The sequence below is a fragment of the Polaromonas sp. P1_F8 genome, from assembly GCF_056405635.1.
This window is the reverse complement of the sequence record NZ_JBFUBS010000006.1, coordinates 278,014-319,855: the sequence shown is the minus strand read 5'-3', so window position 1 is coordinate 319,855 and position 41,842 is coordinate 278,014. Positions and strand designations below refer to the sequence as shown.

General features: G+C 61.3%; 52 protein-coding genes and 1 riboswitch (1 of these 53 cut by a window edge). Of the genes, 33 read left to right on the top strand and 19 right to left on the bottom strand.

Annotated elements, in window-relative coordinates; all coding sequences use genetic code 11:
* The 13 genes from AC1D1J_RS19805 to AC1D1J_RS19745 all read left to right on the top strand — a co-directional run.
* Window positions 1-146: EF-Tu C-terminal domain-related protein (locus AC1D1J_RS19805; protein WP_477680957.1), on the top strand; the 146-nt coding region annotated here is incomplete at its 5' end.
* A 25-nt stretch (window positions 147-171) separates the two neighbouring features.
* Window positions 172-486 carry a 30S ribosomal protein S10 gene (gene rpsJ / locus AC1D1J_RS19800; protein ID WP_007838118.1) on the top strand — a complete coding sequence of 105 codons (315 nt, stop codon included), beginning with the start codon at window positions 172-174 and terminating at the stop codon, window positions 484-486.
* Window positions 487-702: 216 nt separating this feature from the next.
* Window positions 703-1,386 carry a 50S ribosomal protein L3 gene (gene rplC, locus AC1D1J_RS19795; protein ID WP_011481229.1) on the top strand — a complete coding sequence of 228 codons (684 nt, stop codon included), beginning with the start codon at window positions 703-705 and terminating at the stop codon, window positions 1,384-1,386.
* Complete coding sequence (rplD, locus tag AC1D1J_RS19790; RefSeq protein ID WP_011481230.1) at window positions 1,386-2,006, top strand: 50S ribosomal protein L4; 621 nt, start codon at window positions 1,386-1,388, stop codon at window positions 2,004-2,006. Before rplC ends, rplD begins: the two co-directional genes overlap by 1 nt.
* Window positions 2,003-2,338, top strand: coding sequence for a 50S ribosomal protein L23 (gene rplW, locus AC1D1J_RS19785; protein ID WP_457281637.1), 336 nt, complete (start codon window positions 2,003-2,005; stop codon window positions 2,336-2,338). Before rplD ends, rplW begins: the two co-directional genes overlap by 4 nt.
* Window positions 2,338-3,162, top strand: a complete 825-nt coding sequence (rplB, locus tag AC1D1J_RS19780) for a 50S ribosomal protein L2 (RefSeq protein ID WP_011481232.1) — start codon at window positions 2,338-2,340, stop codon at window positions 3,160-3,162. Before rplW ends, rplB begins: the two co-directional genes overlap by 1 nt.
* 9 nt (window positions 3,163-3,171) lie before the next feature.
* On the top strand, window positions 3,172-3,450 hold the full coding sequence (gene rpsS, locus AC1D1J_RS19775; RefSeq protein ID WP_007866503.1) for a 30S ribosomal protein S19: 279 nt from the start codon (window positions 3,172-3,174) through the stop codon (window positions 3,448-3,450).
* 10 nt (window positions 3,451-3,460) lie between these two features.
* Window positions 3,461-3,790: a 50S ribosomal protein L22 gene (rplV, locus tag AC1D1J_RS19770; RefSeq protein WP_007866508.1), complete on the top strand. Its 330-nt coding sequence runs from the start codon at window positions 3,461-3,463 to the stop codon at window positions 3,788-3,790.
* A 12-nt stretch (window positions 3,791-3,802) separates the two neighbouring features.
* A complete protein-coding gene (gene rpsC, locus AC1D1J_RS19765) occupies window positions 3,803-4,711 on the top strand; it encodes a 30S ribosomal protein S3 (RefSeq protein WP_477686925.1) in 909 nt (302 codons plus the stop codon).
* A 24-nt stretch (window positions 4,712-4,735) separates the two neighbouring features.
* Entirely contained in the window at window positions 4,736-5,152 is a 417-nt protein-coding gene (rplP, locus tag AC1D1J_RS19760) for a 50S ribosomal protein L16 (protein ID WP_122954483.1), read from the top strand.
* A 12-nt stretch (window positions 5,153-5,164) separates the two neighbouring features.
* Entirely contained in the window at window positions 5,165-5,374 is a 210-nt protein-coding gene (rpmC, locus tag AC1D1J_RS19755; RefSeq protein ID WP_431098894.1) for a 50S ribosomal protein L29, read from the top strand.
* Window positions 5,371-5,640 carry a 30S ribosomal protein S17 gene (rpsQ, locus tag AC1D1J_RS19750; RefSeq protein ID WP_457281635.1) on the top strand — a complete coding sequence of 90 codons (270 nt, stop codon included), beginning with the start codon at window positions 5,371-5,373 and terminating at the stop codon, window positions 5,638-5,640. Before rpmC ends, rpsQ begins: the two co-directional genes overlap by 4 nt.
* Window positions 5,641-5,885: 245 nt before the next feature.
* Entirely contained in the window at window positions 5,886-6,392 is a 507-nt protein-coding gene (locus AC1D1J_RS19745; RefSeq protein WP_477695631.1) for a redoxin family protein, read from the top strand.
* 163 nt (window positions 6,393-6,555) lie between these two features.
* Here the strand turns inward: AC1D1J_RS19745 and AC1D1J_RS19740 are convergent, their stop codons facing one another.
* Together AC1D1J_RS19740 and AC1D1J_RS19735 are read right to left on the bottom strand one after the other, a co-directional pair.
* Window positions 6,556-7,044 carry a GNAT family N-acetyltransferase gene (locus tag AC1D1J_RS19740; protein WP_477686927.1) on the bottom strand — a complete coding sequence of 163 codons (489 nt, stop codon included), beginning with the start codon at window positions 7,042-7,044 and terminating at the stop codon, window positions 6,556-6,558.
* A gap of 81 nt (window positions 7,045-7,125) precedes the next feature.
* Window positions 7,126-7,812, bottom strand: a complete 687-nt coding sequence (locus tag AC1D1J_RS19735) for a cytochrome b/b6 domain-containing protein (RefSeq protein WP_477695630.1) — start codon at window positions 7,810-7,812, stop codon at window positions 7,126-7,128.
* A 189-nt stretch (window positions 7,813-8,001) separates the two neighbouring features.
* Between AC1D1J_RS19735 and AC1D1J_RS19730 the strand changes: the two genes are divergently transcribed.
* The gene (locus AC1D1J_RS19730; RefSeq protein WP_477686928.1) at window positions 8,002-8,457 is read left to right on the top strand and encodes a c-type cytochrome; all 456 of its coding nucleotides are present in this window, start codon (window positions 8,002-8,004) and stop codon (window positions 8,455-8,457) included.
* 209 nt (window positions 8,458-8,666) lie between these two features.
* Here AC1D1J_RS19730 and AC1D1J_RS19725 read toward each other — a convergent pair whose 3' ends face one another.
* Window positions 8,667-9,182, bottom strand: coding sequence for a TlpA disulfide reductase family protein (locus tag AC1D1J_RS19725; protein ID WP_457281630.1), 516 nt, complete (start codon window positions 9,180-9,182; stop codon window positions 8,667-8,669).
* A 15-nt stretch (window positions 9,183-9,197) separates the two neighbouring features.
* Here AC1D1J_RS19725 and AC1D1J_RS19720 point away from each other — a divergent pair, with 15 nt between their 5' ends.
* The 5 genes from AC1D1J_RS19720 to AC1D1J_RS19700 all read left to right on the top strand — a co-directional run bounded on the left by AC1D1J_RS19720 (window position 9,198) and on the right by AC1D1J_RS19700 (window position 16,986).
* Window positions 9,198-9,911 carry a DUF4197 domain-containing protein gene (locus AC1D1J_RS19720; protein ID WP_477686929.1) on the top strand — a complete coding sequence of 238 codons (714 nt, stop codon included), beginning with the start codon at window positions 9,198-9,200 and terminating at the stop codon, window positions 9,909-9,911.
* Window positions 9,912-10,452: 541 nt separating this feature from the next.
* Window positions 10,453-11,487, top strand: coding sequence for a cytochrome-c peroxidase (locus AC1D1J_RS19715; RefSeq protein WP_477695629.1), 1,035 nt, complete (start codon window positions 10,453-10,455; stop codon window positions 11,485-11,487).
* The gene (locus AC1D1J_RS19710) at window positions 11,484-13,292 is read left to right on the top strand and encodes a DAHL domain-containing protein (RefSeq protein WP_477686931.1); all 1,809 of its coding nucleotides are present in this window, start codon (window positions 11,484-11,486) and stop codon (window positions 13,290-13,292) included. The genes AC1D1J_RS19715 and AC1D1J_RS19710 overlap by 4 nt, the downstream gene beginning before the upstream one ends.
* Window positions 13,289-14,584: a sensor histidine kinase gene (locus AC1D1J_RS19705; protein ID WP_477686932.1), complete on the top strand. Its 1,296-nt coding sequence runs from the start codon at window positions 13,289-13,291 to the stop codon at window positions 14,582-14,584. The genes AC1D1J_RS19710 and AC1D1J_RS19705 overlap by 4 nt, the downstream gene beginning before the upstream one ends.
* A complete protein-coding gene (locus AC1D1J_RS19700) occupies window positions 14,581-16,986 on the top strand; it encodes a response regulator (RefSeq protein WP_477695628.1) in 2,406 nt (801 codons plus the stop codon). The genes AC1D1J_RS19705 and AC1D1J_RS19700 overlap by 4 nt, the downstream gene beginning before the upstream one ends.
* A gap of 230 nt (window positions 16,987-17,216) precedes the next feature.
* On the opposite strand, the gene phnD is transcribed toward AC1D1J_RS19700, so the two are convergent.
* The 8 genes from phnD to AC1D1J_RS19660 all read right to left on the bottom strand — a co-directional run bounded on the left by phnD (window position 17,217) and on the right by AC1D1J_RS19660 (window position 24,234).
* Window positions 17,217-18,182, bottom strand: coding sequence for a phosphate/phosphite/phosphonate ABC transporter substrate-binding protein (gene phnD, locus AC1D1J_RS19695; RefSeq protein WP_477689451.1), 966 nt, complete (start codon window positions 18,180-18,182; stop codon window positions 17,217-17,219).
* Between the two features lie 283 nt (window positions 18,183-18,465).
* On the bottom strand, window positions 18,466-18,981 hold the full coding sequence (locus AC1D1J_RS19690) for a DinB family protein (protein WP_477695627.1): 516 nt from the start codon (window positions 18,979-18,981) through the stop codon (window positions 18,466-18,468).
* On the bottom strand, window positions 18,981-19,187 hold the full coding sequence (locus AC1D1J_RS19685; protein ID WP_477668885.1) for a DUF1737 domain-containing protein: 207 nt from the start codon (window positions 19,185-19,187) through the stop codon (window positions 18,981-18,983). The genes AC1D1J_RS19690 and AC1D1J_RS19685 overlap by 1 nt, the downstream gene beginning before the upstream one ends.
* 93 nt (window positions 19,188-19,280) lie before the next feature.
* Entirely contained in the window at window positions 19,281-20,594 is a 1,314-nt protein-coding gene (locus AC1D1J_RS19680; RefSeq protein WP_477695626.1) for a D-amino acid dehydrogenase, read from the bottom strand.
* A gap of 232 nt (window positions 20,595-20,826) precedes the next feature.
* A riboswitch (glycine riboswitch) is annotated at window positions 20,827-20,916 on the bottom strand.
* A 102-nt stretch (window positions 20,917-21,018) separates the two neighbouring features.
* The gene (locus AC1D1J_RS19675; protein WP_477695625.1) at window positions 21,019-21,561 is read right to left on the bottom strand and encodes a GrpB family protein; all 543 of its coding nucleotides are present in this window, start codon (window positions 21,559-21,561) and stop codon (window positions 21,019-21,021) included.
* 196 nt (window positions 21,562-21,757) lie between these two features.
* A complete protein-coding gene (locus AC1D1J_RS19670; RefSeq protein WP_477695624.1) occupies window positions 21,758-22,240 on the bottom strand; it encodes a thioredoxin domain-containing protein in 483 nt (160 codons plus the stop codon).
* A complete protein-coding gene (locus AC1D1J_RS19665) occupies window positions 22,237-22,971 on the bottom strand; it encodes an alpha/beta fold hydrolase (protein WP_477689457.1) in 735 nt (244 codons plus the stop codon). The genes AC1D1J_RS19670 and AC1D1J_RS19665 overlap by 4 nt, the downstream gene beginning before the upstream one ends.
* A 30-nt stretch (window positions 22,972-23,001) precedes the next feature.
* Window positions 23,002-24,234, bottom strand: coding sequence for a CaiB/BaiF CoA transferase family protein (locus AC1D1J_RS19660; RefSeq protein WP_477695623.1), 1,233 nt, complete (start codon window positions 24,232-24,234; stop codon window positions 23,002-23,004).
* Between the two features lie 214 nt (window positions 24,235-24,448).
* Here AC1D1J_RS19660 and AC1D1J_RS19655 point away from each other — a divergent pair, with 214 nt between their 5' ends.
* The 4 genes from AC1D1J_RS19655 to AC1D1J_RS19640 are packed head-to-tail and all read left to right on the top strand — an operon-like array spanning window position 24,449 to window position 26,202.
* On the top strand, window positions 24,449-24,898 hold the full coding sequence (locus AC1D1J_RS19655; protein ID WP_477695622.1) for an NIF family HAD-type phosphatase: 450 nt from the start codon (window positions 24,449-24,451) through the stop codon (window positions 24,896-24,898).
* An 8-nt stretch (window positions 24,899-24,906) separates the two neighbouring features.
* On the top strand, window positions 24,907-25,428 hold the full coding sequence (locus tag AC1D1J_RS19650) for a hypothetical protein (RefSeq protein WP_477695621.1): 522 nt from the start codon (window positions 24,907-24,909) through the stop codon (window positions 25,426-25,428).
* Window positions 25,429-25,480: 52 nt separating this feature from the next.
* Complete coding sequence (locus AC1D1J_RS19645; RefSeq protein WP_477695620.1) at window positions 25,481-25,864, top strand: DUF1801 domain-containing protein; 384 nt, start codon at window positions 25,481-25,483, stop codon at window positions 25,862-25,864.
* 14 nt (window positions 25,865-25,878) lie between these two features.
* Window positions 25,879-26,202, top strand: a complete 324-nt coding sequence (locus AC1D1J_RS19640; protein WP_477648253.1) for a hypothetical protein — start codon at window positions 25,879-25,881, stop codon at window positions 26,200-26,202.
* A gap of 34 nt (window positions 26,203-26,236) precedes the next feature.
* Here the strand turns inward: AC1D1J_RS19640 and cynS are convergent, their stop codons facing one another.
* The 8 genes from cynS to AC1D1J_RS19600 form a co-directional block, all read right to left on the bottom strand.
* Window positions 26,237-26,680, bottom strand: coding sequence for a cyanase (cynS, locus tag AC1D1J_RS19635; RefSeq protein WP_477695619.1), 444 nt, complete (start codon window positions 26,678-26,680; stop codon window positions 26,237-26,239).
* 46 nt (window positions 26,681-26,726) lie between these two features.
* Window positions 26,727-27,524: an ABC transporter ATP-binding protein gene (locus tag AC1D1J_RS19630; protein WP_477695618.1), complete on the bottom strand. Its 798-nt coding sequence runs from the start codon at window positions 27,522-27,524 to the stop codon at window positions 26,727-26,729.
* Window positions 27,525-27,570: 46 nt separating this feature from the next.
* On the bottom strand, window positions 27,571-28,434 hold the full coding sequence (gene ntrB / locus AC1D1J_RS19625; protein WP_477695617.1) for a nitrate ABC transporter permease: 864 nt from the start codon (window positions 28,432-28,434) through the stop codon (window positions 27,571-27,573).
* Between the two features lie 154 nt (window positions 28,435-28,588).
* Entirely contained in the window at window positions 28,589-29,953 is a 1,365-nt protein-coding gene (locus AC1D1J_RS19620; protein ID WP_477695616.1) for a CmpA/NrtA family ABC transporter substrate-binding protein, read from the bottom strand.
* Between the two features lie 299 nt (window positions 29,954-30,252).
* Window positions 30,253-30,672, bottom strand: a complete 420-nt coding sequence (locus AC1D1J_RS19615) for a CBS domain-containing protein (RefSeq protein WP_477686946.1) — start codon at window positions 30,670-30,672, stop codon at window positions 30,253-30,255.
* A gap of 120 nt (window positions 30,673-30,792) precedes the next feature.
* Complete coding sequence (locus AC1D1J_RS19610) at window positions 30,793-31,452, bottom strand: response regulator transcription factor (RefSeq protein ID WP_477695615.1); 660 nt, start codon at window positions 31,450-31,452, stop codon at window positions 30,793-30,795.
* Window positions 31,449-32,624: a sensor histidine kinase gene (locus tag AC1D1J_RS19605; protein WP_477695614.1), complete on the bottom strand. Its 1,176-nt coding sequence runs from the start codon at window positions 32,622-32,624 to the stop codon at window positions 31,449-31,451. The genes AC1D1J_RS19610 and AC1D1J_RS19605 overlap by 4 nt, the downstream gene beginning before the upstream one ends.
* A gap of 12 nt (window positions 32,625-32,636) precedes the next feature.
* Window positions 32,637-33,266, bottom strand: coding sequence for a hypothetical protein (locus AC1D1J_RS19600; RefSeq protein WP_477695613.1), 630 nt, complete (start codon window positions 33,264-33,266; stop codon window positions 32,637-32,639).
* 187 nt (window positions 33,267-33,453) lie between these two features.
* On the opposite strand from AC1D1J_RS19600, the gene AC1D1J_RS19595 reads away from it, so the two are divergent.
* The 10 genes from AC1D1J_RS19595 to AC1D1J_RS19550 form a co-directional block, all read left to right on the top strand.
* Window positions 33,454-34,011, top strand: coding sequence for a hypothetical protein (locus tag AC1D1J_RS19595; RefSeq protein ID WP_477695612.1), 558 nt, complete (start codon window positions 33,454-33,456; stop codon window positions 34,009-34,011).
* Between the two features lie 15 nt (window positions 34,012-34,026).
* The gene (locus tag AC1D1J_RS19590; protein ID WP_477695611.1) at window positions 34,027-35,412 is read left to right on the top strand and encodes an MFS transporter; all 1,386 of its coding nucleotides are present in this window, start codon (window positions 34,027-34,029) and stop codon (window positions 35,410-35,412) included.
* On the top strand, window positions 35,409-35,852 hold the full coding sequence (locus AC1D1J_RS19585) for a PTS sugar transporter subunit IIA (protein ID WP_457281604.1): 444 nt from the start codon (window positions 35,409-35,411) through the stop codon (window positions 35,850-35,852). Before AC1D1J_RS19590 ends, AC1D1J_RS19585 begins: the two co-directional genes overlap by 4 nt.
* Complete coding sequence (locus AC1D1J_RS19580; RefSeq protein ID WP_411881272.1) at window positions 35,821-36,090, top strand: HPr family phosphocarrier protein; 270 nt, start codon at window positions 35,821-35,823, stop codon at window positions 36,088-36,090. The genes AC1D1J_RS19585 and AC1D1J_RS19580 overlap by 32 nt, the downstream gene beginning before the upstream one ends.
* 209 nt (window positions 36,091-36,299) lie before the next feature.
* On the top strand, window positions 36,300-38,063 hold the full coding sequence (ptsP, locus tag AC1D1J_RS19575) for a phosphoenolpyruvate--protein phosphotransferase (RefSeq protein ID WP_457281601.1): 1,764 nt from the start codon (window positions 36,300-36,302) through the stop codon (window positions 38,061-38,063).
* Between the two features lie 207 nt (window positions 38,064-38,270).
* On the top strand, window positions 38,271-38,729 hold the full coding sequence (locus AC1D1J_RS19570) for a Spy/CpxP family protein refolding chaperone (protein WP_477686952.1): 459 nt from the start codon (window positions 38,271-38,273) through the stop codon (window positions 38,727-38,729).
* The gene (locus AC1D1J_RS19565) at window positions 38,722-39,180 is read left to right on the top strand and encodes a DUF4260 domain-containing protein (RefSeq protein WP_477686953.1); all 459 of its coding nucleotides are present in this window, start codon (window positions 38,722-38,724) and stop codon (window positions 39,178-39,180) included. The genes AC1D1J_RS19570 and AC1D1J_RS19565 overlap by 8 nt, the downstream gene beginning before the upstream one ends.
* Before the next feature lie 31 nt (window positions 39,181-39,211).
* Window positions 39,212-40,231: an alpha/beta hydrolase family protein gene (locus AC1D1J_RS19560; protein WP_477686954.1), complete on the top strand. Its 1,020-nt coding sequence runs from the start codon at window positions 39,212-39,214 to the stop codon at window positions 40,229-40,231.
* Window positions 40,232-40,239: 8 nt separating this feature from the next.
* Entirely contained in the window at window positions 40,240-40,926 is a 687-nt protein-coding gene (locus AC1D1J_RS19555; protein WP_477686955.1) for a response regulator transcription factor, read from the top strand.
* On the top strand, window positions 40,923-41,842 hold the 5' portion of the coding sequence (locus AC1D1J_RS19550) for a HAMP domain-containing sensor histidine kinase (RefSeq protein WP_477695610.1). The gene runs 448 nt beyond the window's last position; only the first 920 of its 1,368 coding nucleotides appear in the window; it begins with the start codon at window positions 40,923-40,925; its stop codon lies beyond the right edge, outside the window. Before AC1D1J_RS19555 ends, AC1D1J_RS19550 begins: the two co-directional genes overlap by 4 nt.

Genomic DNA, 41,842 nt, shown 5'->3' with positions numbered 1-41,842 from the left:
GCAAGGAAATGGTCATGCCAGGCGATAACGTGTCGATCACCGTCAAGCTGATCAACCCGATTGCCATGGAAGAAGGCCTGCGCTTTGCCATCCGCGAAGGCGGCAAGACCGTCGGCGCCGGCGTCGTTGCCAAAATCATTGCGTAATTTCCGCAAACCATAAGGAATTACCATGGCCACCAAGCAAAAAATCCGCATTCGCCTGAAGGCGTTTGATTACAAGCTGATCGACCAGTCGGCAGCTGAAATCGTTGACACTGCCAAGCGCACCGGTGCGATTGTCAAGGGCCCTGTGCCCCTGCCAACGCGCATGAAGCGTTTTGACATCCTGCGTTCGCCCCACGTTAACAAGACGAGCCGCGACCAGCTGGAAATCCGCACGCACCAGCGTCTGATGGACATCGTGGACCCTACGGACAAAACCGTGGACGCCCTGATGAAGCTCGACCTGCCTGCCGGCGTGGACGTCGAAATCAAGCTGCAGTAAGCAAAAAATCGGGGTTTCGGCCACAAGCCGGCCCCCAAATCGACAGGTTTTAGCCCGGGTTTGCCATTTTTGGCCGCCTGGGCTATACTCTTGGGCTGTCCTTTACATATTGGCTTCTTGCTTCTATGGATTGGGTGGTTTTATTAACTGTCTTTCACATCAAAACGTCTGTGGCCAATTGAAGTCGCAGCGGTGAAAGTTACGAAAGAACACATCATGAGTCTGAGCAACTCCCTCGGGTTGCTGGGCCGCAAAGTTGGCATGATGCGTCTGTTTACGGATGATGGGGACACAGTTCCTGTTACCGTGGTGGATGTATCGAACAACCGCGTGACCCAGGTTAAAACCGAAGCAAATGACGGCTACGATGCCCTTCAAGTGGCATTTGGCGCGCGCAAAGCATCGCGCGTGACCAAGCCGGCCGCCGGCCACCTTGCGAAAGCAGGCGTTGAAGCTGGTGAAATCCTGAAAGAATTCCGCGTGACGGCTGACGTCGCAGGCAAATACGCTGCCGGTACTGTTGTGCCCGCAGCCGACGTGTTTGCCGTGGGCCAGCTGGTGGACGTGCAGGGCACCTCCATTGGTAAAGGCTACGCCGGCACCATCAAGCGCCACAACATGAGCTCGCAGCGCGCGTCGCACGGTAACAGCCGTTCGCACAACGTTCCCGGCTCTATCGGTATGGCGCAGGATCCCGGTCGCGTGTTTCCTGGTAAACGCATGACGGGCCACCTGGGTGACGTCACCGTGACCACGCAAAACCTGAACATCGTGCGCATCGACGAAGCCCGTCAGCTGCTGATGATTCGCGGCGCTGTGCCTGGTTCCAAAGGCGGTTTTGTCACGGTTCGCGCCGCGATCAAGGCCAAGCCCACCACCGCTGCTAAAGGAGCGAACTGATGCAGGTCGAACTCCTGAATGACCAAGGTCTGGCTTCGTCCAAAGTGGACGTGCCTGATACCGTGTTTGGTCGCGAATACAACGAAAGCCTGATTCACCAGGTGGTCGTGGCCTTCCAGGCCAACGCCCGCCAGGGTACCCGGGCCCAGAAGGACCGTGAGCAGGTTCGTCACTCGACCAAGAAGCCTTTTAAACAAAAGGGTACTGGTCGTGCTCGTGCTGGTATGACGTCTTCGCCGCTGTGGCGCGGCGGCGGTCGTATCTTCCCGAACATGCCTGATGAAAACTTCACGCAGAAGATCAACAAGAAGATGTATCGCGCCGGCATGGCGTCCATCTTCTCGCAACTGGCGCGCGAAGGCCGCCTGGCTGTGGTTGATTCGCTGGCTGTGGATTCACCCAAGACGAAAGTCCTGGCTGACAAGTTCAAGGCCATGAACCTCAACTCGGTGCTGGTCATCGCTGATGTGGTTGATGAAAACCTGTACCTGGCTTCCCGCAACCTGGTGAACATCCTCGTGGTTGAGCCCCGTTACGCCGATCCGGTGTCGCTGGTTCATTACAAGAAGGTTCTGGTCACCAAGGCTGCCATGGACCAACTCAAGGAGATGTTCGCATGAGCGCCCGTAACCCATCTTCTCCAAAACTGAAATTCGACGAAGGCCGCCTGATGCAGGTTCTGGTCGCTCCCATCGTGTCTGAAAAGGCGACGATGATTGCGGACAAGACCAATGCCGTGACCTTCAAGGTGCTGCAGGACGCAACCAAATTTGAAATCAAGGCTGCTGTGCAGCTGATGTTCAAGGTGGACGTCCAGTCGGTTGCCGTCCTGAACATCAAAGGCAAGACCAAGCGCTTTGGCAAATCTGTGGGCCGCCGCGACAACATTCGCAAGGCCTACGTGACGCTCAAGCCAGGTCAAGAACTCAACCTCGGTGGGGAGTCTGCGTAATGGCTGTCATTAAAATGAAACCCACCTCTCCCGGCATGCGCGGGATGGTGAAGATCTCCCGGGATCACCTGCACAAGGGTGAGCCTTACGCGCCGCTGCTGGAGCCACAATTCCAGAAGTCCGGCCGTAACAACAACGGGCACATCACGGTTCGCCACAAAGGCGGTGGTCACAAGCATCACTACCGTGTGGTCGACTTCAAGCGCAACAAGGATGCCATTCCGGCCAAGGTCGAACGTATCGAGTACGACCCCAACCGCACGGCCCACATTGCGCTGCTCTGCTACGCCGACGGCGAACGCACCTATATCATCGCCCCCCGCGGCCTTGAAGTCGGCGCCACGCTGATCAGCGGCTCGGAAGCGCCGATTCGCGTCGGTAACACCCTGCCGATCCGCAATATTCCTGTCGGTTCGACGATCCATTGCATCGAGATGCAAATCGGCAAGGGCGCGCAAATCGCCCGTTCCGCCGGCACCTCTGCAACCTTGTTGGCCCGCGAAGGTACCTACGCCCAGGTGCGTATGCGCTCCGGTGAAGTTCGCAAGATCCACATCGAATGCCGCGCCACCATTGGTGAAGTCGCCAACGAAGAACACAGCCTGCGCCGTCTCGGCAAGGCCGGTGTGAAGCGCTGGATGGGTATTCGCCCGACCGTTCGCGGTGTGGTGATGAACCCGGTTGACCACCCGCACGGCGGTGGCGAAGGCAAGACCGGCGAAGGCCGTCATCCTGTCGATCCATGGGGTAACCTGACCAAGGGCTACCGCACCCGCAACAACAAGCGCACGCAAGTGATGATTGTTTCGCGTCGCAAGAAGTAAGGCTAACCCATGACACGTTCACTCAAAAAAGGTCCGTTTGTCGACCATCATTTGGTAGCAAAAGCCGACAAGGCCGTTACCAACAAGGACAAAAAGCCGATCAAGACCTGGTCGCGTCGCTCCATGATCCTGCCCGAGTTCATCGGCCTGACCATCGCCGTTCACAACGGCAAGCAGCACGTACCTGTCTACATCACCGATCAAATGGTTGGCCACAAGCTGGGCGAGTTCGCACTCACCCGGACTTTCAAAGGTCATCCGGCTGATAAAAAAGTTGTGAGAAAGTAAGGAAAAGACCATGGAAACACGTGCAACCCTCCGGGGCGTTCGTCTGTCGGTCGACAAGGGTCGTCTGGTCGCTGACCTGATCCGCGGCAAGAAAGTGGATCAAGCCCTCAACATCCTGAATTTCACGCAGAAAAAAGCTGCTGGAATCATCAAGAAGGTTGTGGAGTCCGCCATCGCCAACGCTGAACACAACGATGGCGCCGACATCGACGAGCTGAAGGTGAAAACCATCTACGTCGAACAAGGTGCCACGCTCAAGCGTTTCTCCGCGCGCGCAAAAGGCCGCGGCAACAGCATCAGCAAGCCCACGTGCCATGTGTACGTGGTCGTTGGCAACTAAAGGCAGCAGGATATGGGACAAAAAATCAACCCAACCGGGTTTCGCCTTGCAGTTAGCCGCAACTGGTCTAGCCGCTGGTACGCAAGCAACCGTGATTTCGCCGGCATGCTGGCTGAAGACATCAAGGTTCGCGAGTACCTGAAGGCCAAGCTCAAGAACGCTGCGGTTTCGCGCGTTCTGATCGAGCGCCCCGCCAAGAATGCCCGCATCACGATTTTCTCGGCACGTCCGGGCGTCGTGATCGGCAAAAAAGGCGAGGATATCGAGAACCTCAAGAAAGAACTGAGCCGCCAGCTGGGCGTGCCGGTCGCCGTGAACATCGAAGAAGTTCGCAAGCCTGAAATTGATGCCAAGCTCATCGCTGACAGCATCACCCAGCAGCTTGAAAAACGCATCATGTTCCGCCGTGCGATGAAGCGCGCCATGCAAAACGCCATGCGTCTGGGTGCCCTGGGCATCAAGATCATGTCGTCCGGCCGCCTCAACGGCATTGAAATCGCTCGTTGCGAGTGGTACCGCGAAGGTCGCGTGCCTCTTCACACCCTGCGCGCCGACATCGACTACGGCACCTCTGAAGCCAAGACCACCTATGGTGTGATCGGCGTCAAGGTCTGGGTCTACAAGGGCGATACGCTGGGCCGCAACGATGCGCCAGGCGCCAAGATGGCGGAAACACCGGCCGACGAAGAACGCAAGCCGCGCGGCCCACGCCGTGATGCCCGTCCTGGCGATCGCCCTGGTTCCGACCGTCCTGCTCCACGCGGTGCCCGTGCACCACGCGGTGCGACCAACACCGCTCCGGTAGATGGAAGCGACAAGCCGGCTGAAGCTACTCCTGGTAGCGAAGCCCCGAAAACCACCGTTAAGCGCGTCCGTAAAGCCGCGCCAGCTGCAGCAGCTGACGGTGCCAAGACCGAGTAATCGGTCTATTAACGGAGAATCAAAATGCTGCAACCCGCTCGCAGAAAATACCGCAAAGAGCAAAAAGGCCGTAACACCGGCATCGCAACCCGGGGTTCCTCGGTTGCGTTCGGTGACTTCGGTCTCAAATGCACTGACCGTGGCCGTCTGACGGCCCGTCAAATTGAAGCCGCACGCCGTGCGATTTCCCGTCACGTCAAACGTGGCGGCCGTATCTGGATCCGTGTCTTCCCGGACAAGCCGATTTCCCAAAAGCCTGCTGAAGTGCGTATGGGTAACGGTAAAGGTAACCCAGAGTACTACGTGGCTGAAATCCAGCCCGGCAAGATCGTCTTTGAAATCGTTGGTGTGCCTGAAGAGCTGGCCCGCGAAGCGTTCCGCCTGGCATCCGCCAAGCTGCCGCTGCGCACCACCTTCGTCAGCCGCATGATTGGCCAGTAAGGGGAAATGACAATGACCAAATCTACTGAACTGCGCCAAAAAGACGTTGCCGGCCTGAAAACCGAAGTCAAAGAGCTGCAAAAAGCCCACTTTGGCCTGCGCATGCAAAAAGCCACGCAGCAACTGACCAACCTTTCCACGCTGCGTTCCACGCGTCGCAGCATCGCTCGCGCCAAGACTATCCTGGCCGAAACCATCGTCAAGCAAGGAGCCAAAAAATGACGGAAGCTAAAAAATCCCTCAAGCGCACCTTGATCGGCAAGGTGGTCAGCGACAAGCGCGCCAAGACCGTCACGGTTCTGGTTGAGCGTCGTGTGAAGCATGAGCTGTACGGCAAGATCGTATCGCTGTCCAGCAAGTACCACGCCCATGACGAAAAAGGCGAGTACCACACGGGTGACGTGATCGAGATCACCGAAAGCCGCCCGATCTCCAAGACCAAGAACTGGGTTGTGACCCGTCTGGTTGAAAAGGCTGCGGTCGTTTAAGTCTTGAGTTCAACTTAAGGCTGACTCCGGTCACGCTCAAAAAACGGCTCACTTCGGTGGGCCGTTTTTGTTTGTGCTTTCTGCGATGCCGCTGGTGTGCCGCCGTCCCTCCGGGCTTTCGAAGTATGACCTTCACGTGCGCGCCGCCTTTTGCACAGTGAGCACACGCTTGCCGCCGCCGCACTACACTTCGGGTTTGATTTCCCCACTTCATTCACAACCCATCCATTCTTGAGGAGCACACCATGATCAAAGTAGGCGACACCCTTCCGGCCACCACGCTGATGGAATTTTCTGAAGTTGAAGGCAATGGCTGCAGCATTGGTCCCAACCCGGTCGACGTGGCCAAGGCCACTGCCGGCAAGACCATTGCGCTGTTCGCACTTCCTGGCGCGTTCACGCCGACCTGCTCGGCCAAGCACGTGCCCGGCTACGTAGAGAAGTTCGGGGAACTGAAGGCCGCAGGTATTGACGAGGTCTGGTGCCTGAGCGTGAACGATGCGTTTGTCATGGGCGCCTGGGCACGCGACCAGAAGACCGGCGACAAGGTGCGTATGCTCGCCGATGGCAGTGCAGAGTTCGCCAAGGCCACCGGCCTGACGCTGGACCTCACGGCGCGCGGCATGGGCCTGCGCAGCAACCGCTACTCCATGCTGGTCAAGGATGGCAAGGTCGCCAGCCTGAATGTTGAAGGCCCTGGCAAGTTTGAAGTCAGCGATGCCGCCACGCTGCTGGCGCAAGCCAAAGGCTGATCACGCTGCCCCCCGGCCCTTACGGGTCTGTCAAAGCCGCTGCCTCTTTGTCAGCGGCTTTTTTTGTGCTCTGCTGGTGATGGTGGATTGACGTCGGTCAGTTAACTGCTATCAATAACATAGCTGCTTGCGCCCGGCGTTATTAGTCTTCAGCCTGTTCTATCTACAAATCGACTTTGAGGTAGTGCGCGCCCGGGATCGGGTTGTGATAGTAGGGCGGTATCTCGGAGAATCCCAGCTCGGCATACAGGGCGCGCGCCGATTCCATGTCGTCCAGCGTGTCCAGCAGCACCGAGGAATAGCCCGCCACGCGCGCCGCATCCAAAATCGCCTCCGCCAGCTGCCTGCCCAGACCGAGGCGGCGAAACGGCAGGCGTACATACAGCCGCTTCATTTCCCCGGCATTCGGGTAATCGACCGAATCCAGCGCCCGCAGCGCGCAGCAGCCGGCGACTTCGCCGTCGACCAAAGCCAGCAGCAGCGCACCCTCAGGGTCATCGTACTCACCGGGCAGTTCGGCCAGTTCGGCCTCAAAGTTCTGGAAGCACAGGTCAATGCCCAGCTGCTCCGCATACTCGCGAAAAATCAGCCGCGTGGCAGCCAGCTGCGCCGGCGTGTCGGGCGTGATGAACTGGATGGAGGGGCGTTGCACGGATCGGCGGGGAGAAGTCGACAACCAGTTTACCGTGATTTGCAACTGGGGAGCAGGCCCGGGACGCCCCGGCCGGAAGCATCAAAATGCAGGCGCGGCCAGTGTAGACACCCAGTAAGCCACGCCGCCGCAGACCGCCAGGATCAGCGCCGCAGCCAGGCGCGAGACCGTGTCGTCCCGCGATGGCGGGGCCGGCACCACCAGCTCCTTGTCACCGTGCAGCATGGCGCCGACCAGGTTGTGCTTGCGGGTCAGGTAATAAACGATGGCCGCGATGTGCAATACCACCAGGGCCAGAAGCACCCACTTGCCAATGTTCTTGTGGTAGTCGGTTGCCAGGCCGACGGTGGCGTTGGAGACAAAACGTGTGAGCGGGCCGGCAAAGGCAATTTCGTCGTCGCTCAGCAGGCCCGTGCCGACCTGAGCCACCAGAAATCCCAGCATGGCGAACACCGAACCAGCGCCTATCGGGCTGTGGCCGACACCGTGCTCGGGTTTCCCTTGGCCTTTGAGGTAGCTGATGACGCTTTGGGGCGCATAGATGAACGCACCAAAACGAGACCAGCGCCCACCCACCAGGCCCCAGACAATGCGAAACAGCAGCAGGGCCAGCACGGTGTAGCCAAACCGGAAATGCCAGACCATGGCATTGCCGCCGATGGTGCCGGTAATGGCCAGCCCAAGCACACAAGCCACCAGCGCCCAGTGAAAAAACCGCGTGGGGAAATCCCAGACGCGCACCTTGTGAAGGTTTTTATTGGTGTACATGCTCACTCCTCGTTTTTTTGGTTGTTCTATGCAACGGTGCCCTTTATACGGCCTCGCTGCCACTTGGTGCTTTCCCGTAGCGCATAAGTTCCTGCGGAACTTATCAGGTCTGGCTAAACTCAGCCCTATGGCAACAGGCAAAGTGTGTTGCCATTGCCCCATCTTAAGAAAAAACCTACGAGGAAACCCATGAAAGCTTTTGCCTGTATCGCCGCGGCCGCCACATTGATGGCCATGGCTGCTCCGGCCTCCGCGCAGTTTGCCAAACCCGAAGATGCCATCAAATACCGCCAGAGCGCGTTGTTTGTCATGGGCCAGCACTTCGGGCGTGTCGGCGCCATGGCCAACGGCCGTGTGCCCTTCGACGCCAAGGTTGCAGCGGACAACGCAGAAATTGTGGCCGAGATGGCCAAGCTCCCGTGGGTCGCCTTTGGCCCCGGCACCGACAAGGGCGGCAACACCAAAGCCAAGCCTGAAATCTGGGCCGAACAGGCCAAGTTCAAGGAAGGCCATGAAAAGCTGGTCGCAGAGACCGCCAAGCTGGCCGCCGCGGCCAAGACCGGCAACCTTGACAACCTGAAGACCGCTTTCACGGCGACGGCTGGCAGTTGCAAGGCTTGCCACGACGCATTCCGTAGCCAGTAGCCCCCTGTTGAAGCTCACTTCGTGTAGCTTCCTCTCCCCCTCAGGGGAAATAGGTTCACCCCTATCCAAGCTCACTTTGTGTAGCTTGTTTCCCCCTCCAGGGGGCGAGGCCTGCGGTCTGGCAAAGCCAGTCCCGCGGCCTCTGCTTGAAGGGGCAAACGAAAAAGCCGGTTCAACGAACCGGCTTTTTCTTTTCTTGGGCGCCCGCCTCAGGTCTCTTTGAGAAGCTTTTCGATCAGCTGGTGCAGCGCCGCAAAGTCGGGCTCGCCCACGTACTGTTTGACGATCTCGCCGCGCTTGTTAACCAGGTAGGTGGTGGGTGTGAGCTGCACATCGCCCCATGCTTTGGCCACTGCGCCGGTGTTGTCGATGGCCACCTTGAAAGGCAGCTGGCGCGTCTGGGTGTAATTGACGACATAGCTGGGTGGGTCGTAGCTCATGGCCACGGCCAGCGTATCGTAGCCTTGGGATTGGTATTTGTTGTAGGTCGAGATGACCTTCGGCATTTCTGCCACGCAGGTCACACAGCTCGTGGCCCAGAAATTGACCAGGGTGACCTTGCCTTTGAGGTCGGCGGTGGTTTTTTTGCTGCCGTCCAGCAACACAAAGGTCGACTCCGGCGCGGCCTCGGCGCCGCCACATCCCGGCAGGCAGGCAAGGGCCGCCACAGCCAAGATACCGGCCAGTGCCGTGCGGCATACTGTCAGGCGGGATGTCAATTTCATTGGAAGGACCTCATCATGCTACGTCGCAATTTTAACCAGGCCGGCGTCAGCGCGTTGGGCGCACTGATATTGGCCACTTACCACCAGGCCCACGCACTCTCGCTCGGGGACTTGTCCGGCATCAGCAATGCCGACGCCAGTGCCGGCCTGAAAACAGCCCTTGAGAAAGGCGCTGTCGCCGCAGTCGCCCTGCTGGGCAAGACAGATGGATTCCTCGGCAACCCAAAAGTTCGCATTCCCCTGCCCGGATATCTCGAAGATGCGTCGAAATTGCTAAAAAACTTCGGCCAGGGCAAGCGGATCGATGAACTGGTGACGTCCATCAACCGGGCCGCCGAAGCTGCCGTGCCCATGGGAAAGGACCTGCTGGTCAATGCGGTACGCACCATGAACGTGAATGACGCGAAAAACATCCTGACGGGCGGCGAAACCTCGGTGACCAGTTTCTTTGCCGAGAAAACCCGCACCCCGCTGGGCGTGAAGTTTCTGCCCGTGGTGACCAAGGCGACCGAAAAAGTCGGCCTGGCCAACAAGTACAACGAATTCGCCGGCAGGGCCGCCGGCTTTGGCCTGGTCAAGAAAGAAGACGCCAACATCCAGCAGTACGTGACCGGCAAATCGCTGGACGGCCTGTACCTGATCATCGGCGAGGAGGAAAAGAAGATCCGGCAAGACCCGGTAGGCACGGGCAGCGCCATCCTCAAGAAGGTCTTCGGATCCATGAAATAACGGGTTTTCTGAAATATTGCATCGGAAATTGGCTTCCAGCCCATATAGGGCGGGCGCAAGCAGCTATCAAAAAGTGAGCAACATAGAGGGCAGGGCAGCGGGATCTGGTTCAGGAACAGAGACGGCGTTTTCATGGGGCGGCGGCTCCGAAAAAACGCATTTGCTTACATGCGGTTGGTAAATATGACCACGCGGGAAATGCCTTAACAGCCTCGCCGATAAACGTGCTCTGATGAGGTTGCAGCGAACGGTCTGGAGCGGCTGCAGATACTGCGGATCACCGACGGTATGTGAAGAATGCCGCTCAAGCCACCAAGCTGGGTTATGCAGGCTTCGTCCCGTGGCTGGGGGGCAACGGATGGACGCCGGCATGAAGCGCCGCAACATCAGCAAATCCGGACAATTGCCGAAACATGGATTTATCATCAAGACGGACAGCCACCGCTTCTCAGTGGGTGGCAACCTTGCGGTTCACGCTTCGGGGTTGCGTCCGGTACGGATTCGCGCTTCGCACTCCCGCACGAAACCCACGAGGTGAGCCATGAACGAGCACCCCGATCCATGCCCCAGGGGCGCCAGCCCAGCCCCTTTTGCCGCCACGGTATCGGCGGTCACGGGATCTGGTGTGCGGCGGAAGTTCTTGCTGGTTGTGCTGACGTTCGTCTCCCATGCCGCCTTCGCGGCCTCCTTGCTCAATGAGCCCATCCAGCCAATCCCCCTCACACTGAAGCAGGACCCGGCCCGTGCCGAAATCGGGCGGCAGCTGTTTCACGATCCACGCCTGTCCGGAAATGGCCGCGTGTCCTGTTTCAGCTGCCATGACCTGACCAAGGGCGGCGGTGACGGCCGTGACCGCTCCGTCGGGCTCAACGGCGGGCTGACCGGTGTCAATGCCCCCACGGTGTTCAATGCGGCGCTCAATTTCAGGCAATTCTGGAACGGCCGCGCCGAATCGCTGGAGTCCCAGGTGGACCATGTCATGCTGAACCCGATTGAAATGGGGTCGAAGTGGGAAGAAGTGGTTCGCAAGATAGCGGACGACGCGAAATACAAAAGCGCGTTTGCTGCCGCCTACAAAGACGGCGTGACCAAAGCCAATATCCAGAACGCCATCGCGGCATTCGAGCGGACGCTGATCACACCCAACTCACGCTTTGACAAATATTTGCGTGGCGACGCCAACGCCATTACCGACGCGGAGAAGGTGGGCTACGCCAAGTTCAAGCAATACGGGTGCGTTGCCTGCCACCAGGGCGTCAATGTGGGCGGCAACATGTTCCAGAAGTTCGGCGTCATGGGCGACTATTTCGCAAAGCGGGGCAACCCGACGGAGGCCGATCTTGGCCGGTACCTCGTCACGAAGGTGGAAAGCGACAAGCACGTCTTCAAGGTGCCGAGCCTGCGCAACATCGCGCTGACGGCGCCTTATTTTCACGATGCCTCGGCCAAGACACTGGAAGATGCCGTCGATGTCATGTTCAGGTACCAGCTCGGGCGCGTTGCCTCCAAAGAAGACAAGGCGTCCATCGTCAAGTTCCTCAATACGCTCACCGGCGAACGGGACTTCAAACCGTGAAAAAAAAGAATCAACTTGCCCTGGCGCCTATGGCGGCAATCACCGCCGTGCTGCTGTCCATCCTGGTGTTCCTGTATAGCAAAACCCAAAGCTTTGACGAGTCGCACTACTTTGAGGATATGGCCGTGTTGCGCCATCTGAAGCAGCTGGACGCGCAATGGGAGCTGGATGTGCTGAAGTCCAGGATCGGGATCAACACGCACTACGATGCGCTGGCCGACAACCAGGGCGGGATGGCCCGGCTCATGGAACAACTCGAGTCGGGCACCCACGCCCACAAGCACGATGCATCCGGGCAGGTGGACAAGCTCGCGTCGCTGGAACGCGCCGTGCAGGACAAAGCCGCCCTAATCGAGCAATTCAAGTCGCACAACTCTGTGCTGCGAAACTCGCTGGCCTTTCTTCCCACCGCAGCGGAAGATGTCCAGCAGTCGCTCGGGCCCGGCCGCGGTACCACAGAGCTGGCGCTCCGGCAGATTTCGTCTGGCGTCAGCAGGCTGCTGCTCGCGAGCATGCTGTACAGCCAGAGCCCGACCGACGAAAAGGGTGCCGAGATAGAAGAAGAACTGGGCCGGCTTGACGGCAAGCTGCGCCATACTCCGCCGGGCATTGCCGACAGGCTGGGGATCTTCCGCGCGCATGTCCAGACCATCCTGCGCGAACAAAAAACAGTCAATGAACTTCTCGCGGGTATTTCCTCGGCACCGACCGCCAAATTGCTCGATGCGGCCAACGATGCATCAACGATCGAGCAGCAGCGCGCGGGGGTGGAGGGCGAGCGCTACGGCCGCTACCTGCTGATTTTCTCGGCGGTGCTGGTGGCCCTGCTGCTGTATGCAGCCCTTCACGTGTTTCGCAGCCATGCCGTGATCCGGCGCGTCAACACGGAACTCCAGGCGGCCAATGAGCACCTCGAACAGCGCGTGCAGGAACGGACGCAGGAGCTGCGCCAGGCGCAAAGCGAGCTGATGACCGCGGCGCGCCAGGCGGGCATGGCAGAGATCGCCACCAATGTGCTGCATAACGTGGGCAACATCCTCAACAGCGTCAACGTCTCGGCCGACCTCATCGGCAGCACCTTGCACAAATCCAGGGTGCAGGGGCTTTCCCGGGGCGTGCAGCTGATGAACGAGCATGCCGGGGACCTGGCCCATTTTCTGGTTCATGACGAGAAGGGCAAGATACTGCCCGGCTATTTGAATGGAATCTCCCAGACCCTGGTGCAGGAGCAGCAGGGCATGCTCAAGGAGCTGGAACTCCTCACCAGAAGCATCGACCACATCAAGGACGTCGTCGCCACCCAGCAGTCGCACGCAGGCGGAAGCAGCATTGTTGAACCGGTGCAGATCTGTGACCTGGTGGAGGACGCCCTGCGAATGAACGGTGTCTCTCTGGCGCGCCACGGGGTCACTGTGGTGAAGGAGTTCGCGCAGATGCCAGAAGCATTGCTGGACCGTTCCCGGGTGCTGCAGATTCTCGTGAACCTGATCAGCAACGCCAAAAATGCCATGGCGGGTATGTCGGCCGCATCGCACCAGATCACATTGCGGGTGGAGCCTGTTGGCGAGTCGACCTTGCGGGTCTCTGTCATGGATAAGGGAGAGGGGATACCGGCGGAAAACCTCACGCGGATTTTCTCGCACGGATTTACGACGCGCAAAACAGGCCACGGCTTTGGTTTGCACAGTTGCGCGCTGGCGGTCAGCCAGATGGGCGGGACACTTTCCGCTCACAGCGACGGGCCGGGTCTGGGGGCCACCTTCACACTGGAGCTGCCAATGGATATCGCGCAGACCAAATCATGACGCAGCTACAGAACCAGCGCATCCTGCTGATCGACGACATGTTGTCGATTCATGAGGACTTTCGCAAAATCCTCGCGGCGAAACCGGTGGCGCGTGATCTGGACGTTGCCGAAACCGAATTGTTTGGTGAGGTCACGCAGATTTCCTACGGTGATTTTGAACTGGACTCCGCTTATCAGGGCGCCGAAGGTGTGGCAATGGTGGAGGAATCCATCCGGGCCGGGCGGCCCTATGCCATGGCTTTTGTGGACATGCGCATGCCGCCGGGCTGGGACGGGGTGGAGACCATCGAGCGGCTTTGGGGTGTTGATCCGCATGTGCAGATCGTGATCTGCACAGCCTACTCCGACCATCCCTGGGAAAATGTGCTGGCGCGGCTGGACGTGCAGGACCGCCTGCTGGTGCTCAAAAAGCCATTCGACATGATCGAAGTCAGCCAGCTCGCGAGAACACTGACCGCCAAATGGGAGCTGGCGCGGCGCGCGGCAGCACAGGTGAGCAGCCTGGAAGACACCGTGCAGGATCTCAGGGCAACCGAAGCGGCTTTGCGCCAGTCCAACAAGGAACTCGAAGCCTTCTCGTATTCGCTCGCGCATGACTTGCGCTCTCCCCTGAACTCGATTGACGGCTTCAGCCATTTGCTGCAAAAGGCCGTCAGCGGTGATGCGGCGGAACGCGCGAGGCATTACCTGAGCCGGATACGCGAGGGAGTCAGGCAAATGGGTGAGCTCACGGATGGCCTTCTGCTGCTGGCCCAGGTGTCCCGTACCAACCTGAAGATCGAGACAGTCGACCTCACGGCAATAGCCGAGCGCGTGCGCGGTGACTGCCAGAAACGCAATACCGCGCGGGATGTGAAAGTCCACATAACGCCCAACCTTACCGCTGTGGGTGACTCCGCGTTGCTGTGCCAGGTAATGGAAAACCTTATTTCCAACGCATGGAAGTTCACCGCCCATGCCACTGCCCCCGAGATCTGGGTTGGGGCGCAGCACCCCGACAACGAAAGTACGATTTATTTCGTCCGTGATAACGGCGCCGGGTTTGACATGACCTATGCAGACAAATTGTTCGGTACCTTCCAGCGCCTGCATTCGCCGGGCGAGTTTGCAGGAATGGGAATCGGGCTGGCAAGCGCTCACCGGATCATTTCCCGTCACGGCGGTCGCATCTGGGCCGAAGGCGCGGTGGGGCAGGGCGCCACATTCTTCTTCACCATACCATCGCCTGTGCGGCAACACTCGCCCGATGAAAGCCCGGCTGATGCGAAAAAACACAGGAGCCAGCCATGACTCAACTGCAGAACCGGCGCATTTTGCTGATCGACGACATGCCGTCCATCCACGAAGACTTCCGGAAAATTCTTGCGTCCAGGCCGGTTGCGCATGACCTGGATGATGCCGAAGCCCTGTTGTTTGGCGACGCCGCACCGGTGTCCGATGATGGCTTTGAGCTGGACTCGGCCTACCAGGGACGTGAAGGTCTGGACAAGGTCGAGGCATCCGTTCGGGCCGGGCGGCCCTATGCCATGGCCTTTGTGGACATGCGCATGCCGCCGGGCTGGGATGGTGTGGAGACCATCGAACGGCTCTGGCGTGTAGATCCGCAGGTACAGATCGTCATATGTACTGCCTACTCCGACCACGCCTGGGAAGACGTGTTCGCGCGGCTGGAAGCCCGGGACCGGCTTTTGATTCTCAAAAAACCGTTCGACCCGGTCGAGGTCAGCCAGCTGGCAAGAATGCTCACGGCCAAATGGGAGCTGGCGCAGCAGGCCGCAGCGCAAATGAGCCGCCTGGAGGAAGCTGTTCAGGTGCGCACCCGCGCCTTGCATGACAGCGAATCGCAACTGCGCCAGATCACGGACAGCGTGCCCGCCTTGATTGCCTATATCGACGCCGAACAGCGCTTTCAGTTCCATAACCTTGCCTACGAGGAAGTTCTTGGCCTGAAGCACGGCCAGATCCACGGCAAGACCATGCGCGAACTGATGGGTGACGAGCTCCACGAAAAAGAGCGGGGCAAGATTGATGAGGCGCTCGCTGGTTACGCGGCGCAATACGATCGCACGCAGGCCACGTCAGATGGCCAGCTGCGCGACTACGTCATGCAGTACTTTCCACGCTACGGCGAAAACGAGGACGAAGGCAAGGTCGTCGGCTTCTTCTCGCTGGGCACCGACGTGACCGAGCTCAAGCGCATTGACCGCATGAAGAGCGAGTTCGTCTCTACCGTCAGTCACGAGTTACGCACCCCGCTGACCTCCATTCGCGGCTCACTGGGTCTGATCGCCGGAGGCGTGGCCGGGGATTTGCCGGCCATGGCCAAAAACCTGGTCGGCATCGCCACCAACAATTGCGAACGGCTCATCAGGTTGATCAACGACATTCTGGACAGCGAAAAAATCGAGTCCGGAAAAATGCGTTTTGACTTCCAGCAGATGGAACTGCAGCCTTTGCTGACGCAAGCCCTGACGGCCAACGAAGGCTTCGCAGGCCAGCACAACGTCAAGCTGGTTCTGGATGCCCCGTCAGAAGCGGTAAGGGTCAGCGTCGACAGCGACAGGCTGACCCAGGTCATTACCAACCTGTTGTCCAACGCCGTGAAATTCGCGCCGGCCCAGTCCCGCGTGGAAGTCCGGCTGCTGTGCAAGAGCGGCAGGGTCCGGGTGGAAGTCGCCGACAGCGGCCCCGGCATTCCCGAAGAGTTCCGAAAGCGCATCTTTCAGAAATTCTCGCAAGCCGACACATCGGACACCCGAAAAATGGGGGGCACAGGCCTGGGCCTGAACATCTCGCGCGCCATCGTGGAGCGGATGGGTGGCCAAATCGGGTTCACGACGGAAACCGGCGTTGGAACTGTTTTCTTCTTTGAGCTGCCCGAGGCGGTGCCGGCGCCGATTCAAACCAGCATCAGGTCCGGCGCGGCGACCAGGCCGCTCATCCTGGTCTGCGAAGACGATCCCGACATTGCCCGCCTGATCAACCTGATGCTTGATAAAGGCGGCTTTGACTCGGACATGGTGCACAGCGCAGGGCAGGCGCTGGAGCAAGTCATGCTGATGCCCTACGCTGCCATGACGGTCGACCTGAACCTGCCCGACCAGGACGGCATCAGCCTGATCCGGGCACTGCGCCGCGAAGAGGCAACGAAAGACCTGCCGATCGTGGTGGTCTCGGCCAATGCTGAAGAAGGCGAGCTCGAGTTCAATACCCAGCCACTGGCGGTTTCAACATGGCTGGAAAAACCCATCGACGAGAACCTCCTGATCCTCAGTTTGCACCGTGCCATCGGCAACATGGCCGAGGGCCGGCCGCGCATTTTGCACGTCGAGGACGACCTCGATATCCAGCGCATTGCCGCGGCCATTGCCCAGGACTTTGCCACCTTTGAATTTGCCGCCACGCTGCGCGAGGCACGCGACCAGCTGGCGCGCCGCCGCTACGACCTGGTGCTGCTCGACCTGACGTTGAAAGACGGCTCGGGCTGGGGGTTGCTGGACACCATTGAAGCGCTGGACATCGTGCCGCCAGTGGTCGTGTTTTCTGCGCACGATGTGGAGTCAAAGCAAAGCCAGCGCGCCGAAGCTGTGCTGGTCAAGGCACACACCTCCAACGAAGAACTGATTCGAACCCTGCAGCGGGTGCTCGATGAAAGCCTCTGGGGAACGGTTCACCCACCTCTGAGTGCCTAGCTCACCCCCGTCCAGGCTCACTGCGTGTAGCCTGTTCCCCCCTTCCAGGGGGCGGCGCCTGCGGCCCGGCAAAGCCGGTTCCGCGGCCCCCGCTGGTGAAATACCCCCGGTGGTAGTGCCCAAAGAATTCTTCAAGCCAGCACGAGCCGCGGGACTGGCTTTGCCAGACCGCAGGCGGGCGGCCCCCTCGGGGGGCAGCGACCCACACGAAGTGGGGGAGCGTGGGGGCTCTACTTCTTTTGACTGGCGCGGTAGACCTGCATCACCGTCGCGAAGTCGCGATCAAAGTTGATGGGCAGGAAGGTGTCGTTGCCGGGAAGCTGCTTTTTCAGTGTGGGCGAGAAGCTGTAGCTGAACGAGCATTTCTTCACGCGTGCCTGCAGTTCGGGCGATACGTCCTTGCTCATGGTCCAGGTTTCCGTCATGAAGGGCGGGCTTTCCCAGATCGTGCGAATGCTCGAGCCTTTGACGTCGCCCTTGACGACCATGCGCTGGTACAAATCGCTGGCCACGGCTGCGGCCGGATAAAAACCATGCATCACGCCCGTGACGGAGCGCTCGTGGCCGTTGGAGAACACGACTTCGTAGTCCTTGTCCGGCGTCAGGCCCAGCGCCGGGAACAGCGCGCGCGGCGCGAGGTTGCCCGAGTTCGAGGTTGGCGTGGTGTGCGCGATTTTCTTGCCGATCAGATCCTTGGGCTCCCTGTACGGGCTGTCGATGCGGGTGATCAGAATCAGCTTGTAGGAGTTGCGCACGCCGCTGGCCTTGTTGCCGGGAACGCCAAACGGCGCCGGCTGGCCGGCGGTGACCAACTGCGCAGCCAGGCCGGGGTTGACCTGTGCCAGCTGGACCTTGCCGGCCGAGATACCTTCAATCAGCTCTTTTTCACCGAGGATGTCGATGTTGCTGGTCTTGTCCATCGATTCGCCTTGCGCGTTTTGCAGGTCGATGTTTCCGCAGCGTGACAGGTGGCTGAAGTAGTCGCCCCACAAGGCCATGGTTTCGCTCTTGCCGTAGGTCTTGGGCATGGCCACGACCATTTTTTCGCGTGGGCCGGAATATTTTTCGGGCGCAGGGGTAGCAGCCGCAGCTTTCGCCTTGCGTGCAGGCTTCGCCTCGTCGGTCTGGGCTGTTGCCGAACCCAGGGCGCAAGCGGCGCTGGCCAATATTGCTGCGTGGCGCAGATAAAACTTCATGTTGATCACTCCAGTTGTCTATGAAACAGATACGTAGGAATGCTGTTTGTGTGTCCTTGGCCGCACAAACCGCGTTCCCAGCCCAATCAGTGTGCATGACGGTGCGTCAAAACGAACTTTTTGTTACATTCGAATGAATACCTTCGTGACATAAATCAGCGTATCTGCTTCACAGGCTGTTGTTTTTTCATTGAAAAGACGGCCCTGGCAACCTGTAAGCGCTTGGGAGGCGGCCAATACTGCGCCTCAGGATGCCCGTGCTGTGCGACAGGGGGTGAAGGCCTCAAGCGGCGAGGGAGGCGTCGATTTTCCCGAGCAGCCATTGCAGCCCGGCCAGGTGCTGCTGGTCGTGGCTGCACAGGTAATGCACCAGGCTGCGCAACGTGAGCGCGCCGTAACCTTCGAATTCCGCCGTGCGGCCAAGTTGCTCGGGCGTGATGCCCGACAGCATGGCCATCGTCCGGGTGCGTGCTGCCCGAAACGCCGCGAAGACTTCCTGCGCATCAGCTGCCGCGTAGTCGCGTTCCTTTTCCAGTACATAGCCGTCCAGTGATTCCAGCACGGGGCTGGCCTCTGACAAGGTGCGCTGAAATCGCACGTGGTAGCCGTCAATCTCGATGTCCCTGACGTGGCAGATCTGCGCGAGGGCCGTGAAATGTTCGCTCGGAATGCCTTCCCACGACGGCGGCGTCCAACCCTTGTGGCTTTCAGGAATCGCGTCGTAAAACTGTTCCAGCTGGCGCGGAAAATCCGCCATGGCCTGAAGCGTTGCAGGGTTCAGGGGCAGGGCAGGGCTCATCAGCCGGCCTTGCGCAGCGAAGGCCACAGCACCGCCTGCGCCACGATCACGTTCTCGCCATTGAAGGTCGCCGCCGGCGAGCCGTAAAGCTCGTAACCCATGGCAAGCACTTCACTCACCCGACGGCAAAAGCTCGCGTCATCCGGGCCGGTAAGGAGCCTGTAGGTGGGAAGACCGTCGGGGGGCGTGGTGGCGGGTGATGTCATGGCGGCAAGCAGCTGATGAACGGAGGGCGATATTACCGTTTCCGCCCACCTGCTGCAGGACGCCGTGCTGCAGACCCCCTTTTCAGGCCTTGCTCAGGCCTTCGCCATCCCCGGCAATGCCATTACACGCCCCGGCGCCGGCATCCCGGTAAACGCAAAGTCGACTTCCGGCTCGCGCCCGCTCACGATGTCCGCAATCGCCGCGCCCGAGCCGCAGGCGTGCGTCCAGCCCAGCGTGCCGTGGCCCGTGTTGAGGAAGACATTGGAGGCCTTGCTTTTGCCGATGTAAGGCACGTTGCTCGGCGTGGCCGGGCGCAGACCCGTCCAGAACTGCGCGCCCTCGCCGTCCGTCATGTCGGGAAAGAGTTGTTTTACACGGCGCACGATGGCGTTGCAGCGCACCAGGTTCAGCTCGGTGTTGTAGCCGTTGAGCTCGGCCGTGCCGGCAACGCGCAAGCGGTTGCCAAAACGCGAGAACACCAGCTTGTACTCGTCATCCGTCAGGCTGACCTGATAGGAGGCCGCCTCGTTGATGACGGGCAGCGTGACCGAATAACCCTTGGCCGGGTAGATGCGCAGGCTTTGCCCCAGCACCTTGGCCCACTGCGCGCTGAAGGCGCCCAGGCACATCACATACGCGTCGGCTTTCAGCATCTCGACCTTGCCGCCGGCCTCGCCGCTGCCCATCGCCACCTGCACGCCGTTCAGCTGCCCTTGCTCGGCGTCCAGGCCCAGCACCGTGGTGTTGTACAAAAATTTGACACCCGCCTGCTCGCAGCGCGCGGCCAGCGCGGCGGTAAATGCGCGGGCGTCACCCGATTCATCGCTGGGTGTCATGCTGCCGCCCACGATGCTGCCGCGGCATTGCGCCAGCGCGGGCTCAATCGCCACACACTCGTCGGCCGTCTTCATGTCGAGTTCGCAGCCGTGCTCGCGCATGATGCGCGCGGGTTCCTGCGCCGCGTCGTACTCGGCCTGGCTGGTGTAGAAGTGCAGGATGCCCTTGGTTTGCGCGTTGTACAGCAGGCCCAGCTCGGCGCGCAGTTTTTGCAGCGCGCCGCGGCTGTACATGCCCAGGTTCACGATCTGCTTGATGTTTTGTGCCGTGCGCGCGGGCGTGCAGTTGCGCAAAAACTCCAGTCCCCACAGCCACTGGTTCACATCGGCGCGCAGCCTGAAAAGCAGCGGCGCATCTTCACGCGCCAGCCATTGCAGCACTTTCAGTGGCGCACCCGGGTTGGCCCAGGGCTCCGCGTGGCTCACAGATATTTGCCCGCCGTTGGCAAAGCTGGTTTCCATCGCGGCCGCGCCGCGCCGTTCGACCACCGTGACTTCGTGCCCCCGCTGCGACAAATACCAGGCCGTGGTGATACCCGTGACACCCGCACCCAAAACCATGACTTTCATGGCAGTTCCTTTTCATTCAAGCAGAACATTGCAGTAGCGCAAGCGCCGTGCCAGGGGTTGCTGTTGAATCGGAAGAATCGTGGCAACCGCCAAGCCATCACATGCTTGCGGCCGCTTCCACTGTCCTTGTTACCTGAGAGATTCAGCCGCTGCTTTTATGTCGATGACAAGCTTCGGCTTTGCTCCTTCGGTGCGCTGCACCTTGCGTGCGGCGTCTCTCCAGACGGCTGTGTGTTTCCGGGCAGTACGGGACCTGAGCGATTATGGAAGTTTGCGCCTTCGGTGGCTGCCTTGGGGGGCAGCGCTCTCCTGCTTGAACGGGTTTGAATTTACCACCGAAGCCTGTTTTTCCAAGCGTGAATAGGGCGTTCAGTACAGGTCTAGCGGGTTGATTCAGGCGCTTAATAGTAGGAAGCAGGGCGGCTCAGCCTTCGCTCGCCGCCTTCACAAACGCGGCTTTGGCATCGGTATAGGCCTCGCGGTCACCCGGGTGCCGGGCCGCCAGTTCCGCCTTGAGCGCGGCATACCGCGCCGCCAGCGCAGGGTCCGAACGCAGGGCGTCGCGAAAACGCAGACGCTGCGCCCACACCTCGCCGCCGTGCACCACCAGGTGCAGATGATGCGTGCGCCGCCCCTCTGCCCAGCGCATCAGCCATTTGCGGTCAGACAGCGAGGCATTGAATTCAGCGGAGGTCGTATAACCGTTGGCGCACAGCGGCGCCAGAAGCGCTTCAGCCGCCGCGATAGATTCCACACCGGCCAGCATGTCAATCACCGGTTTGGCCGCCAGGTCGGGCACGGCCGTGCTGCCGATGTGCTGGATGTCGATCAGGCGGGCCGGCAGCTGGGGGGAGAGCGCAAGCAGGCGGTCCCGCTCAGCCACAAACTGCAGGGGCCAGGCCGGGTTGTAGGCCTGCAAGACCACTTCCTCGTGGATAGCGGCAAGCAGCGATTCCTGGTCAGTCATGCGGGGCGTGGCTGGTGGGTTGTTGTGCAGGGGCGAAAAACGCTGCGCGGCACGCCAGAATCGTTTGTGAGGCCACTTTTAGGGCATTTTGAGCATGAAAAAGGCCTTCAGCCCAATAAGGACGGGCGCGAGCAGCTACTAAAACAATAGCAACCAGAAATCCCCACGGCTGCGAATGGGGCGATCTGCATTTCATTTACCTGAGCGCCAGCACAGCTTTGCGCGCCTGTGCCAGCCGCTCTTCCAGGTAAGCGCCATAAAAGTCGGTAGACGCCAGGCCAACCAGCCGTTCCGCCAGGTCTTGCCCGGCCGGGCCCAGAAACAGCACCGTGGGGGTAAAACCGGCCTTCCATGCCGCAACCTGGGCGGCGGCTGTCGTCACCTGGCCGTCAAAGCCGGTCAGCGGCGTCGCGCGGTCGCTGATGTTGAGCTGCCAGGCGTGCAGGCTGCCATCGCGTTGCCCCGGCAACAGGTAATTGCGCCGCACCAGTTCGCAGAAGGGGCAGCCAGGCAGGCTGACCAGCAGCACCAGCGGCTCATTTTTAAGGGCGGCGATTCCAGCGGCCGCCGGCAAAGAGGCCGGCACAGGCAAGGCCGTGTCTTTGGCCAGCGCGAGCTGGGGCACGGCCAGCCCGGCTGCCAGCACGGCAGTGAACTGGCGGCGGCCCACCGGGCTCATTCAGCGCTTTCCAGCAAAATCTTCGTCAGCGCAGCCGGTTCGCTGATCATGGGGTCATGGCCGGTTTTGATTTCGACCACGCGCGAATTCGGCAGCCATGCACCGTCCCAGAACTTGGCGTCCTTCACGCGCAGCCGGCTGGGTTCAATCGTGGCCAGTGCGGGCTCGGTGCAACTGACGAAAGTCCGCGGCACAGCGGCTACGCGCTTCACATCAAAGTCCAGCGGTGCCTGGTAGGTGTTGCCGGGGTGCGGCGTCTGCCGGCGCTTCACCCATTCGCGGTCGGCATCGTGCAGGCCGAACACCTCCGGGTCGGGTGCCGGAAAGCTGAAGCTGGGTGAAGCCTGCGCCGCCGCCATGCGCTGCTGCTGCGTGGCGCTGGCCTGCGTGCTGCTCCAGCTCTCGCCGGGCTTGGGCACCACCGCATCCACATACACCAGGTGCTTGATGCGGTCGGGCATGCGGTCAGTGACGGCCGTGCCGATCATGCCGGCATAGGAATGCACCGCGAGCGTCACCTCATGCAACTCTTCCGCCTCGATCAGGTTGATCACGTCGTTGATGTGCGTGTCGAGGTTGATCGTGGGTGAGAGCAAATGGGCGCGCTCGCCCAGGCCGGTCAGTGTCGGCGTGAAGACCTTGTGGTGGTCCAGCTGCAGCGCCTGCGCCACCCGCCGCCAGCACCAGCCGCCATGCCACGCGCCGTGCACCAGAACAAAATTGTGTTTCATTGCGTCACCTCCTTGTTAAAGGTTGCTGCATCAAATGGTCTTGCCGCTCTTCAGTTCAGATAGCTGGGCGTCTGAATAGTTCAGCACCTCGCGCAGCACTTCGTCCGTATGCTGGCCCAGCAGCGGCGGCGGCAGGTCGGTGCGCACCGGCGTGGCGCTCATGCGGATGGGGCTGGAGACCAGTCGCAAATCATCCTTCACCGGGTGCTTCCACTCGGTCACCATCTTGCGGGCCTCGATCTGCGGGTCAGCGAACACCTCTGCCAGGCTGTTGATGGCGCCGCACGGAACCTTGGCTGCTTCCAGCGCGCCCAGCCAGTCGGCCTTGCTGCGTGTCTTCATCACCGCTTCCAGAATCGGCACCAGCTGCCCACGGTTCTGCACACGGTTGCGGTTGGTGGAAAACAGCGGGTTGGTCGCCAGCTCCGGAATGTTGGCCACGGCGCAGAACTTCGCATACTGCGAGTCATTGCCCACCGCCAGAATCAAATGGTCCTTGCTGCCGTCAGCCGCGGGCGCTACTTCAAACACCTGGTAAGGCACGATGTTCTGGTGCGCATTGCCCGCCCGGCCAGGCGCCTTGCCGCTCACCAGGTAGTTGGCGCCCAGATTGGCCAGCATCGCCACTTGGGTATCCAGCAGCGCCATATCCACCTGCTGGCCTTCACCGGTTTTCTCGGCATGGCGCAACGCGGCCAGTATCGCCACCGTCGCATACATGCCCGTCATCAGGTCGGCCACCGCCACACCCACCTTCTGCGGCCCGCCGCCCAGGTCGTCGCGCTCACCGGTCACACTCATCAGCCCGCCCATGCCCTGAATTGCGTAGTCATACCCCGCACGGTCCGCATAAGGCCCGTTCTGCCCAAAGCCCGTGACCGAGCAATACACGAGGCGCGGGTTGATGGCTTTCAACGAGGCGTAATCAAGCCCATAGCGTGCCATGTCGCCTACTTTGAAGTTCTCCACAAACACATCGCAATGGGCAGCCAGCTCCCGCACCAGTGCCTGGCCCGCAGGCTGCGCAATGTCGCAGGTCACGGAACGCTTGTTGCGGTTCGTGCCCAGGTAGTAGGCAGCTTCAGTGTCCGCCCCCCGCGCGTCCTTCAAAAACGGCGGGCCCCAGGTGCGGGTGTCGTCACCCGTGCCGGGCCGTTCAATCTTGATGACATCCGCGCCCAGGTCAGCGAGTGTCTGGGTACACCAGGGGCCTGCGAGTACGCGGGAGAGGTCGAGGACGCGGATGCCGGATAGGGAGTTCATGTTTGCCATTTTGCCTTTACATCGGGGCGGTGTGCGGCGCGTCCAGGTCATCGGGGACTTCACCGATTCAATATGTCAGTGTGTGTGCCTCAGGTTGATGTAAGCTGTTTTTCCATGAAAAAAACAAAACTTCAAGGCCGCGCCATTTTGCAGGGCGTTATGTCCACCAGCAATATTGGACGATGGCTCCAGGACAGGTTTCGGAGGGGCTTCGATGCAATTAAATCGACCTCGTGTGCTGGCTCTTGATCTTGAGGGAACTCTCATCTCAAACGCGATGAGCCAAATTCCACGACCTGGTCTCTTTGAGTTCTTGTCACGCTGCCATGAGTTGTTTCCTCGCGTGGTGATGTTCACCACAGTCAAAGAAGAGCGATTCAGAACCATCGCAAAGCTCCTCGTGGAAGAGAGAGTCGCACCGGAGTGGTACGCAAGCATCGAATACGTCAGCTGGCAGGGCAAGACCAAAGATCTCAACTTCATTCCTGGAGTTGACCCACAGGACGCGCTGCTGGTCGATGACTTTGAGAAGTATGTTCATCCTGGCCAGGAGTCGCAGTGGCTGCAGGTCGAATATTTCGACTACCCGTATGAAGCCACGGACACGGGGTTGTCAAAAATGTTGGCAGTATTGGAGCAATACGCTGATATATCAAAAAGCTAGACCTCCTCATGCGCGAAATGCCATCACTCTATCCACTTAGTCGCTCGATCCGGCGTTTCTGGAACCCCGTCGAGGGCCGTTACTGGACCTATGAACGTCCATCCGTCATTGAGGCGACGTGCAGTCAGTGTGAAGCGCCTTACCTGTTCAATCCGGATCCTATTCCCGCCTACCCATACAACCCTGAGAGCAGCGGTTATACGGTTCTGAAAGGCGAAATCTGCGGCTCAATAGTTGGTCGCGGCGCATGTGGGAAGTGCGGAAAGATTGCAACGTCTCTCACTTGGCCAGAGGCCGCTCACATCCAAATCAAAGTTGCGGAAGGCATTCTTTGGTCCTGGAACACCGAGCAACTTGTAGTGATTCGAGCGCATGTTGCCGGCAACAAGGTCCTGTTGCGAAGAATGCTCATGAATGACTGGCGCCTATCAAGAATAATCGGGCGAATTCCCACGTTCGCCACGCTTAAACGCAATCGCTTCAAAATTCTCAACTCAATTGATCGGTATCTCAGAAAGCGATTTGCCTGAATCGGATCAACACGACAGTCGAGAAGATCGCCACAAGCAGGGAACACTTTTCATGATGAAGAAGACCACCCCAGCCGCGAGTCCTGATGCATACGTCGCGGCCTTGTCCGGCTGGCATCGTGCGACGGTTGAGCAACTACGGGCAGCTGTCCTGGGTGGCGCCGCTTTGGAAGAAGTCATCAAGTGGGGTCATCTGGTCTATCTGTCGAACGGGCCGGCGCTGCTGATCCGAGCAGAAGAAAACCGCGCGTTGTTCGGTTTCTGGCGTGGGCAGCGCCTTCGCGAGATGGACCCGCTGCTCAAACCCGGCGGCAAGTACGAAATGGCGACGAGAGAGTTTCACGAGGGTGATGAGGTCAACGCGGCCTTGTCGCGACGTCTCGTCAGAGAGGCGGTGCGACTCAACAAGACGTTTGGCGATCCTACGAAGCTTTAACAGCGAACCATCCCGTGAAATCTTTGAAACCCTTGTCTCCAAGAGTCTTTGCGATCCTCGTTCTGGTGATCGTCGGGTGCATCTATGTTGCGCTGCTCAAACCCGTCGCCTGGCTGGTGGATGCAGGTTACTTGCGACCCGGACGCGGGCGCGGGTTGCAGGCCATACCGCTCTATTTCATCCCTTACTTCGTCATTCAGCTGGCCACGGGTTTGACCTTTGATCAGATTTGTGACGGGTGGCAACGCCTTTCAAGTCTTCTCAAGGTTGTTGCGGCAGTGGTCCTGGCTTGCACCGTTGCCGCCGTTGTCTTTGTTTATCTGACTTTTCTGGCGTAAGCGCGACTTAAACGACGAGCCACACGCCGTCGGCTCAATAAGTCTTGTACGGCAAGAACTTCCCCGACAACACCACATTCACCCGATCCCCTTTGGGGTCAGGCTGCCGCACGATGTCCATGCTGAAGTCGATCGCGCTCATGATGCCGTCGCCGAATTCTTCGTGGATCAGTTCCTTGATCGTGGTGCCGTAGACGCTGACGATTTCATACCAGCGGTAGATCAGCGGGTCGGTGGGTACGGGTGTGGGCAGTGAGCCTTTGTAGGGCACGACTTGCAGCCATTTCTGCTCTTCAGCCGTGAGACTAAAAATCTTGCCGATGACTTTGGCCTGTTTGGCGTCGAACGTCATCTGGCCCAGGCAGCCGGCGGTTGTCCACTCTTTGCTGAGGCCCACCTTCTTGGCGACGGATTCCCAGGTGATGCCTTTGCTGACTTTGACGGTGATGATTTTTTCGGTGATGTCGTTGCGGTTCATGGTTTGCTCCTGTATGTGAGATGGGTGAAGTGAAAAGCGGGAATAGTCAATGCGCTTTGGCGCGCGTGACCAAAAAGTCGACGATGTGGTTGCGCAGGTCGTAGTAGCCGGGCAGGTGGTGGAGGCCGGCGCGCGTGCGTTCTCGTGGCAACGGGTTGATGACTTCTTCGGCGATGCGGCCTGGGGCGTAGACGCCTTCGTTGTCGGCGCCGTTGCTCATCAAGAGGATGCGGTCGGCCAGCAAAATGGCTTCATCCACGTCATGCGTGATCATGAAAACGGTTTGCTGCGTCTCGCGCACGATGGCCATCAGTTCGTCCTGGATGGTGCCGCGCGTCAGGGCATCGAGTGCGCCGAAGGGTTCGTCGAGGAGCAGCATCTTGGGCTGGATGGCAAAGGCGCGGGCAATGCCTACGCGTTGCTTCATGCCGCCTGAGAGCTGCGACGGTTTTTTGTCGATGGCGGGTGTCAGGCCCACCATGGCGACGAACCTTTCCACATGCGCATTGACTTGTGCCGAAGTCCAATCGGCCCAGCGTGACACCACCGCAAACGCGATGTTCTTGCGCACGGTGAGCCAGGGCATGAGGGCGTGGCTCTGGAACACCACGCCGCGCTCCAGGCTGGGGCCGCCGATCTCGCGGTTTTCCATGAAGATGTGGCCGGCTGTGGCGCTGTCCAGCCCGGCCAGCACATTGAGGATGGTGGTCTTGCCGCAGCCCGAGTGGCCGATGATGCAGACGAACTCGCCCTTGCTGATGGTGAAGGACACGTCGGCAAATACCGGCCGGGCGGGCGTAAAGGCTTTGCTCAGGCCTTCGATCTTGAGGAATCCCTGCTGCATGTTGTGTTCTTTCATTGGCGTGGCGACAGGGGCGCGCGCAATAGGCTCACTCCACATAAGTGACGACCTTCTGTAGTTGAGCGAAGGCCAGGTCCAGCAGCATGCCGACGATGCCGATGACCAGGATGGCGAAGATCACGTTGGTGAGTGAGAGGTTGTTCCACTCATTCCAGACGAAGTAGCCAATGCCGGTGCCGCCCACCAGCATTTCGGCGGCGACGATGACCAGCCAGGCGATGCCCATGGAGATGCGCATGCCGGTCAGGATGGTGGGCGCCGCCGCCGGCAGGATCACCTGGAAGGCCTTGCGCAGGGGGCTCACTTCCAGCGTGCTGGCCACGTTGAGCCATTCACGTTTGACTGAAGCCACACCGAAGGCGGTGTTGATCAGCATGGGCCAGACCGAGCAGATGAAGATCACAAAAATGCCCGAGATCGATGAGTCCTTGATGGTGTAGAGCGCCAGCGGCATCCACGCCAGCGGCGAGATGGGTTTAAGCACCTGGATGAAAGGGTCAAACGCCCGGCGCAGCAGCGGCGACATGCCGATCACAAAACCCAGCGGCACCGCGACCGCACACGCCAACAGAAAGCCCAGGCCCACGCGTGCCAGCGAATGGCCGAGCTGGATCAGGATGCCCTTGTCGTTGGGGCCGTTGTCATACAGCGGGTTGGACACCTGCTTCCAGATGGCTGTGCCCATCTGGCCCAGTGTGGGGAAGCCGGTGGTCTTGGTGTTGCCCGGGTCCTTGCCCATCATCTTCTGGTACTCGATCTGTTCGGCGCTCAGGCCCGCGGTGCTGGCCGCGGGCGTGCCGGGCGATGGCAGCGTGGCCATGTACCAGATGCCGAGAAAGGCCAGGAAGATCAGCAGCGAGACCAGGCCCGCCTTTAAATTTAAAGATTTCATGGTGAGACAAGAGGTGAGCGGGCTTGGGTCGCCAAGGAAAACCAAGCCGGGGCCGCGGAACCGGCTTTGCCCGGCCGCAGGCGCAGCGGCCCCTTTTGTGATGAAAGGGGCAGGGAAAGGCCGCAGGCAACACGAAGTGAGTGACCGTGGGGGCTCATAATTTGTTGATGGCGAAGCTCTTCACGTAATCGTCAGGCTTGGCCGGATCAAACTCCTTGCCCATGACCTTGAACTTCTTGTAAGCGCCTTCAGGCGGCTTGAAGCCGGCCAGCGCCATCTGCTTCTTGGCATCCGTCAGCATGAAGACCTTTTCGGCGATCTGTTTGTAGTTAACCTCACCCTTCACATAACCCCAGCGCTTCATCTGCGTGAGCATCCACACCGCCATGCTCTGCCACGGCACCGGGTCGAAGTTGGCGCGGTCCGGCACGTTGCGGATATTGCCCAGGCCGTCGGCGAATTTTCCGGTCAACACCTGCTGCAGCACGGCCTCGGGCTGATTGAGGTATTGCGTAGGCGCGATCACCTTGGCGATCAGGTCGCGGTCTTTGGGCTGGCTGGCCATGAAGGAGGCACCCAGCACCGCGCGGTACAGCGCGGCAAAGGTGTTGGGGTTCTTCTGGATGAACTCGTCGCTGACGCCAAAGGCGCAGCAGGGGTGGCCGTCCCAGATTTCCTTGGAGAGGATGTGGATGAAACCGACCTCGTCGTACACCGCGCGCTGGTTGAAAGGATCCGGGCCGAGGAAGCCGTCGATGTTGCCGGCGCGCAGGTTGGCCACCATCTCGGGCGGCGGCACCACCCGCAGCTGCACGTCGGTGTCGGGGTTCAGGCCGTTCTCGGCCAGGTAGTAGCGCAGCAAAAAGTTGTGCATGCTGTACTCGAACGGAATCGCGAACTTGAAGCCTTTCCAGTTCTTCGGGTCGCGATTCGCCTTGTGCTTCACATGCAGCGTGATGGCCTGGCCATTGGTGTTCTGGATGCTGGCCACATTCATGTTGACCTGGTTGGAACCGAGGCCCATGGTCATTGCCAGCGGCATGGGTGACAGGAAGTGGGAGGCGTCATGCTCCTTGTTGATCATCTTGTCGCGTATCAGCGCCCAGCCGGCGGTCTTGTTGAGCTGCACGTTGAGGCCTTCTTTTTTGTAAAAGCCCAGCGGGTCGGCCATGATGAGCGGGCTGGCACAGGTGATGGCGATGAAGCCGATCTTCAGATCCTTCTTTTCCAGGGGCACGCGGTCTTGCGCCATGGCCTCCAGCGCGCCGAGCGGTAGCACCGAGGCAATCGCAGCGCGCGCCGTGTTGGCGCCCACCGCGCGCAAGAAGCTGCGGCGCACGCTGTCGACGGGGAACAGCGCCTTCACCAGGCTGGCTTCCATAAAGCTGTGTGAGAGCGCTTGCGGGCTGGCGGCAGACGCATCGGCGGCATGGTGATCGGCCGCGCTGTGGTCCCTGCCGCAGCTGCATTTGAGCATCAGGGGCTGGTCGGCGTCGTAGGGAGAAAAGAGGTCAGACATGGCGCGCACCTTTCTTTGGAAGATGCGGCTGTCTTGCAAGCAGCGGGCCAATTTTGGCCAATTGGGGCGAAAGCGCGGCAGGTGCCGCATTTCGCTGTGGATGCCATGACAGTGTGTAGGGCACTCACTACAAAAACCGGCGCAGCGGAGTCGGCATGCTGCCTTTTCGTGCGCCGGCGCAGGCGCTTAATGGTTTTTTGAACCTTCAGCAGCTTCGCGCCTGCGCACAGCGGCGCGGCGGTGCCGTCACCGCACCAAATCCGCGCAGGGCACCGCCCGGTACCCTGCGGTGGGGGCGATCACGCCGGGGAGGAGATTTCGCCCAGGGACTGGCCAACGTCTTCTTCGTCCTGCCCCTTGACCGCGATGTCGCCAATCGAAATGATGCCGACCAGGCCATCCGAGGCATCAAGCACCGGCAGGCGGCGTATCTGGCTGGTAGCCATCTCGGCGAGCACCGTGTCCAGGTCGTCGCTTTCGCGGGCGGTGCGCACGTCTTTGCTCATCACCTTGCTCAGCGGCGTGTCACCGTCCAGGCCCTGCGCCACGGCGCGCACGACGATGTCGCGGTCGGTCACGACGCCCAGCAGTTTGTCGCCTTCGCACACGGGGATCACGCCCACGTCGAGTTCGTCCATCGCTTTCGCGGCCGAAGCCACTGTGTCAGTGGAGGCCAGGGTTCGCACATTGCGGGTCATCACGTCGGTGACGGTTGTCATTGAAATACTCCTTGGGTTGAGCCGGCGGCGCCGTCTGCAACCAGCATGCAGCGCTGGTGGGTGCTTTTTAATCAGCGGGCACCCAAGCGGCCGTAGGACAAGGCCGCGCCAATTGCGCCGTCAGGAGCTGGCAGATGTTTTTGCGTGGCGTTCGGCGTACAGCGCCAGTTCCACGTCATTTTTGGCGCCGGTTTTTTCAAGAATGCGCAGCCGGTAGGTGCTGACGGTGTTGGACGCCAGGCCCAGTTGCGTGCCGATCTCGCCGACGGACTTGCCGGCCGTGAGCAGGCGGAAGACCTGGTGTTCGCGGTGCGACAGGGCTTCAGCGCCGCTGCGCCCGCCGTTGCCACCGACTGCGCTGGCCAGCGCTTCGGCCGTGGCGGCTGAAACGTACATGCCACCAGCCGCCACCTTGCGCACCGCGGCAATCATGTCGTCGGGATTCGCGCTTTTGTTGAGGTAACCGGCCGCACCCAGCTTGATGCAGCGCACCGCGTATTGCTTTTCGGGGTAGGTGCTGAGCATCAGCACCGGCAGGCGCGGCCAGCTTTTTTTCAGGGCCTGCAGCACATCCAGGCCGTCGCGCTCGGGCAGGGCGATGTCCAGCAGCACGGCACTCAGGCCTTTGTCGCCGCCCAAAGCGTCGACCCGCCGCAGGATGTCGGGGCCGGTTTCCGCTTCGGCCACCACTTCGATCTCGGGCGCGTCGGCCAGCACCTGCTTCAGGCCCTCGCGCACGATGCGGTGGTCGTCGCCGATCAGGATTTTGAGGGTGCTCATAATTGAATCCGAAGGTGAAAGAGAGAGCCATGGCCGACCTGGCTGGTGATCTCCAGGCTGCCGCCCAGGTGGCGTGCGCGCTCCCGCATGCCCATCACGCCGTAAGCATTGGCTGCTTCAAAGGCGGCGGCTTCGGCGCCGCGGCCGTTGTCCTGCACGGCGATGCTGATGTCTTTGGCCGTGGCCCGTATGGTGATAGCTACACGACTGGCGGCTGCATGGCGGCCCACGTTGCTGAGCATTTCCTGGAAGATGCGAAAGACGGCAATCGCCGAAGGCTCGGGCAGCGGTGCGGCGTCGGCCACGTCCATCTGCCAGTCCAGGGCCAGCTCGGCCGACTGCACAAACTCATGCGCCTGCCAGTCCAGCGCCGCCCACAGGCCTTGGTGGTCCAGGATGCTGGGGCGCAGGTCGGTGATGATGCGGCCCACGTTGTCGACCGCGTTTTCAATCAGCCGGCCCATGTTCTGGCATTTGCTGCGCATGGTGTCGCGCATGGCCTGCGCGTCGCCGGGTTCGCGTTGTTGCTGTTCGCCCAGGCGTTTGTCGAGCCAGCCCACATCCATCTTCAGCGCCACCAGCAGACTGCCCAGCTCGTCATGTACCTCGCGCGCGATGCGCGTGCGTTCTTCCTCGCGCACAGTGTGGGTGTAGGCGGTGAGCTCGCGCAGGTGTTGCAGCGCTTCAGACAAGGCCTGGGTGCGTTCGCTCACGCGTTGCTCCAGCACCGCATGCGCCTGGCGCAGTGCGTCCTCGGCCTGGCGGCGCGCAGAGATGTCGACAAAGGTCACCACCGCGCCCTGTACCACGCCACCTTCGACGATGGGGTGCGACGAATATTCGACCGCAAACGCACTACCGTCCTTGCGCCAGAAGAGTTCTGTGTCGATGCGGCAGGGCAGCGCTTTGCGAAAGGCGTTGAAGATGGGACACAGGTGCTCGGGGTAGTGCGCGCCGCCGGCATGGGAATGGTGCGCCAGCTCATGCATGTTGCGGCCCAGCACGTCGGCGGGGGCATAGCCCAATTGCTCGGCGCCGGCACGGTTGATGAAAGTGCAGCGGCCGTCCATGTCGATGCCGAAGATGCCCTCGCCGGTGGACTCGAGCAGCTGCGATAGTTTGTCGCGCCAGACGGGCTGATTGGTGCCGGGAAGGTGTGCAGGCGAGGGCATGGCGTAGTTCGGTTAACCGCCGTAATCCGTAAATTCGGTAAACATCTTGTCAGGGCAACGCCCGCCTGAGCCACTGCGCTCGTAGTAGTTCCAGCGGTAAGCCATTTCCGTGTTGTCCTGGCAAGCCACGCCCTTGTACAGCTTGCCGTAAGTGGCCCTTGCGCCTGAGGATGACCGGAAGCTGTCAAGACTTTCAACGACCAGCACACCATCTTTGGGATAAACCTTCAGCACGCCGAAAGACGCATTGCTCGGTATGTCGTAGTCCACATAGAGTTCGGTCCGCTCAGGATTCGGGCGCGCTTTCTCTACCAATATAAAAACCGCCTGTTGCTGCTCAACCAGCTCCTGCTGCGTCAGGTGGATAAACGATTGGGACTGGATTTTTTTGCCGAATTTCAGCGCAGGTCCCAGCACTAGCAGGGGTTTTCGCTCGCCCGTGGCGGCAGGGTTGAACCGGTGTTGAAGCGGCTTTTTAAACCGGTTAACGACAGCCGAGAAAATTTCGTCGTCGCTAAAATTTTGATTCTGCAGCTCCAAAGCCCAGACAGGGTTTGCAGCACATAGCAGCAGAGCAGCCAGTAATCGGTGTGTTTTGAAATCCATCATCATTGAACGGTTGTGATTGTTGGACCGCATCATGGCATGGCAAGGCCTGAGTTCTTTCCATACTGCACATGCGGGCATGAGCAAACATCGTGCCCAGCTTGGTGCGTGGCCGGGACTGTATCAACCCAAAATCGGTACTGAAGCGGGCTGGACGGAGCGGCTTGCCCTAGGTTCGCCCCAAAACGGGCTGCTTTTTTTGATTCCCTGTAAAGTCCAAGGCATGCTTACGATTTCTGGAGGCGCAGCGCACCTCTCGCCGCGGCCGGTCGCCGCCTTTTTCCTGTCAGTGCTGGTTTTGCTCGTGGCCTGTAGCCCCACGCTGAACTGGCGCGAAGTGCGGCCCGAGGGCACGCGCCTGGCGCTGCTTTTGCCCTGCAAGCCTGACAAAGCCGAAAAGGTGGTTCCACTGGGTGGCCCGGCAACTACCTTGCGCATGCTGGGTTGTGATGCCGGCGGCGCCACTTTTGCGGTGGCGGTGGCCGACCTCGGTGACGCGTCAAAAGCGGCGCCCGTGCTCGCACAGTGGCAAAGCCTCACGCTGGCCAACATGAAAGCCGGGCTTGCGCCGCAGGTGTCGCCGCTCAAGTTACCCGGGGCTGCCGCCTTGCCGCCGGCCTCGCTGGTCAAGGCCGGGGGGCAGGGCCCCGACGGCAAACCGGTGAGCGGGCAGGCCGCCTATTTTGTGCAAGGCTCGCAGGTGTTCCAGGTGGTGATGTATGCCCCGCGCGTCGCGCCCGAGGTGGCCGAGACATTGTTCTCCAGCCTCAAGTTTGAATAAAGTGGCTTGCCTTTCATGACCAGCGCAGAAGCTTCCTTGCCGACCTCCCCGAATACCGCTGCGCCGGCTGCCAGTTCCCACCCAGGCCGGCTGGATGCGAAAACCGGCGCCATTGTTTTCCTCGCGTTTGCCGCCGCGTATTTCTGCTCGGCGCTGGTGCGGGCCATCACCGCCACGCTGGCGCCTGTGCTCACGCAGGAGTTTTCGCTGCATGCGCGCGACCTCGGCCTGCTGGCGGGCGGATATTTCCTGGGCTTTGCCGCCACGCAGCTGCCGCTGGGCACCTGGCTGGACCGTCATGGCCCCAAGCGCGTGATCCTGTGCTTTCTGGCGCTGTCGGTGCTGGGCTGCCTGGCCTTTTCGTTGAGCACCAGCTTTGCCTGGCTGTTGGCGTCGCGTGTGCTGGTGGGCATGGGCGTCAGCGCCTGCCTGATGGCACCGCTCACGGGTTACCGCCGCTGGTATGAGCCGGCCACGGTGCTGCGCGCCAATTCGTGGATGCTGATGACCGGCTCACTCGGCATGCTGGCGTCTACCCTGCCGGTGCAGTGGCTGATGCCCTTGACGGGCTGGCGGCCCCTCTTCTGGATACTGGCCGCGATGATCTTGCTGTCGATGGCCGCGCTCGCCTGGGTTGTACCGACTTGGCAACTCAACAACAAGAACGAAAAAGCCCCCACGCTCCCCGCTTCGCGTGGTTCGCTGCCCCCCGAGGGGGCTGGCCTTGCTCGGGGCGGCCCTTCGCTGCGGCCGGCCGCCTCCAGTGACGCGCACACGGAGGAAGCCGGCTACGCGCCTATCTGGCGCAGCCGCTACTTCCGCAAGATGACGCCATTGGCATTTTTCAATTACGGCGGGCTGGTGGCTGTGCAAACCTTGTGGGCCGGCCCCTGGATGATCAGGGTCGCGGGCTATACGCCGCTGGAGGCGGCGACCGGCCTCTTCTATATCAACGCCTGCATGCTGGTGACCTTCTGGAGCTGGGGCATGGTGAACCCCTGGCTGTCGCGGCACGGCTGGGGCGCCACCCGCCTGATCACCTGGGGTGTGCCCTTCAGCCTCACCGTGCTGGCGGTCAATATCGCGGCCGGCACCTCCACCGGATGGCTGGGCTGGGCGCTGTTTTGCATGGGTTGCAGCGTCATGGGGCTGGCGCAGCCCGCGGTGGGCATGGCGTTCAAGGCCTCGCTCGCCGGCCGGGCGCTCTCGGCCTACAACCTCATGATTTTCGCCGGCGTGTTCACCGTGCAGTGGGGAATCGGCTTGCTGATTGACGTCTTTGCCGCCATGGGCCTGGCACGGGTGGCGAGCTTTCAGGCGGCGATGTCCGTGTTTTTGTGTTGTTGTATCGCCTCATATGGGTATTTCCTCAGTGTGAAAGCTGATAATTCACCGCAATGAACGGCATTTTCATCATTGCTCACGCTCCTTTGGCCTCTGCCTTGCGCCAATGCGTGTTGCATGTGTTTCCGGACAACGCAGCGGGTATTTCCGCGCTGGACGTGCAGCCCAACATGCCGCCCGAAGAAACCCTGGCCCAGGCGCGCATCATGCTGACGCAGCTCGGCACCTCGCATGCCCTGGTGCTGGTTGACGTGTTCGGCGCCACGCCCTGCAATGTGGCGCAAAAGCTGGTGGACGGCGTTCATTCCAAACTCATCACCGGCATCAACCTGCCCATGCTGCTGCGCACCGTGTCTTACCGCCACGAGTCGCTCGATGCGCTGGTGGCGCGCGCGCTGATCGGCGCCACGCAGGGCGTGATGCAGGTGGCCATCACCGCGCCGCAAAATCAGGTACGCCGAAATCATGATAAAGACCAGCACGAGCATCAACAATAAGCTGGGCCTGCATGCCCGCGCCTCCGCCAAGCTCACCAAACTCGCCGGCAGCTTTGGCTGCGAGGTCTGGATGAGCAAGGGCGAGCGCCGCGTCAACGCCAAAAGCATCATGGGCGTGATGATGCTGGCGGCCGGGCTGGGCAGCACCGTGGAGGTCGAGACCAACGGCAACGACGAGCAGGCCGCGATGGACGCCATCCTCGCTTTGATCGCCGACAAGTTCGGCGAAGGGGAATGAATGGCCCCCACGCTTTTCACTTCGTGTAATACGCTGCCCCCCGAGGGGGCCGCCCCGCCTGCGGCCCGGCAAAGCCGAAGGTGCCGCCCCCACGGTCGCTCACTTCGTGTGCTCCCTGCCCCCCGAGGGGGCCGCCCGCCTGTGGCCCGGCAAAGCCGGTTCCACGTCTCGGACTGGCTCGAAGATACCGTCGTGCAGGGAGTTGTTGCATGACTTTTTCAGTCCACGGCCTGGCGGTCTCGCGCGGCATTGCTATCGGCCGTGCCGTGCTGGTGGCCTCCAGCCGCGCCGACGTGGCGCACTATTTCGTGGACGATGCCAAGACGGCGGACGAGATCACGCGGGTCAGGGTGTCGCGCAATGCGGTGATGGAGGAAATCACGCGCCTGCAGCAGGACCTGCCCAAGGACGCGCCGCACGAGCTGGCTGCGCTGCTCGACGTGCACCTGATGCTGCTGCAGGACGAGCAGCTGATCAGCGGCGTGAAACACTGGATCGTCGACCGCCACTACAACGCTGAGTGGGCGTTGACCACGCAGTACGAAATCATTGCGCGCCAGTTCGACGACATGGAAGACGAGTACCTGCGCGAACGTAAGGCCGACCTCGAGCAGGTGGTCGAGCGCATCCTGCGCCACATGAAGGGCGTGGCGTCGCCGGTGCAGCCCGCGGCCCAGGCCGGTGCCAGCCGCAAGCAGTCGCAGCAGGATCTGTTGCTGGACGACACGACGGACGTGCCGCTGGTGCTGATTGCGCATGACATTTCCCCGGCCGACATGCTGCAGTTCAAGCAGAGCCTCTTTGCCGGCTTTGCCACCGACGTGGGCGGCAAGACCTCGCACACCGCCATCGTGGCGCGCAGCATGGACATCCCGGCGGTGGTCGGGGCGCGCAGTGCCAGCCAGCTGATCAAGCAGGACGACTGGGTCATCATCGACGGCGAGGCCGGGGTGTTGATCGTCGACCCGTCGCCCATCATCCTGGCCGAATACGGCTTCAAGCAGCGTCAGGGCGAGCTGGAACGCCAGCGCCTGAACCGGCTCAAGCACACGGCCGCGCTGACCATCGACGGGCAGAAAGTCGATCTGCTGGCCAACATTGAAATGCCCGAAGACACGGTGGGCGCGGTGGCTGCGGGTGCTGTCGGCGTCGGGCTGTTTCGCAGTGAATTCCTTTTCATGGGCCGCAGCGGCAAGCTGCCCGACGAGGAAGAGCAATACCAGGCCTACCGCAAGGCGATTGAAGGCATGCACGGCCTGCCCGTCACCATCCGCACTGTGGACATCGGCTCCGACAAGCAACTGGATCGCCACAAGGCGCAGGACACCCACCTCAACCCGGCGCTGGGCCTGCGCGCGATTCGCTGGAGCCTGGCCGACCCGCCGATGTTTTTGACGCAGCTGCGTGCCATTTTGCGCGCGGCCGCGCATGGCAAGGTCAACCTGCTGGTGCCCATGCTGGCGCATGGCAGTGAAATCCGCCAGACCATGGCGCTGATCGACCGCGCACGCGCGTTGCTCGACAACAAGGGCGTTCCGTACGGGCCGGTGCGGCTGGGCGCGATGATCGAAATCCCGGCCGCGGCGCTGACGCTCAAGCTGTTCCTGAAGTACTTCGACTTCCTGTCCATCGGTACCAACGACCTGATCCAGTACACGCTGGCCATCGACCGCGCCGACGAGGCGGTTTCGCATCTGTACAACCCCTGCCACCCGGCCGTGCTGCGGCTGATTGCCGACACCATCAACGAATGCAACGCGCAGGGCAAGGGTGTCAGCGTTTGCGGCGAGATGGCCGGCGACGTCACCATGACGCGCCTGCTGCTGGGCATGGGTTTGCGCAGCTTTTCCATGCACCCGTCGCAGATCCTCGCGGTCAAGCAGCAAATCCTGCGCGCCGATGCCGCCAAGCTGCAGCCCTGGGCCGAACAGGTGCTGGCCTGCGAAGAGCCGGCGACGATGCTGCAAGGTTGAGGGCTGTCGGGCTGTCATTGCTATTAAAAACATAGCTGCTTGCGCCCGTCTTGATTGGGCTGGAGCCCGAAAACATTGCTAAATTTAGCCCATCTGCCCATTCAGGGCGGCTGAAACAAAGCGAAACACGCCGCAACCGCGCTGCAAACAGCCCGGGGCCTCCCGCGGGCACCATGAGGAACCTTCACTTCTTCTTCGAGGCTCCTCATGAAACATCACGTTAAAAAAATCCTGCTCGGCCTTTTCGGCGGGGCGCTCATCGTCGGCAGCCTGGGTGCGTGCTCGCACGGCGGCCATGGCTGGCGCGGCGATGCCGGCTCCCCTGAGGCGCGCGCCCGCATGGTCGAAAAAATCGGCTCGCGCCTGGACCTGGACGCTGCGCAAAAGCAAAAACTCGCCGTGCTGGCCGACAAGCTGCAGGCACAGCGCGCGGCCCTGCGCGGCAGCAGTGAGCCACGGGAAGCCGTTCGCGGCCTCTTTGCCGGCAACAAGCTGGACCAGGCCGGCGCCAAAAAGCTGATCGAGGAAAAAACCGCCGCGATCCAGTCCGGCAGCCCGGAAGTGATCGCCGCAGCGGCGGACTTCTTTGACAACCTCAAACCTGAGCAACAGCAAAAAGTGCGCGACTTCATGGAGCGCGGCCGCCGCTGGGGCTACCGTGGCTGAGGCACTTTTCTTCCCGGCAGGCCGAACGGCGGCAACCGCTGTGCGCCGCATCGCCAAGGTGGCTGCCCCGGGCAGCGCCAACGGCGGGGTGCGCCTGATGCTGCGCGCCGAAGGGCTGGTGGTAGTGGCCGCCGCTGCGGCGGCCTACGCCCAGTTCGGCGCGGGGTGGGGCTGGTTTGCGGCGCTATTTCTGCTGCCCGACCTGTCTTTCCTGGCTTACCTGGCCGGGCCGCGTGTGGGGGCTGCAGCCTATAACGCCATGCATTCCTACCTGGGCGCCGTCGGCCTGCTGGCGGCCGGGGTGTTGGGTGCGGCCCCCATGCTGGTGGCGGGTGGCCTGGTCTGGTGCGCGCATATCGGCTTTGACCGCCTGCTGGGTTACGGGCTCAAGTACGGTACGGGGTTCGGGCACACCCATCTGGGGCGCATCGGGCCCAAAGATCCGTGGTGAATAGCGCCTTTCTCCGCTTCAAAGGAACCCGATGCTGAAATCGCTGGCTTGCAGCCTGTTCGTTGCTTTGGCGTCGATCGCCGGCGTGGTGGACGCCACTGAACTTTCCGGTGGCGCCGGCTTTCGTTTGATTCAGCTTCCCGATCCTGTCACGCAGCAACCGATGCAGGCGGCGGTGTTCTATCCGGCAGCACCTACGTCTGAAACAGCCCGGATGGGGGCTGTCGTTGTGTCTGCCGTGAAGGATGCGGCGCCGATGGGTGTGCACCATCCTCTGGTGCTGCTCTCGCACGGCAATGGTGCCGGCCGGTTCAGTCACCACGATACTGCGACATTCCTCGCGCGTCATGGCTACGTGGTGGCCGCAATCGAGCATCCGGGCGACAATTTTCGCGACAGCAGCGGGGTCGGCACCGATCGGGTGCTGATAGGAAGAGCGCTGCAACTGTCCGCACTGCTGGATTTCCTGTTGCAGACTCCGGCCTCTGCGGGCCTGATCGATTCCCGGCGGGTGGGCGTCGCGGGCTTTTCGGCAGGCGGCTATTCGGCCCTCTTGCTGGTAGGTGCCAAACCGAAGTTCGAGCTGCTGAGTGCCTATTGCAAAGCCTTGCCGGCAAGTGTTCTATGTGCCGGTGGCGGAAAGGTTTCCCTGTCGTCTCCCCCGCTGATCGCGAAGACCGACGACCGCATCCGCGCCGCGTTCGTCATGAGCCCGCCGGGAGCCTTCTTTGACCGCGAAAGCCTGTCGCAGGTCTCGAGGCCGGTGAATCTGTACGCGGCCGGCGCCGATTCCGTGCTCCCGGCCAGGGAGAACGCGATCAAAGTGAAGGAACTGCTTCCCTCATTGGCCCGATATACCGAGATCCCCGCTGCCGACCACTTCGTGTTTCTCGCGCCGTGCACGTCGGAGATGCGCGGCGTCGCGCCCGCTCTGTGCACGGATCCACAAGGCGTCAATCGGGCTGCTGTGCATGACAATGTGAACCGCGATGCATTGATGTTTTTTCAGGAGCAACTCCAGGTCGATGCGAATTTTCCGAAGCGAATGTAGCCAATCCTATGCCCCATATCCTGCTGATCGACGACGACGAGCACCTGGCTGCGCCGCTGGCCGCCTACTTTGCCCGTTTTGACTTTGTGCTCGAAAGCGCGCTGCGCCCCGGTGAAGGCCTGGCCATGCTGCGCGCCGGCGCGTATGACGCGGCCATCCTGGACGTCATGCTGCCCGAGATGGACGGTTTTGCCCTGTGCCGCGAGATCCGCAAGGAAAGCGACATCCCCATCGTGATGCTGACGGCCCGCGGCGACGTGATGGACCGCGTGGTCGGGCTGGAGCTGGGTGCCGACGACTACCTGCCCAAGCCCTTTGAGCCGCGCGAACTGGTGGCGCGCCTGCAGACCATTTTGCGGCGCCAGCGCAGCGCACCGGCTGCGGCCACCCAGCGCCATGTGTTCCAGGGGCTGGTGATCGACGTTGAAACGCGCGAGGTGCTTCGCCTGGGTGAAAAGGTCGAGCTGACCGGCACCGAGTTTGAATTGCTGGCCCTGCTGGCGGCCGAGCCCGGCAAGGTCTTCAACCGAGACGACATCCTCAACCGCCTGCGCGGCCATGAGGCCGAGCTGTACACGCGCGCCGTCGACATCGTGGTGAGCCGGCTGCGCAAAAAACTGGAGCCGCTGGACTGCATCAAGACGCTGCGCAACGCGGGCTATGCGCTTGCCGCCGGCAAGGCGGGTACGCCATGAGGCGGTGGAAAACACGCCGGGACTGCCGGGCCCGCGAACGCTCACGCCCCGAGCGCTGGCGCCATCGCTGGAAGCATTCGCTGCGGCTGCGGCTGATCACCGTGTTCCTGCTGCTGGCGCTGGCCATGGGCGCGGTGTTCATGAGCGGCATGCAGCGGGCGTTTTCAACGGGCTGGCGCGACGCGGCCAAGCCGCTGATCAGCGACTACATGGACCGGCTGGTGACCGACCTCGGTTCGCCGCCCGATGTGGGCCGCGCCCAGGCGCTGGCCGCGCGGCTGCCGATTTCCATCCGCATTGAAGGGCCGCAGGTCAACTGGCAGTCCCATCCCGACAGGCCCGACCGCAAGGTGTTCGACGCCCGCGCCAAAGACTGGCTGAGCCGGACCACGCCCGACGGCCATCGCGTGATTTTTGGCCCCGGCACCGCGCCCTGGCAGACGGCGCCCCACGGGGTGTTTGGCTGGATCACGCTGGCGCTGCTGCTGGGCTTGCTCATAGGCGCGTATGCCTATGTGCGGCGCCTGCTGCGCCCGCTGGACGACATCCGCGCAGGGGCCGAGCGTTTTGGCCGCGGCGAGTTCGACACGCCGATTCCTTTGCGCCGCCGCGACGAACTCGGCGACCTGGCCGGGCGCATCAACACCATGGCGCATGACATTGAAGGCATGCTGAATGCCAAACGTGCCTTGCTGCTGGCGCTGAGCCATGAACTGCGCTCCCCACTCACACGCGCGCGGCTCAACGCCGAGCTGCTGCCCACCACGCCCGAGGGCACCGGTGCCGGCGAACGCGAACGCGAGGCGCTGCTGCGCGACCTGGGCGAGATGCGCGACCTGATCAGCGACCTGCTGGAAAGCGAGCGCCTGGCCAGCCCGCACGCCGCGCTGCAGCGCGAGCCGGTGGATCTGGCGGC

Excerpts from the sequence above, each read along its gene's own strand:
- AC1D1J_RS19660 (WP_477695623.1), bottom strand. The coding sequence starts at position 24,234 with ATGAACTCCCTATCCGGCATCCGCGTCCTCGACCTCTCCCGCGTACTC.
- rplC (WP_011481229.1), top strand. The coding sequence starts at position 703 with ATGAGTCTGAGCAACTCCCTCGGGTTGCTGGGCCGCAAAGTTGGCATG.
- AC1D1J_RS19735 (WP_477695630.1), bottom strand. The coding sequence starts at position 7,812 with ATGTACACCAATAAAAACCTTCACAAGGTGCGCGTCTGGGATTTCCCC.
- rpsQ (WP_457281635.1), top strand. The coding sequence starts at position 5,371 with ATGACGGAAGCTAAAAAATCCCTCAAGCGCACCTTGATCGGCAAGGTG.
- AC1D1J_RS19600 (WP_477695613.1), bottom strand. The coding sequence starts at position 33,266 with ATGATGCGGTCCAACAATCACAACCGTTCAATGATGATGGATTTCAAA.
- AC1D1J_RS19630 (WP_477695618.1), bottom strand. The coding sequence starts at position 27,524 with ATGCAGCAGGGATTCCTCAAGATCGAAGGCCTGAGCAAAGCCTTTACG.
- rpmC (WP_431098894.1), top strand. The coding sequence starts at position 5,165 with ATGACCAAATCTACTGAACTGCGCCAAAAAGACGTTGCCGGCCTGAAA.
- AC1D1J_RS19615 (WP_477686946.1), bottom strand. The coding sequence starts at position 30,672 with ATGACAACCGTCACCGACGTGATGACCCGCAATGTGCGAACCCTGGCC.
- AC1D1J_RS19690 (WP_477695627.1), bottom strand. The coding sequence starts at position 18,981 with ATGAGCCCTGCCCTGCCCCTGAACCCTGCAACGCTTCAGGCCATGGCG.
- AC1D1J_RS19560 (WP_477686954.1), top strand. The coding sequence starts at position 39,212 with ATGCTGAAATCGCTGGCTTGCAGCCTGTTCGTTGCTTTGGCGTCGATC.
- rplB (WP_011481232.1), top strand. The coding sequence starts at position 2,338 with ATGGCTGTCATTAAAATGAAACCCACCTCTCCCGGCATGCGCGGGATG.
- AC1D1J_RS19620 (WP_477695616.1), bottom strand. The coding sequence starts at position 29,953 with ATGTCTGACCTCTTTTCTCCCTACGACGCCGACCAGCCCCTGATGCTC.
- AC1D1J_RS19610 (WP_477695615.1), bottom strand. The coding sequence starts at position 31,452 with ATGAGCACCCTCAAAATCCTGATCGGCGACGACCACCGCATCGTGCGC.
- AC1D1J_RS19725 (WP_457281630.1), bottom strand. The coding sequence starts at position 9,182 with ATGAAATTGACATCCCGCCTGACAGTATGCCGCACGGCACTGGCCGGT.
- rpsS (WP_007866503.1), top strand. The coding sequence starts at position 3,172 with ATGACACGTTCACTCAAAAAAGGTCCGTTTGTCGACCATCATTTGGTA.
- rpsC (WP_477686925.1), top strand. The coding sequence starts at position 3,803 with ATGGGACAAAAAATCAACCCAACCGGGTTTCGCCTTGCAGTTAGCCGC.
- AC1D1J_RS19730 (WP_477686928.1), top strand. The coding sequence starts at position 8,002 with ATGAAAGCTTTTGCCTGTATCGCCGCGGCCGCCACATTGATGGCCATG.
- AC1D1J_RS19700 (WP_477695628.1), top strand. The coding sequence starts at position 14,581 with ATGACTCAACTGCAGAACCGGCGCATTTTGCTGATCGACGACATGCCG.
- AC1D1J_RS19685 (WP_477668885.1), bottom strand. The coding sequence starts at position 19,187 with ATGACATCACCCGCCACCACGCCCCCCGACGGTCTTCCCACCTACAGG.
- AC1D1J_RS19650 (WP_477695621.1), top strand. The coding sequence starts at position 24,907 with ATGCGCGAAATGCCATCACTCTATCCACTTAGTCGCTCGATCCGGCGT.
- AC1D1J_RS19720 (WP_477686929.1), top strand. The coding sequence starts at position 9,198 with ATGCTACGTCGCAATTTTAACCAGGCCGGCGTCAGCGCGTTGGGCGCA.
- rpsJ (WP_007838118.1), top strand. The coding sequence starts at position 172 with ATGGCCACCAAGCAAAAAATCCGCATTCGCCTGAAGGCGTTTGATTAC.
- ntrB (WP_477695617.1), bottom strand. The coding sequence starts at position 28,434 with ATGAAATCTTTAAATTTAAAGGCGGGCCTGGTCTCGCTGCTGATCTTC.
- AC1D1J_RS19585 (WP_457281604.1), top strand. The coding sequence starts at position 35,409 with ATGAACGGCATTTTCATCATTGCTCACGCTCCTTTGGCCTCTGCCTTG.
- AC1D1J_RS19715 (WP_477695629.1), top strand. The coding sequence starts at position 10,453 with ATGAACGAGCACCCCGATCCATGCCCCAGGGGCGCCAGCCCAGCCCCT.
- AC1D1J_RS19570 (WP_477686952.1), top strand. The coding sequence starts at position 38,271 with ATGAAACATCACGTTAAAAAAATCCTGCTCGGCCTTTTCGGCGGGGCG.
- cynS (WP_477695619.1), bottom strand. The coding sequence starts at position 26,680 with ATGAACCGCAACGACATCACCGAAAAAATCATCACCGTCAAAGTCAGC.
- AC1D1J_RS19645 (WP_477695620.1), top strand. The coding sequence starts at position 25,481 with ATGATGAAGAAGACCACCCCAGCCGCGAGTCCTGATGCATACGTCGCG.
- rplW (WP_457281637.1), top strand. The coding sequence starts at position 2,003 with ATGAGCGCCCGTAACCCATCTTCTCCAAAACTGAAATTCGACGAAGGC.
- rplP (WP_122954483.1), top strand. The coding sequence starts at position 4,736 with ATGCTGCAACCCGCTCGCAGAAAATACCGCAAAGAGCAAAAAGGCCGT.
- AC1D1J_RS19590 (WP_477695611.1), top strand. The coding sequence starts at position 34,027 with ATGACCAGCGCAGAAGCTTCCTTGCCGACCTCCCCGAATACCGCTGCG.
- rplD (WP_011481230.1), top strand. The coding sequence starts at position 1,386 with ATGCAGGTCGAACTCCTGAATGACCAAGGTCTGGCTTCGTCCAAAGTG.
- AC1D1J_RS19705 (WP_477686932.1), top strand. The coding sequence starts at position 13,289 with ATGACGCAGCTACAGAACCAGCGCATCCTGCTGATCGACGACATGTTG.
- phnD (WP_477689451.1), bottom strand. The coding sequence starts at position 18,182 with ATGAAGTTTTATCTGCGCCACGCAGCAATATTGGCCAGCGCCGCTTGC.
- rplV (WP_007866508.1), top strand. The coding sequence starts at position 3,461 with ATGGAAACACGTGCAACCCTCCGGGGCGTTCGTCTGTCGGTCGACAAG.
- AC1D1J_RS19555 (WP_477686955.1), top strand. The coding sequence starts at position 40,240 with ATGCCCCATATCCTGCTGATCGACGACGACGAGCACCTGGCTGCGCCG.
- AC1D1J_RS19670 (WP_477695624.1), bottom strand. The coding sequence starts at position 22,240 with ATGAGCCCGGTGGGCCGCCGCCAGTTCACTGCCGTGCTGGCAGCCGGG.
- AC1D1J_RS19745 (WP_477695631.1), top strand. The coding sequence starts at position 5,886 with ATGATCAAAGTAGGCGACACCCTTCCGGCCACCACGCTGATGGAATTT.
- AC1D1J_RS19680 (WP_477695626.1), bottom strand. The coding sequence starts at position 20,594 with ATGAAAGTCATGGTTTTGGGTGCGGGTGTCACGGGTATCACCACGGCC.
- AC1D1J_RS19665 (WP_477689457.1), bottom strand. The coding sequence starts at position 22,971 with ATGAAACACAATTTTGTTCTGGTGCACGGCGCGTGGCATGGCGGCTGG.
- AC1D1J_RS19605 (WP_477695614.1), bottom strand. The coding sequence starts at position 32,624 with ATGCCCTCGCCTGCACACCTTCCCGGCACCAATCAGCCCGTCTGGCGC.
- AC1D1J_RS19580 (WP_411881272.1), top strand. The coding sequence starts at position 35,821 with ATGATAAAGACCAGCACGAGCATCAACAATAAGCTGGGCCTGCATGCC.
- AC1D1J_RS19675 (WP_477695625.1), bottom strand. The coding sequence starts at position 21,561 with ATGACTGACCAGGAATCGCTGCTTGCCGCTATCCACGAGGAAGTGGTC.
- AC1D1J_RS19595 (WP_477695612.1), top strand. The coding sequence starts at position 33,454 with ATGCTTACGATTTCTGGAGGCGCAGCGCACCTCTCGCCGCGGCCGGTC.
- ptsP (WP_457281601.1), top strand. The coding sequence starts at position 36,300 with ATGACTTTTTCAGTCCACGGCCTGGCGGTCTCGCGCGGCATTGCTATC.
- AC1D1J_RS19655 (WP_477695622.1), top strand. The coding sequence starts at position 24,449 with ATGCAATTAAATCGACCTCGTGTGCTGGCTCTTGATCTTGAGGGAACT.